Source organism: Streptococcus cristatus, from assembly GCF_008369405.1.
Lineage (GTDB): Bacteria > Bacillota > Bacilli > Lactobacillales > Streptococcaceae > Streptococcus > Streptococcus cristatus_G.
The window spans coordinates 1-57332 of the sequence record NZ_VSJJ01000001.1; the positions used below are offsets into that span (position 1 = coordinate 1).

At 42.6% G+C, this 57332-nt stretch carries 56 protein-coding genes, 1 tRNA gene, 1 other RNA gene and 1 riboswitch; of the genes, 48 read left to right on the forward strand and 10 right to left on the reverse strand.

Going from position 1 to position 57332, the window contains the following annotated elements; translation table 11 throughout:
* Positions 1 to 134: 134 nt before the first annotated feature.
* The 9 genes from FXF62_RS00010 to FXF62_RS00050 all read left to right on the forward strand — a co-directional run bounded on the left by FXF62_RS00010 (position 135) and on the right by FXF62_RS00050 (position 8835).
* Entirely contained in the window at positions 135 to 1394 is a 1260-nt protein-coding gene (locus FXF62_RS00010) for a UDP-N-acetylglucosamine 1-carboxyvinyltransferase (protein WP_149517152.1), read from the forward strand.
* A gap of 33 nt (positions 1395 to 1427) precedes the next feature.
* Positions 1428 to 1979, forward strand: a complete 552-nt coding sequence (locus tag FXF62_RS00015; protein WP_149517153.1) for a GNAT family N-acetyltransferase — start codon at positions 1428 to 1430, stop codon at positions 1977 to 1979.
* Complete coding sequence (gene spxR / locus FXF62_RS00020) at positions 1972 to 3249, forward strand: CBS-HotDog domain-containing transcription factor SpxR (protein WP_149517154.1); 1278 nt, start codon at positions 1972 to 1974, stop codon at positions 3247 to 3249. Before FXF62_RS00015 ends, spxR begins: the two co-directional genes overlap by 8 nt.
* Positions 3250 to 3263: 14 nt before the next feature.
* Positions 3264 to 4121, forward strand: coding sequence for a methionyl aminopeptidase (locus tag FXF62_RS00025; RefSeq protein ID WP_149517155.1), 858 nt, complete (start codon positions 3264 to 3266; stop codon positions 4119 to 4121).
* Between the two features lie 47 nt (positions 4122 to 4168).
* On the forward strand, positions 4169 to 5089 hold the full coding sequence (locus FXF62_RS00030) for a YihY/virulence factor BrkB family protein (protein WP_149517156.1): 921 nt from the start codon (positions 4169 to 4171) through the stop codon (positions 5087 to 5089).
* A gap of 328 nt (positions 5090 to 5417) precedes the next feature.
* Positions 5418 to 6518, forward strand: a complete 1101-nt coding sequence (locus FXF62_RS00035; RefSeq protein ID WP_149517157.1) for a hypothetical protein — start codon at positions 5418 to 5420, stop codon at positions 6516 to 6518.
* Between the two features lie 53 nt (positions 6519 to 6571).
* Positions 6572 to 7480, forward strand: a complete 909-nt coding sequence (locus tag FXF62_RS00040; RefSeq protein WP_149517158.1) for a hypothetical protein — start codon at positions 6572 to 6574, stop codon at positions 7478 to 7480.
* 189 nt (positions 7481 to 7669) lie between these two features.
* The gene (locus tag FXF62_RS00045) at positions 7670 to 8119 is read left to right on the forward strand and encodes a MarR family winged helix-turn-helix transcriptional regulator (RefSeq protein WP_149517159.1); all 450 of its coding nucleotides are present in this window, start codon (positions 7670 to 7672) and stop codon (positions 8117 to 8119) included.
* 8 nt (positions 8120 to 8127) lie between these two features.
* Positions 8128 to 8835 carry a B3/B4 domain-containing protein gene (locus tag FXF62_RS00050; protein WP_149517160.1) on the forward strand — a complete coding sequence of 236 codons (708 nt, stop codon included), beginning with the start codon at positions 8128 to 8130 and terminating at the stop codon, positions 8833 to 8835.
* A gap of 70 nt (positions 8836 to 8905) precedes the next feature.
* Here FXF62_RS00050 and FXF62_RS00055 read toward each other — a convergent pair whose 3' ends face one another.
* A complete protein-coding gene (locus FXF62_RS00055) occupies positions 8906 to 9346 on the reverse strand; it encodes a GtrA family protein (RefSeq protein WP_149517560.1) in 441 nt (146 codons plus the stop codon).
* Positions 9347 to 9374: 28 nt separating this feature from the next.
* Positions 9375 to 9497, forward strand: a riboswitch (PreQ1 riboswitch).
* Here FXF62_RS00055 and FXF62_RS00060 point away from each other — a divergent pair.
* From FXF62_RS00060 to pulA, 4 genes are all read left to right on the forward strand, one after another.
* The gene (locus FXF62_RS00060) at positions 9495 to 10010 is read left to right on the forward strand and encodes a QueT transporter family protein (RefSeq protein ID WP_149517161.1); all 516 of its coding nucleotides are present in this window, start codon (positions 9495 to 9497) and stop codon (positions 10008 to 10010) included. Its footprint overlaps the riboswitch before it by 3 nt.
* Positions 10011 to 10273: 263 nt before the next feature.
* The gene (gene ligA / locus FXF62_RS00070) at positions 10274 to 12232 is read left to right on the forward strand and encodes an NAD-dependent DNA ligase LigA (protein WP_149517162.1); all 1959 of its coding nucleotides are present in this window, start codon (positions 10274 to 10276) and stop codon (positions 12230 to 12232) included.
* Positions 12233 to 12240: 8 nt separating this feature from the next.
* A complete protein-coding gene (locus tag FXF62_RS00075; RefSeq protein ID WP_149517163.1) occupies positions 12241 to 13191 on the forward strand; it encodes a diacylglycerol kinase family lipid kinase in 951 nt (316 codons plus the stop codon).
* A 23-nt stretch (positions 13192 to 13214) separates the two neighbouring features.
* Positions 13215 to 15512: a type I pullulanase gene (pulA, locus tag FXF62_RS00080; RefSeq protein ID WP_149517561.1), complete on the forward strand. Its 2298-nt coding sequence runs from the start codon at positions 13215 to 13217 to the stop codon at positions 15510 to 15512.
* Positions 15513 to 15648: 136 nt separating this feature from the next.
* Here pulA and FXF62_RS00085 read toward each other — a convergent pair whose 3' ends face one another.
* Positions 15649 to 17850, reverse strand: coding sequence for an LTA synthase family protein (locus FXF62_RS00085; protein WP_149517164.1), 2202 nt, complete (start codon positions 17848 to 17850; stop codon positions 15649 to 15651).
* A 361-nt stretch (positions 17851 to 18211) separates the two neighbouring features.
* Here FXF62_RS00085 and FXF62_RS00090 point away from each other — a divergent pair, with 361 nt between their 5' ends.
* The 13 genes from FXF62_RS00090 (at position 18212) to FXF62_RS00150 (ending at position 28506) form a co-directional block, all read left to right on the forward strand.
* Positions 18212 to 19375, forward strand: a complete 1164-nt coding sequence (locus tag FXF62_RS00090) for a class I SAM-dependent rRNA methyltransferase (RefSeq protein WP_149517165.1) — start codon at positions 18212 to 18214, stop codon at positions 19373 to 19375.
* Complete coding sequence (aroD, locus tag FXF62_RS00095; protein WP_149517166.1) at positions 19372 to 20049, forward strand: type I 3-dehydroquinate dehydratase; 678 nt, start codon at positions 19372 to 19374, stop codon at positions 20047 to 20049. Before FXF62_RS00090 ends, aroD begins: the two co-directional genes overlap by 4 nt.
* A complete protein-coding gene (locus FXF62_RS00100; protein WP_149517167.1) occupies positions 20039 to 20893 on the forward strand; it encodes a shikimate dehydrogenase in 855 nt (284 codons plus the stop codon). The genes aroD and FXF62_RS00100 overlap by 11 nt, the downstream gene beginning before the upstream one ends.
* Before the next feature lie 52 nt (positions 20894 to 20945).
* Positions 20946 to 22013: a 3-dehydroquinate synthase gene (gene aroB / locus FXF62_RS00105; RefSeq protein ID WP_149517168.1), complete on the forward strand. Its 1068-nt coding sequence runs from the start codon at positions 20946 to 20948 to the stop codon at positions 22011 to 22013.
* A 90-nt stretch (positions 22014 to 22103) separates the two neighbouring features.
* A complete protein-coding gene (aroC, locus tag FXF62_RS00110) occupies positions 22104 to 23270 on the forward strand; it encodes a chorismate synthase (RefSeq protein ID WP_149517169.1) in 1167 nt (388 codons plus the stop codon).
* A 16-nt stretch (positions 23271 to 23286) separates the two neighbouring features.
* Positions 23287 to 24393, forward strand: coding sequence for a prephenate dehydrogenase (locus tag FXF62_RS00115; RefSeq protein ID WP_149517170.1), 1107 nt, complete (start codon positions 23287 to 23289; stop codon positions 24391 to 24393).
* An 18-nt stretch (positions 24394 to 24411) separates the two neighbouring features.
* Positions 24412 to 24747, forward strand: coding sequence for a YlbF/YmcA family competence regulator (locus FXF62_RS00120; protein ID WP_048765128.1), 336 nt, complete (start codon positions 24412 to 24414; stop codon positions 24745 to 24747).
* A 258-nt stretch (positions 24748 to 25005) separates the two neighbouring features.
* Entirely contained in the window at positions 25006 to 25491 is a 486-nt protein-coding gene (locus tag FXF62_RS00125) for a thioesterase family protein (protein ID WP_149517171.1), read from the forward strand.
* A 108-nt stretch (positions 25492 to 25599) separates the two neighbouring features.
* Positions 25600 to 25948: a transfer-messenger RNA gene (gene ssrA / locus FXF62_RS00130) on the forward strand.
* Between the two features lie 27 nt (positions 25949 to 25975).
* Positions 25976 to 26800 (forward strand): DUF695 domain-containing protein, encoded by an 825-nt coding sequence (locus tag FXF62_RS00135; RefSeq protein WP_149517172.1) that lies wholly within the window; start codon positions 25976 to 25978, stop codon positions 26798 to 26800.
* 38 nt (positions 26801 to 26838) lie between these two features.
* Positions 26839 to 26926 (forward strand) — tRNA-Ser (locus FXF62_RS00140).
* A gap of 511 nt (positions 26927 to 27437) precedes the next feature.
* Positions 27438 to 27818 carry a CidA/LrgA family protein gene (locus FXF62_RS00145; protein WP_149517173.1) on the forward strand — a complete coding sequence of 127 codons (381 nt, stop codon included), beginning with the start codon at positions 27438 to 27440 and terminating at the stop codon, positions 27816 to 27818.
* On the forward strand, positions 27811 to 28506 hold the full coding sequence (locus tag FXF62_RS00150) for an LrgB family protein (protein ID WP_149517174.1): 696 nt from the start codon (positions 27811 to 27813) through the stop codon (positions 28504 to 28506). The genes FXF62_RS00145 and FXF62_RS00150 overlap by 8 nt, the downstream gene beginning before the upstream one ends.
* A 52-nt stretch (positions 28507 to 28558) precedes the next feature.
* Here the strand turns inward: FXF62_RS00150 and FXF62_RS00155 are convergent, their stop codons facing one another.
* Positions 28559 to 29107, reverse strand: coding sequence for an NADPH-dependent FMN reductase (locus tag FXF62_RS00155; RefSeq protein ID WP_149517175.1), 549 nt, complete (start codon positions 29105 to 29107; stop codon positions 28559 to 28561).
* An 88-nt stretch (positions 29108 to 29195) separates the two neighbouring features.
* Positions 29196 to 29642 carry a MarR family winged helix-turn-helix transcriptional regulator gene (locus FXF62_RS00160; protein WP_149517176.1) on the reverse strand — a complete coding sequence of 149 codons (447 nt, stop codon included), beginning with the start codon at positions 29640 to 29642 and terminating at the stop codon, positions 29196 to 29198.
* An 85-nt stretch (positions 29643 to 29727) separates the two neighbouring features.
* On the opposite strand from FXF62_RS00160, the gene FXF62_RS00165 reads away from it, so the two are divergent.
* The 7 genes from FXF62_RS00165 (at position 29728) to FXF62_RS00195 (ending at position 38005) form a co-directional block, all read left to right on the forward strand.
* On the forward strand, positions 29728 to 30216 hold the full coding sequence (locus FXF62_RS00165) for a cell wall elongation regulator TseB-like domain-containing protein (RefSeq protein ID WP_149517177.1): 489 nt from the start codon (positions 29728 to 29730) through the stop codon (positions 30214 to 30216).
* Positions 30213 to 31391, forward strand: a complete 1179-nt coding sequence (locus FXF62_RS00170) for a pyridoxal phosphate-dependent aminotransferase (RefSeq protein WP_149517178.1) — start codon at positions 30213 to 30215, stop codon at positions 31389 to 31391. Before FXF62_RS00165 ends, FXF62_RS00170 begins: the two co-directional genes overlap by 4 nt.
* Before the next feature lie 2 nt (positions 31392 to 31393).
* The gene (locus FXF62_RS00175) at positions 31394 to 31759 is read left to right on the forward strand and encodes a VOC family protein (RefSeq protein WP_149517179.1); all 366 of its coding nucleotides are present in this window, start codon (positions 31394 to 31396) and stop codon (positions 31757 to 31759) included.
* Positions 31760 to 31780: 21 nt separating this feature from the next.
* Positions 31781 to 33127: an asparagine--tRNA ligase gene (gene asnS / locus FXF62_RS00180; RefSeq protein ID WP_149517180.1), complete on the forward strand. Its 1347-nt coding sequence runs from the start codon at positions 31781 to 31783 to the stop codon at positions 33125 to 33127.
* Positions 33128 to 33252: 125 nt separating this feature from the next.
* On the forward strand, positions 33253 to 34440 hold the full coding sequence (locus FXF62_RS00185) for an MFS transporter (RefSeq protein ID WP_149517181.1): 1188 nt from the start codon (positions 33253 to 33255) through the stop codon (positions 34438 to 34440).
* Between the two features lie 96 nt (positions 34441 to 34536).
* Positions 34537 to 36279 carry an ABC transporter ATP-binding protein gene (locus FXF62_RS00190; protein WP_149517182.1) on the forward strand — a complete coding sequence of 581 codons (1743 nt, stop codon included), beginning with the start codon at positions 34537 to 34539 and terminating at the stop codon, positions 36277 to 36279.
* Positions 36269 to 38005 (forward strand): ABC transporter ATP-binding protein, encoded by a 1737-nt coding sequence (locus tag FXF62_RS00195; protein WP_149517183.1) that lies wholly within the window; start codon positions 36269 to 36271, stop codon positions 38003 to 38005. Before FXF62_RS00190 ends, FXF62_RS00195 begins: the two co-directional genes overlap by 11 nt.
* A gap of 75 nt (positions 38006 to 38080) precedes the next feature.
* Here FXF62_RS00195 and FXF62_RS00200 read toward each other — a convergent pair whose 3' ends face one another.
* The 3 genes from FXF62_RS00200 to FXF62_RS00210 form a co-directional block, all read right to left on the reverse strand.
* Positions 38081 to 39607: an ATP-binding cassette domain-containing protein gene (locus FXF62_RS00200; protein WP_149517184.1), complete on the reverse strand. Its 1527-nt coding sequence runs from the start codon at positions 39605 to 39607 to the stop codon at positions 38081 to 38083.
* A 370-nt stretch (positions 39608 to 39977) separates the two neighbouring features.
* Positions 39978 to 40718 (reverse strand): amino acid ABC transporter ATP-binding protein, encoded by a 741-nt coding sequence (locus FXF62_RS00205; protein ID WP_149517185.1) that lies wholly within the window; start codon positions 40716 to 40718, stop codon positions 39978 to 39980.
* Positions 40718 to 42892: an ABC transporter substrate-binding protein/permease gene (locus FXF62_RS00210; RefSeq protein ID WP_149517186.1), complete on the reverse strand. Its 2175-nt coding sequence runs from the start codon at positions 42890 to 42892 to the stop codon at positions 40718 to 40720. The genes FXF62_RS00205 and FXF62_RS00210 overlap by 1 nt, the downstream gene beginning before the upstream one ends.
* A 166-nt stretch (positions 42893 to 43058) precedes the next feature.
* Between FXF62_RS00210 and FXF62_RS00215 the strand changes: the two genes are divergently transcribed.
* From FXF62_RS00215 to FXF62_RS00245, 7 genes are all read left to right on the forward strand, one after another.
* A complete protein-coding gene (locus tag FXF62_RS00215; RefSeq protein WP_149517187.1) occupies positions 43059 to 44006 on the forward strand; it encodes a CPBP family intramembrane glutamic endopeptidase in 948 nt (315 codons plus the stop codon).
* A gap of 161 nt (positions 44007 to 44167) precedes the next feature.
* Positions 44168 to 46156: an excinuclease ABC subunit UvrB gene (gene uvrB, locus FXF62_RS00220; protein ID WP_149517188.1), complete on the forward strand. Its 1989-nt coding sequence runs from the start codon at positions 44168 to 44170 to the stop codon at positions 46154 to 46156.
* A 107-nt stretch (positions 46157 to 46263) separates the two neighbouring features.
* Complete coding sequence (locus FXF62_RS00225; RefSeq protein ID WP_149517189.1) at positions 46264 to 47040, forward strand: hypothetical protein; 777 nt, start codon at positions 46264 to 46266, stop codon at positions 47038 to 47040.
* 31 nt (positions 47041 to 47071) lie between these two features.
* Entirely contained in the window at positions 47072 to 47569 is a 498-nt protein-coding gene (locus FXF62_RS00230; RefSeq protein ID WP_149517190.1) for a GNAT family N-acetyltransferase, read from the forward strand.
* Positions 47570 to 47604: 35 nt separating this feature from the next.
* Positions 47605 to 48150 (forward strand): DUF1697 domain-containing protein, encoded by a 546-nt coding sequence (locus tag FXF62_RS00235; protein ID WP_149517191.1) that lies wholly within the window; start codon positions 47605 to 47607, stop codon positions 48148 to 48150.
* Positions 48143 to 48625, forward strand: a complete 483-nt coding sequence (locus tag FXF62_RS00240) for a hypothetical protein (RefSeq protein WP_187984216.1) — start codon at positions 48143 to 48145, stop codon at positions 48623 to 48625. The genes FXF62_RS00235 and FXF62_RS00240 overlap by 8 nt, the downstream gene beginning before the upstream one ends.
* A 70-nt stretch (positions 48626 to 48695) precedes the next feature.
* Positions 48696 to 49169, forward strand: a complete 474-nt coding sequence (locus FXF62_RS00245; protein ID WP_262881532.1) for a hypothetical protein — start codon at positions 48696 to 48698, stop codon at positions 49167 to 49169.
* A 157-nt stretch (positions 49170 to 49326) separates the two neighbouring features.
* Here FXF62_RS00245 and FXF62_RS00255 read toward each other — a convergent pair whose 3' ends face one another.
* A complete protein-coding gene (locus FXF62_RS00255; protein WP_149517193.1) occupies positions 49327 to 50115 on the reverse strand; it encodes an XRE family transcriptional regulator in 789 nt (262 codons plus the stop codon).
* Positions 50116 to 50205: 90 nt separating this feature from the next.
* Positions 50206 to 51048, reverse strand: coding sequence for a DegV family protein (locus FXF62_RS00260; protein ID WP_149517194.1), 843 nt, complete (start codon positions 51046 to 51048; stop codon positions 50206 to 50208).
* Positions 51049 to 51174: 126 nt separating this feature from the next.
* On the opposite strand from FXF62_RS00260, the gene FXF62_RS00265 reads away from it, so the two are divergent.
* From FXF62_RS00265 to FXF62_RS00280, 4 genes are all read left to right on the forward strand, one after another.
* Positions 51175 to 51747: a TetR/AcrR family transcriptional regulator gene (locus FXF62_RS00265; RefSeq protein WP_149517195.1), complete on the forward strand. Its 573-nt coding sequence runs from the start codon at positions 51175 to 51177 to the stop codon at positions 51745 to 51747.
* Positions 51748 to 51929: 182 nt separating this feature from the next.
* Entirely contained in the window at positions 51930 to 52271 is a 342-nt protein-coding gene (locus FXF62_RS00270) for a LytTR family DNA-binding domain-containing protein (RefSeq protein WP_149517196.1), read from the forward strand.
* A 1-nt stretch (position 52272) separates the two neighbouring features.
* Complete coding sequence (locus FXF62_RS00275; RefSeq protein WP_149517197.1) at positions 52273 to 53004, forward strand: response regulator transcription factor; 732 nt, start codon at positions 52273 to 52275, stop codon at positions 53002 to 53004.
* A 39-nt stretch (positions 53005 to 53043) separates the two neighbouring features.
* Complete coding sequence (locus FXF62_RS00280) at positions 53044 to 54408, forward strand: sensor histidine kinase (protein WP_149517198.1); 1365 nt, start codon at positions 53044 to 53046, stop codon at positions 54406 to 54408.
* Positions 54409 to 54443: 35 nt separating this feature from the next.
* Here the strand turns inward: FXF62_RS00280 and FXF62_RS00285 are convergent, their stop codons facing one another.
* On the reverse strand, positions 54444 to 54599 hold the full coding sequence (locus tag FXF62_RS00285; RefSeq protein ID WP_149517199.1) for a bacteriocin class II family protein: 156 nt from the start codon (positions 54597 to 54599) through the stop codon (positions 54444 to 54446).
* Between the two features lie 312 nt (positions 54600 to 54911).
* Here FXF62_RS00285 and FXF62_RS00290 point away from each other — a divergent pair, with 312 nt between their 5' ends.
* The 4 genes from FXF62_RS00290 to FXF62_RS00305 all read left to right on the forward strand — a co-directional run bounded on the left by FXF62_RS00290 (position 54912) and on the right by FXF62_RS00305 (position 57080).
* A complete protein-coding gene (locus FXF62_RS00290; protein ID WP_149517200.1) occupies positions 54912 to 55886 on the forward strand; it encodes an LPXTG cell wall anchor domain-containing protein in 975 nt (324 codons plus the stop codon).
* A 208-nt stretch (positions 55887 to 56094) separates the two neighbouring features.
* Entirely contained in the window at positions 56095 to 56334 is a 240-nt protein-coding gene (locus FXF62_RS00295; protein ID WP_149517201.1) for a Blp family class II bacteriocin, read from the forward strand.
* 37 nt (positions 56335 to 56371) lie between these two features.
* Positions 56372 to 56767, forward strand: a complete 396-nt coding sequence (locus FXF62_RS00300) for an immunity protein (protein WP_149517202.1) — start codon at positions 56372 to 56374, stop codon at positions 56765 to 56767.
* 79 nt (positions 56768 to 56846) lie between these two features.
* A complete protein-coding gene (locus FXF62_RS00305) occupies positions 56847 to 57080 on the forward strand; it encodes a bacteriocin class II family protein (RefSeq protein WP_149517203.1) in 234 nt (77 codons plus the stop codon).
* Positions 57081 to 57332: the final 252 nt, after the last annotated feature.

A 57332-nucleotide genomic window follows, 5' to 3' on the forward strand; every position in this document is an offset into this window, starting at 1 on the left:
ATAAAGAAAAAGTAGTGAGTACTCTCTCCCGTCGGAGATTTCTTCACTACTAATCTTAGTATGTTTGTCTAGGAAAATGGATAAAACTATGATATAATAAAGAGTAATACCGTGAAAGAGCTAAATTTTAAAACATGAAAAAAATTGTAATTAATGGTGGTCGCCCTTTAAAAGGAGAGGTGACTATTAATGGTGCTAAAAATAGTGTTGTGGCCCTTATCCCAGCTATTATTTTAGCTGATAATGTTGTTACTTTAGATGGTGTGCCGGCGATTTCGGATGTTGATAGCCTTATCGAAATCATGGAAATCATGGGAGCGACTGTCAAGCAGTCTGGCGATTGCTTGGAGGTTGATCCTAGAAACATCAAGAATATGCCGATGCCATCTGGTAAAATCAATAGTTTACGAGCATCTTACTATTTCTATGGAAGTTTGCTAGGGCGTTTTGGAGAAGCGACAGTTGGTCTTCCTGGAGGCTGTGACCTTGGTCCTCGTCCGATTGATCTCCATCTCAAAGCTTTTGAAGCGATGGGAGCTCACATGACCATGGAAGGCAATTACATGAAATTGTCAACAGGTGGTAAATGTTTGGCTGGAGCTAGTATTTACATGGATACCGTTAGTGTCGGTGCTACGATTAATACGATGTTGGCAGCAGTCAAGGCTGAGGGGCGTACGGTGATTGAAAATGCGGCACGTGAGCCAGAAATCATCGATGTAGCTACGCTGCTTAATAATATGGGAGCTCATATTCGTGGGGCTGGGACTGACATCATCACGATTGAAGGTGTAGATAGCCTTCATGGCACGCGTCATCAGGTTATTCCGGATCGGATTGAAGCTGGGACCTATATTTCCTTAGCGGCAGCAATTGGACAAGGTGTCCAGATCAATAATGTCCTTTATGAACATTTGGAAAGTTTCATTGCTAAGCTAGAGGAAATGGGTGTGCGCATGACCATTTCAGAGGATAGCATCTTTGTAGAAGGGCAGAAGGCTTTAAAGGCTATTAACATCAAGACTTCGCCTTATCCTGGTTTTGCCACTGATTTGCAGCAACCGATCACTCCGCTCTTGTTGACCGCTCATGGTCATGGAAAAATCGTTGACACCATCTATGAGAAACGGGTCAATCATGTCGCTGAATTGGCAAAAATGGCTGGTAAAATCTCAACCGCTAGCAATCAAATCGTCTATGAAGGACCAAATCAACTGCAAGGTGCTTCTGTGAAAGCAACGGACCTGCGTGCAGGTGCAGCCTTGGTGATTGCTGGTCTGATGGCTCAAGGCCGAACAGAGATTACCAATATTGAATTTATTTTACGCGGTTATTCCAATATTATTGAAAAATTAAGAAGTCTGGGTGCTGACATCCAGCTCATCGAAGAATAAGCGTTCATCGCTTATTTTTTATAGAGGAAGCATATGAATTTGTGGACACAGTTAGCAACTTTTTCTTTTATTGAAACGGAGCATTCGTTTTTACGGCCGATTCTTTTTGGAGATGCAGAATCCCTTTATAAAATTGCTTCCAATCCGGATAATACCGAGTTTATTTTTCCGACTGAAAGTAGCTTGCAGGAAAGCGAATATGTTATCGCCAATTATTTTATGAAAAATCCTTTGGGAATTTGGGCAATTTGTGATAAGAAAACGAATGAAATGATTGGTTCCATTAAATTTGAGAAAATGGATGAGATAAAAAAAGAAGCGGAGCTAGGATATTTTTTGAGGAAGGACTATTGGGGACAAGGCTTGATGACTGAAGTTGTCCGTGAATTGGTTTTTCTTTCCTTTATAAAATTCGACTTTAAGCGTCTAACAATCATCACGCATGAGGAGAATCTAGCTAGTCAAAAAGTTGCACAGAAAGCTGGTTTTAAGCTCTTCCGTCAGTTTAAGGGGAGCGATCGCTACACGAGAAGGATGCGAGATTATACCGAATATCGCTACGAAAAAGGAGATTTCAATGAGTAAACACCAGGAAATTTTAGCTTATCTTGAAAATCTTCCAATTGGCAAGCGGGTCAGCGTTCGGAGTATTTCAAATTACTTGGGTGTCAGCGACGGAACTGCCTACCGAGCGATCAAGGAAGCTGAAAATAGAGGAATTGTCGAGACCAGACCCAGAAGTGGGACTATCCGAGTCAAGTCGAAAAAAGTTGTTTTAGAGCATCTGACCTACAAGGAAATTGCGGATATTACTGGCTCAGAGGTACTTGCCGGTGAAAAAGGACTAGAAAAAGAATTTAACAAGTTCTCCATCGGAGCGATGACCGAGCAAAATATCCTACGTTACTTAAATGAAGGCGGTCTTCTGATTGTCGGGGATCGGACGCAGATTCAGATTTTGGCTCTTGAAAATGAGAATGCCGTGCTGGTAACGGGAGGTTTTGAAGTCGATCCAGAGGTTTTAAAACTGGCCAATCGTATTGAAATACCCGTCCTAAGAACCAAGCACGATACCTATACCGTGGCGACCATGATTAACCGTGCCCTGTCCAATATCCAGATTAAAACAGATATTTTAACAGTAGAGCAGGTTTATAGGGCTAGTCACGAATATGGTTTCTTGCATGACACAGATACCGTTCGTGACTATCTGGACTTGGTTCGTCGTAACCGCACCAGTCGTTTTCCAGTCATCAATCAACATCAAATGTTGGTTGGTGTCGTGACCATGCGGGATGCGGGAGATAAATCTCCTTTGACCACCTTGGATAAGGTTATGACTCGCAAGATCTTCATGACTGGTCTTTCAGCAAATATTGCCAATATCAGTCAGCGCATGATTGCAGAAGATTTTGAGATGATTCCGGTAGTGCGTGGCAATCAGACTCTCCTTGGAGTGATTACACGTCGGGATATTATGGAAAAAATGAGCCGCTCACAGATTTCCAGTCTACCGACCTTCAGTGAGCAGGTGGGCCAGAAGCTTCATCGCCAAGAGGATATTTTTTCTTTCACTGTCGAGCCTTTCATGCTGGAGCAAAATAGAGTCTTGGCTAATGGCGTCTTGACGGAAATTATCACTCGGATTACGCAGCAGTTGATGACGACGAATAGCCAGAGCTTAATCGTCGATCAGATGATGATGCATTTCTTTCAGGCAGTTCAGATTGATGATGTCCTGCAGATTCGGCCACGTATTATTCATCAAACGCGGCGGACAGCAGTGATTGACTATGATATCTACTTAGATTCGCTCATCGTTGCCAAAGCAACGATTACTGTAAAAATTACTTAGTAAAGAGGTTAATAATGATTACTATAAAATCACAACGTGAAATTGATTTAATGGACAAGAGCGGAGATTTCTTAGCTTCTGTTCATATCGGTCTGAGAGAATTGATCAAGCCAGGTATTGACATGTGGGACATTGAAGAATATGTCCGCAAGCGTTGTAAAGAAGACAATGCTTTGCCTCTTCAGATTGGCGTAGAGGGTAGCGTTATGGATTATCCTTATGCGACTTGTTGTTCTCTTAATAATGAGGTGGCCCATGCCTTTCCTCGCCATCAAAAATTGGTAGAAGGTGATATCATCTGTGTAGACATGGTTGTCGGTTTAGTAGACAAGGCCGAGCTGAATGTCTCTAAGTTGGATTTTGATAATGTTGAGCAGATGAAGCAATACACAGAAAACTTCCGTGGCGGTGTCGCAGATTCTTGCTGGGCTTATGCAGTTGGTCAGATTAGTCCAGAAGCGCAGCAGCTCATGGATGTGACCAAGGAATGTCTCTACCGAGGAATTGCAGCCGCACAAGTTGGCAATCGCATTGGAGACATTGGTGCTGCGATTCAAGAATACGCTGAAAGTCATGGCTACGGAGTGGTGCGTGATTTAGTTGGTCACGGGGTTGGCCCAACCATGCATGAAGAGCCAATGGTACCACATTATGGCCGTGCAGGACGCGGTTTGCGCCTGCGAGAGGGAATGGTTCTGACTGTCGAGCCAATGATCAATACAGGTACATGGGAAATTGACACGGACTTTGAAACAGGTTGGGCGCATAAAACCCTTGATGGCGGTCTTTCTTGCCAATATGAGCACCAATTTGTCATTACCAAAGATGGTCCTGTGATTCTAACCAGCCAGGGAGAAGAAGGGACTTATTAAGCATAGAGGGCTGGGCTTGTCCCAGTCTTTTTGAATAGGAGAGAGATGTGACAGGATTCATCAAGAAGATGAGAGAAAATGAATTTCTCAGAGCTTTTTTCCATTTTTATCAGGCATCGGAGGCAGATATTACCAGTATTGCTGTGGCCTACTATTTTCTGATTTCGATTTTTCCCTTGTTATTGATTGCGGCAAATATTCTGCCCTATTTTCAGATTCGGCCAGATGAGCTTTTAGTTGTGCTGAAAGACTTACTGCCGGAGTCATTGTATCTGACGATTGCCAAGGTTGTCCGAGATGTGCTGACCAAGCCTTCGACAGGTTTGCTGAGTATTTCTATCCTATCTGCCCTTTGGACTTTTTCCCAGAGTATGACTTTTCTGCAAAAGGCTTTTAATAAATGCTATGGTACGAAGCAAGGGCGGGGTCTTATCTGGGAGCGGATCTTTGCTTTTATCATGAGTCTAGGTTTGCAAGTCCTACTAGGCTTGTCGCTCGTTTTGACCCTATTCGGTCGAATGCTGGTTGGGATTCTTTATAATTTCTGGCAGTTTGACCGTGGCCTCTACCAGCAGTTGCTGACCATGACAGAGCCTACGATTTATCTGATGCTCTTTCTTTCGCTGATTCTGCTTTATTTTTCTTTACCCAATGTGAAAATTCCTAAAATCCGCTATGTATTACCGGGTGCGACCTTGGTTCTTGTTATCATTTATAGCCTCATGAACCTTTTTACTGTTTATATTGAAGCTTATCTAGATCGCTTTTTAGATGTGCGTTTTGTCGGCTCAGTGGTGGTTGTGATTATCATGTTTTGGTTTATCCTGATTGCCAAGGTGCTAATCGTCGGTGCTGTCCTCAATGCAAGCATCCAAAGTCGCTTCGTATCCCACTTTGAAAGCCGTAGTGGTGAGCTTATTCTGAGATTTGATGACGAAGGACAAGCAGATAAGGATACAGATGTATAATAGGTGAAAGAGGAGAATTAAAGTATAATTTATACATTTCTATTCTCCATCTGATAATAGCCTAGCCTTTCTATTAGCTGTTTAGGGGGTGTTGCAGAAGACAGATATGAGTTTCAAATTGGAATGACCAGAGGAGTAAGGGGAGCGGAAGACACTCCCCTTTTATGGTATAATGGGACAATGACATTTTTCTTTTGAATCGGTTTGATAATAATTCCAAAACAAATTCAAAAACTTACTAATAGTCTTAATCATGTTAAGGGGAGTAATTCATTAACAGACTTTCAAAAGTATTTCGAACAGAAATATGGTAAATAGGGGGATAGAAATGAAAAAAGTACTAACAATAGTTGGATCTGTCTTGCTGGGTGTTCTGCTTCTATGGGGCTATCATAGTTATCAACAATCAGAGCAGGATAAACAAGAACGGCAAAAATCAGAGCAGGCCAAGCAAGAACGCGAAAAATATGAAAATATGGGTTACTATACAGGAAAATGGGAAATTGATTCTTATGAGTTTTTAGAGGATGGCAGGGGAGTTGCCGTTCATTGGAAGTCGCTGAATCCAGAAGAAGACCGGTTGTTTGCCAAATACAATCCAGAGGTGGCTGAGAATTTTTTAGGCGTTCATGGGGCCTCCAATCAACGCTATATTGTTCGTGATTATTTCCATAATTCTACCTATAGAGGAACACAAAAATTACCTAAAGAGGATCCTGAAGTGTATTATGCCATGTCCATTTACCGAATAGGTGATCGAAAATTGGAAGGGAGTCAGCTCGATATTTATAAACTTGTAGAGGACTATAACCCTGATTATATACCTGAGAAAACTGGTGGTATTATCGAAAAGGATGGGAAAGACTATATTTCCATACAAGTATACAAACGAGGATGGAAACTATCACAGGAAAGTCAATTATGGTTGAATTTAGAAACCAAGCAAATTGATTGGGAAGATGCAAAAAAACAAAAGTATCCTGAAACCCCTTCAGTAGATTTAGGTCCTTTAAAGGACAAAATGGAAGAAATGACAGTAATGTTTGGAACAACTACTGTATTCGATAAGTTTTATCAAAATCAACTTTCTTTTCATCAGGATGTATTGAAGGGAAGTGTTTTGGAGAAAGCTCATCCTAAAGTTTATCAATTATTAAATAAGCAAGATTCACAGTTTTATCTCCTAATTGATTCTAAGATATATAACCATGAGGTTTATGGAGATGTTCCACAGTTTCTCGATTTGTATCAGCTTTTTGTCCCAGCCGATACGAATCTTTACGAAGGGCTGACGATTCCAGCCGAACTCAGTAAGGATGGTCAAGAACATTCAGTCAATACCAAAGAAGAATTTGACTTGTATTACGATATTGCCAAAGACCGCGAGCTGAACAAACAACGTCGAATATTGGTTGAAAAAGGAGAATAAGAGGACGATTCGCTCTATTTATTCAAACTTAAATAAAGGAGGATTTTTACCAAATGAAATACCTAAAGACTCTCAGCTTCCGAACTAAGGTGTTTGTGGGATTGCTTCTAGTTTCTTTGGTGGGCTATGGTGTGTATTCCTATACCTGGCCCATATATGTCCAATGGCAGAAAGACCATGAGGTATTGGTAGTTAAAACAGAGGTGGAGCGTATCGAAACCTTTGGTTCCCAGAACCGTTATGTTTATTATAAAACAAGAGACTCAGTGACTCCAGATGTTTTATCTAACCATTATGTCATGAAGACTGCCAAACTTGTTGGTAGAGAAAGTAATCAACCAGTCGAGTTATCATTCGATGTGTATGATCTCAATCATTTAGAGAATCCACCAAAGACGATTGATGTAGTCAAACTGGTTCAAAGCTATGATGAAAGTTATAAGTTAGACTTTCAGGCAAGAAGAGGCTATACTGATGGGGGAAAGGATTATATCGTTCTTTCTTTAGTGAATAAGGAGAATAAGGAAGGTAAGAAGGAGGTTGCTTTGGATGTAGATTCCGAACAGATAGTGCCAGCTCTATCTACAGATAAAGCAGAATCAAAACGAACCCCTTTTTCGTTCGATTATACCAATCTAGATAAGATAGCTACTGAATACGGCTTCATACCCACTTACCATTTAGCCTACAGTAATGATTCAAAAGTGAGAGAAGACACTAATATAAACTTTATTAGGGATTATCCTGAATATTATAAGGGCATGGAGGGAGCCGCTAATATAGTAGTTAGAAAAGGAGCCTATTATGATCCAGAAGCTATTTTCCAAGATATGCGCCATTGGTTTGCGCCGGTCGGTCAGGATAAGCTAGATGTTGTTGGGATAGATCCCAAAACAAAGGAAGAGACTCCGCTCAACAGTTACCAAGAGTATCAGGAATGGTATGAGAAACACATAAAATAGATTTGGAAGGAATCCACTAGGGTTTAGAGACTGTCAAAAGTTATTTCTGATTTTTTCAATGGTGGTCTGATTGTCTATGTAATAAAATAGTAAGCAAATATTCAACAACTCTTCAAATCTATTTTTGAAGAGTTGTTTTTATTGTATTTGCAATAAAATTCTGTTATACTATCTTCAGAAGGAGGAGATATGTCAATTTTACGTGAGATTGGAATCATTGCTCGGGCTTTGGATTCCATCGCTAATATTGAGTTTCGTGACATAGATTTGGCGCGGGGGCAGTATCTCTATCTGGTGCGGATTGCGGAGAATCCTGGGATTATTCAGGAGGAGCTGTCTGATTTGCTCAAGGTAGATCGCTCGACGGTGGCTCGATCGGTCAAGAAGCTAGAAAGTAAAGGTTTACTGGAACATCGGCCAGCTGCCAATAACCGCAAGAACAAGGAATGGTTCGTCACTGAGAAGGGGGCAACACTCTATCCTTTTATCCTAGCGGAAAACGAATATTCGGAGCAGGTTTCGTTGGAAAGTTTTTCAGAAACTGAGCGGAAAGAGTTAGAGAAGTTACTGGTTCGCGTCCGAGAGAATATTACCAAGGACTGGGAGCTGGTCAAAAAAGGCCAGAAAAGAAATTATTGAGGTAGAACATGAAAATTACAGTTGAAAATGAATTTTGGGCTTTGTTTCCAGAAGCTCAGATTAGTGTTTTAGTGGTCAAGGGACTGGATAATAGTGTGGATGAAAGCAAGGATCCTTATTTCAAATCCCTGCTGGACAAGGGCGCAAAGCGAGCTGCAGACTTTATTCCAGATGAGAATTTCACTCGGAATGAGGTAATTCAGGAGTGGCGGCAGGCTTTCAGCCAATTCAAGACCAAAAAAGGAGCGCGATCCTCTATCGAAGCCCTACTCAAGCGGGTCAGTCAGGGGCGGGAATTCAACCCAATCAATCCTTTAGTCGATATTTATAATAGTGTTTCCCTCTCTTATGCTGTTCCTTGTGGCGGTGAGGATTTGGACAAGATTGTCGGCGGTCTTTATCTAGGAAAAGCCAAGGGGGGCGAAGCATTTTTCCCACTGGGAGCTGAGGCTGATGCACCAGCTTTACCGGAGGAAATCATCTACTATGATGAAGAGGGAGCGGTCTGCCGTTGTCTTAACTGGCGAGAAGCACAACGAACCATGCTGACAGAAGGGACCAAGGACGCCATCTTGGTTATCGAGGCCATCAATGGAGAGCAGGCGGCGCGTGCTCAAGCAGCTATGACAGAACTTCAGACTCTGATTGAGGACCATTTTGGGGTTAAGGGTGATATTACCCACCTGACAGCTGAAAATCCCAGCTTGGAGGTCTAAAAATAAAAATATCTGGATCAGAAATATCTGGTCCAGATGTTTTTGTTTGGGGAAATAGGTTGTTCTATTCTTATTTTGCCTTGTTTTTAAAGACAAAAATCTTGCTGAAGACATAGTTGAGAATGATAATTAGCACTTGAGCAATCAAAGTTTCAATGGTGTTGACCATCTTAATATCGTTGTGGACGAATTGCCCGATAATCTGCGGGAAGCTAGTGACAAAGATAAAGGTTAGCAGTAAATTTAAGGCCATAGTAGCCAGGCGGGCTGTGAAAAATTTGACCAGTCGTACTGGCCAGCCCTGTCTCTTTTGCTTGAAAACGATGGTATCGTTGGTCACAAAGGCAAAGAGAATTCCCAGAATATCACCAATTATCGTAGCCAGTAGTTCGTTTTCCGTTAATTCATAGCAGAGCATTCGACTGACGACGGATACGACAGTTGTGGCCACACCAAAGAAGAGGTAGGATAGGACTTCATTGTCAAAGAATTTTTTAATCAAAGTTTTCATAAGCATAGTCTATCACATTTCTAGGATTTATGCTATACTAGTGAGGTTGTCGATTTGAAGGAGATAACTTTTCCGTCTGAGGCAACCCTTGGCGCTTAACTTCTTTCGCCAAGCATATTACACGCGCTCATGCGCTAAAGGAGAAAACATGAAACAAGAAAACTTATCAGTTCGTGATTTGACACACATTGCCATCGTTGCTGCTATTTATGTAGCCCTTACGATTACACCCCCTTTAAATGCTATAAGCTATGGTGCTTACCAGTTCAGAATTTCTGAAATGATGAACTTTATGGCCTTTTACAATCGTAAATACATTCTGGGAGTGACTATTGGCTGTATGATTGCCAATCTCTATAGCTTTGGAATCATTGATGTCTTTGTCGGTGGTTGGTCAACTCTAGTCTTCCTATCATTAGGTGTCTACCTTTTCAGTCGCTATAAGGATCAATACCTGATTAAAGATTTGCTTCGCTTGGATCATTTCTATTTTTCCATTTTCTTCTCTATTTCGATGGTGACCATCGCTGCAGAGTTACACCTCTTGCAAGGTCTGCCATTCTTCCTGACTTGGTTTACAACAGCCATTGGAGAATTTGCTTCCTTGATAGTTGGAGCTATGATTATTAACCTTATTGCTAGACAACTTGATTTGACAAGATAAAATAGACAGAGAGGCTGGGACAAAAGTCCTAGCCTCTCAATTATCTTTGGATTGTCGGGCAAGACGCAGTGGTTGAGTGGGCTCTACTACGCTGATTTCATCAGCTTTTACAGCCCTACTCAACTGTGCGGAGGTGGGACGACGAAATCGAATTCTAACGAATTACCGATTTCTGTCCCACTCTCTTTTCTCTCCTTTTGTTTTTTAGGAATAATTGGAAACAAATAGAGGAAGATTTTGTGTATTTGTGATAAAATAGAAGTATGAAAGAAAGAATGTCAGAATTAGTCAAATTGCTTAATCGATACGCCCATGAATACTATACGGCAGACAGGCCAAGTGTATCGGACAGCGAGTATGATAGACTCTATCGCGAGTTAGTGGAGTTAGAAGAAAATTACCCAACTGATATCCTGCCTGATAGCCCGACCCATCGGGTGGGTGGGAAGATTTTAGAAGGATTTGAAAAATATCCACACCAGTATCCTCTCTTTAGTTTGCAGGATGCTTTTTCACGTGAAGAGTTAATGGCTTTTGACCAGCGAATCCGCAAGGAATTTCCTCAGGTTTCCTATATTTGCGAACTCAAGATTGACGGGCTCTCTATTTCCCTGACCTATGAAAAGGGAATCTTGGTGGCAGGAGCGACTCGGGGGGATGGCTCTATCGGTGAAAATATCACGGAAAACCTCAAGCGAGTCAAGGATATTCCGCTGACCTTGAAAGAGCCGTTGGACATTACCGTTCGCGGAGAGTGCTACATGCCCAAGGCTTCTTTTGATGCGGTCAATCAGTTGCGGCAGGAGAATGGTGAACCTGAATTTGCCAATCCTCGAAATGCGGCAGCAGGAACCTTGCGGCAGTTGGACACAGCAGTTGTGGCCAAGCGCAATCTAGCAACCTTCCTCTATCAAGAAGCCAGTCCGACTCAGGCTGGCAGCCAGGAAGCAGTTTTGAACAAGCTAGCGGCTTTGGGATTCTCAGTCAATCCGATTCATTTTCTAGCGGATTCGGTTGATGGCGTTTGGGAATTTATCGAAAAGATCGCTCAGGAGCGGGATAGTCTGCCTTATGAGATCGACGGTATCGTTATCAAGGTCAATGATTTGGAGGTGCAAGAGGAGCTTGGCTTTACTGTCAAGGCACCCAAGTGGGCCATTGCTTATAAGTTTCCAGCTGAGGAAAAGGAAGCCCAGCTTCTGTCTGTTGACTGGACAGTTGGTCGGACGGGAGTTGTGACTCCAACGGCGAACTTGACGCCGGTTCAGCTGGCGGGGACGACTGTTAGCCGAGCAACCTTGCACAATGTGGATTATATTGCGGAGAAGGATATTCGTCAGAAAGACACAGTTATCGTCTATAAGGCGGGAGATATTATTCCTGCTGTCTTGCGCGTGGTAGAATCCAAGCGGGTCTCAGAAGAGGCTTTGGAAATACCAAGTCACTGTCCGAGCTGTGAGAGCGAGCTGGTGCATTTCGAGGACGAAGTGGCTCTGCGCTGCATCAACCCGCTTTGTCCAGCTCAGATCAAGGAAGGATTGATCCACTTTGCCAGCCGAGATGCCATGAATATTACTGGCCTTGGTCCAGCAGTGGTCGAAAAGGTCTTTGATAAGGACTTGGTCAAGGATGTGGCTGGAATTTACCGACTTTCTGTAGAAGATTTGCTGACCCTGGATGGCTTTAAGGAAAAATCAGCGAATAAATTGTATACTGCCATTCAAGCTTCCAAGGAAAACTCAGCAGAGAAATTGCTCTTTGGTTTGGGAATCCGTCACGTGGGAAGCAAGGCTAGTCGGATTTTGATGGAGAAATTCCACGATATGATCAAGCTGTCTCAGGCCAGTCAAGAGGAAATTTCTTCTATTGACAGCTTGGGTGCGGTTATCGCGCAGAGTCTGCATTCTTACTTTGAGCAGGAAGGCAGTCAGCTTCTCTTGCGGGAATTGCAAGAAGCTGGCGTCAACCTAGACTATCTAGGGGAGAAAGTGGCAGCTGATGCCGCTCTCGCTGGCAAAACAGTCGTATTGACCGGAAAATTACAAAAATTAACACGGAATCAAGCTAAAGAAAAATTGCTGAGCTTGGGTGCAAATGTCGCTGGAAGTGTGTCTAAAAAGACAGATTTGGTGGTAGCAGGTAGCGATGCAGGCAGCAAATTGACCAAAGCCCAAGAACTTGGAATCGAGATTCGGGACGAGGACTGGCTAGATAGCTTGTGAGGCTGAGTATGGAAAATAAGATAAAAAAAGCAAGATTGATTTATAACCCAACTTCTGGGCAGGAAATTATCAAAAGAAATATTGCCGAAGTTTTGGATGTTTTGGAAGATGTTGGCTATGAAACCAGTGCCTACCAGACGACTCCAGAGCCTTTCTCTGCTCGGCGAGAAGCTGAAAGGGCAGCCAAGGCTGGTTTTGATTTGGTCATAGCAGCTGGTGGAGATGGTACGATCAATGAAGTAGTGAATGGGGTTGCGGGTCTGGATGTGCGCCCCAAGCTGGCTTTTATCCCAACTGGTACGACCAATGATTATGCGCGTGCCTTGAAAATTCCGATGGGAGATCCGGTAGCTGCAGCTCGTATTATTGAGAAAAATCAGACGATTCAGATGGATATTGGTCGGGCTTATGGTAGCAAATACTTTATCAACATTGCGGCGGCGGGCACGCTGACAGAGCTGACTTACAGTGTCCCTAGTGAAGTCAAGACCCGTCTAGGCTATCTTGCTTATGTAGCCGAAGGAGCCAAAATGCTACCGCGCTCTAAATCCCGTAAGGTACGGATTGAGCATGACCATGGCGTTTTTGAAGGCAAGGTTTCGCTTGTCTTTGTGGCCTTGACCAATTCTATCGGAGGCTTTGAAAAACTAGCGCCAGATACCAAACTGGATGATGGAAATTTCACCTTGATTCTTGTAAAAACGGCTAAGTTGTTTGATATGCTTAGTCTCATCATACAGGCGATTAATGGTGGCCAACATGTGACAGATACCAATGTTGAATATCTGAAAACCAGCCAATTGAAGCTAGAAGTCCTAGATAAAAAAGCACCCTTTATGTTGAATCTGGATGGTGAGTACGGAGGAGATACACCAGTAGAATTGGAAGTTTTGCACAATCATCTGGAGTTTTTTGCCAATATAGATGAAATTGATGAGAGTGCTCTTTCCATAGAATAATTAGAATGAAGAGATAAATGAAAATATTAGACTATAAGGTCATTGTCCATTACCACAATCCTAAGGGAGATTACTTTTCTTATGATTTGTGGCAGTGGCGGACAAATCAGTGGGGAAAAGAAGCTTCTTTTTCCAAACTTGATTATTTTGGTATTCAGGGGGAACTGTCTTTTGAAAGTTGGGAGCCTCTCAGTCAGGCTCATGTGATTGTCAAGCGTTCAGACTGGTCCAGCCAATCTTGCGATTATCACATTGATTTATTGCCAGTTCATTTGCCGACAGAGGTTTGGTTGATTGAAGGAGATCACCAAGTCTACTATTCCTTGCAAGCGGCGACGACGAGCCACCAATATTCGCGGCGACGTCCTCATAATTTCGATGTGGCTATGCGCTCAGATTATTTTGACGAATGCTGGGGCTACCAAGGTTGGCTTGGGCATCGTCTGCAGGGGCAGGTAAATGAGTTTAAAGTTTGGGCTCCGACAGCCAAAAAAGTTGAATTGCTAGTCTATGAAACTTCCGATAATCAAGCAGCTGTTTATAAAGAATTCCCTATGGAAAAGGGGGAGATTTACTCGCACGATCATGCTAAAAATACAATCGGAGTTTGGTCGGTGGAAGTGCCAGAAGATTTGGCTGGCATGGCCTACCAATATCATGTTCACTTTGAAAACCAGCATTTTTTGACGCGCGATCCTTATACAATCGCCACCAGTCCAGATGGCAAGCGCTCAGCTATTGTTGCCGAACAGGACAAGACTGTTGCTGGTTTTAAGGTATGTCAAGGCAAGGAGGCAACTTGGCGTTTAGATAATCCAAATCAGGCGGTCATCTATGAGATGCATATCCGCGATATTAGCAAATCGCCTAGTTCTGGTGTTGCAGAACATTTGCGAGGGACTTTTTTGGGGGCATGTCAAAGCGGCACTAGAAATAGCCAGGGAGACCAGACCACTTTTGATTACATTCGCAACCTAGGTATCAATGTCGTGCAGCTCCAGCCGGTTTCTGACCGACATAAGGACTATGATGAAAATGGCCAAGTTACTTATAACTGGGGCTATGATCCGCAGAATTACAATGCACCAGAAACCAGTTTTTCCTCCAATCCAGATGATCCGGGTCAGGCTATCCGAGATTTGAAAACCATGATTCAGGCTTACCACGATGCAGGGATTTCTGTGACCTTGGATGTGGTTTACAATCATATTTATTCCACCTTTGACTCCGCCTTTCAGTCAACGGTTCCCGATTATTACTATCGGATGAATCCCAACGGTTCTTTCCAGAATGGTACAGGTGTCGGTAGCGAGACGGCCAGTGAGCATGAAATGTTCCGCAAATTCATGATTGATTCACTTCGTTACTGGGTAGAAGAATTTAATGTGGATGGCTTCCGTTTTGATTTGATGGGAATCCATGATGTCACCACCATGAATATCATCCGAGAAGAAATGGACGAAATTGATCCACGGATTTTGCTTTATGGTGAAGGTTGGGATATGGGAACAGGCCTGATGCCAGAGTACAAGGCTAAGAAAGACAATGCTTATCAACTGCCGCGAATTGGTTTCTTCAATGATACCCAGCGTGATGCAGTGAAAGGTGCTGAAGTCTACGGTGGTCTGAAAGCTGGTTATGTGAGCGGACAAGCGACTGAGGATATCATAGCCAAAGCCATTCTGGGCAGCAGTGAGTTAGGTTCCTATTTGACACCAACTCAGGTTCTTAATTATGTGGAGGCGCATGATAATTTCAACCTGCATGACTTGCTGGTTGACTTGCACCCAGATGATGATGAGGTCATTCGGACGAAAAGAATTGAGCTGGCAACAGCTATGAACTTGCTCATGCAGGGAATGGCATTTATGGAATTGGGACAAGAATTTTCCCGCACGAAACTAGTAGGAACAGGCGAAGAGGGCCAAGTCCTGCCAAGCGACCGTGACAGAGCCATGAATAGCTACAATGCTCCCGATGCAGTTAACCAAGTGAATTGGGAATTGATTAGCCAACATCAGGAGAGTATTGATTATATTAAGCAAATCATTCACCTAAAGACAAGTCAGAAGGAATTTTCTTATCAAACCTATGAAGAGATTTACAAACATGTCTTTGTAAGAGAAGCCTTTGCTGGCAGTGGTATCGTCATTTTTGAGATTAAAGATGAAAAACATTATGAAATTATTTTTAATGCAAGTGGTCTACCATATTACCTTGAAAATGCGGATCGCCTGCGCTTGGTGGTCGGCAATAGTCGTCATAAGAGGCCCTTCTATGTTGAAAATATGACCGCTTCCGTTTTTGAAGTGATTAAATAAGATTGAATAAAAATCAGAAAAGATTGAAGACAGGTTTTGTAGCTCAAGTTTTCAATCTTTTTTTGTGCTTCAAAAATAAAAACTCTCCCCAAAACATTTTCAATGCTTTAGGAAGAGTTGAGTAGTCTCATAGATATTAGGGACTAGCACTCGAACTGGAGGAGCTAGAAGAGCTGGAGGACTCTCCGCTAGTTCCCTCTTCGCTGCTAGTGCTAGAGTGAAATTGTTCTGGGTGAAGTGCTCGATAACTTGGTGAATTAAAGAGATCCACAGAAGACACACTGCCACGTTTTGAATAAAGGCTAGTCGATTGGTCACCTTTTTCTTTCTCAATGGCCTTGAGGGCTTTCAAAGAGTTGATGTAGTTGTAATCATCAGGGTTGACTTTTCCTAGGTTATTGCCTGTGTAAAAGCGGAATAGATCCCCCGTCTGAATAGCATCGCTCATCTTCAGCTGTGTATTTGCGGCTGTTCGGATAGCTTCTAGTTCAGCTGTTGTTGACTCGTCTGGCAGAGTGATCTCCTCACCAGTTTGTGTGTTGTAAATGCGGCCGCTATAACTTGTATATTTTGGTGTTACAAAGTTATTGGTTGATCGGAAGGCTACGATTTGCTGGTGCTGAGGTGTGAGGAGGTCTTGCCCAACTTGGAGGTAATTTTTGGAGTCAATTCCCAATAAATGCTCCAAAGTTGGCAGCATATCGATTTGTCCACCAAAGGTATCGATAATTTTTCCCTTTTCCATTCCAGGTATCACGACCATGTATGGCACTCTCTGTAACATAGCATTGTCATAGCTAGACCATGTCTCAGAATTTTTATTGATCAAAGGTGCCAGAGCTGGATTACGAGAATTAGAAATTCCATAGTGGTCGCCGTAGAGGACGATAATTGAATTTTCATACAGACCAGCTTCTTTCAGGTAGTCAAAGAAGGCTTTGACAGCTGAGTCGAGGTAATTTGCAGTCGCAAAGTAGCCATTAATGGTTTCGTCTTTGGTATCTGCCAGTGGGAAACCAATCTCATCGCCAATCAAGCTGGTCGTATAAGGATAGTGATTAGAGACGGTGATGTATTTGGCATAGAAAGGCTGCTGCAAATGTTCCAGATACTTGATGGAATCTTTGAACATAATCTTATCGTTCAAGCCATACTGGAAGGAGTTGGTCTCGTCTTGCTTGGTAAAGTAAGACGCATCGAAGAAATAATTATAACCCCATTGCTTGTAGGCAGTGTTGCGGTTCCAGAAACTACCCGTATTTCCATGGAAAACAGCAGATGTATAATCTCCGTTTTTTGATAGAATAAAAGGTGCTGCTTGCTGGGTATTGGTACCGCCGTAGTTGACCATGAAGGAGCCTTGATTGAGACCGAAGAGACCAGTTTCAATCATGGTTTCAGCATCAGAAGTCTTACCAGCCTTGACCTGGTTGAAGACATTAGAGAAAGCCAGAGTTGAGTTGGAGTGGTAAAGGGAGTTGAGGAAAGGTGTAACTTCATATTCCTTTCCCTCCATCTGTAGTTTATAATCAATCAGAAACTGCTGGAAGCTCTCTAGATGGACATAGATAACATTGCGGCCTTTGGCAATGCCGTAGTATTCAGAGTTTGGCTCAGCATAGTGGGATTGGATATATTGTTCAACGGGTTCTAGATCCTTGGCAGAGGCTTTGGAACGCTCTTTATTAGCAGCATAAGTTTGATTGGCGCTGTAGCCGAGAAAGGCAGGAAGACCAAGAGCGCGAACGACATAGTAATTTGAAAATCCGCGTGTCAGGAGCTCTGGACGATCAATTTCTGCTAGGAAAAGATTGGCTGAAAAGAGCATAGCTGACAGGGATGTCACGGCAAAGCTGGCACGAATATTAAAAGTACGATGATCCAAGCGAATATACTTTTTATAAAAAAGCCAGCCTAGAATTGGGAAATCAATGATATAGATGGCATCCCAAGGGCGGAAGAGCTCCATGGCTGCTGCTCCGAGACCTGCAGACACCTTGCTGGAGGCCAACATAGTATTGACTGTGACAAAGTCGGTAAACTCACGATAGTAGATGGAGTTTGAGACCAACCAGACAAAAAGCAAGATGTAGATAGCCGTGCTGACACAATAAAAAAGCTTGGTCGGTTTGATATAAAGAGCGAGTCCAATCAGCAAAAGGCCGATGGGGAAAGGGTTAATCAGAGCCAGAAAAATCTGATAGGCTCCTTGAATATCTAAATTAAAATCAACAGTATAAGCCCACATGGTTTTTAACCAGTAAATCGTGAGCAAGCTCAAGACGAAACCGAGCCTTGTACTCATAAAATTGAGTAAATTCTTGGTTGTTTTTTTCACAGAAAGGTACTTCCTTGTCTTATTTCCTAAAAATTCTCTTCTTCTAAGTATATCACAATTTTTCAAGTTGAGGAAAAATTGGGGTGATTTAGTGCTTAGTTTATTTTATTTGTAAAGTAATTTAATAAGGGCAATTATTTCCTAGCTTCAAGGTTGTTAGTAAACATACCTAAGGTTAAACAGGCTTTGCATCATGATAGATAGTGGGAAGTAGGAGTAAGGAAGCTTGCTTGAAAGTTCGCCTGATAAAATAAATATTTAATATATAAAATGTTGAAAATTTCTTCTACTAAAACAAGTATTATTTGAAAATAATAAATATGCTTTGAGAATTTTCACAATATTTGGTATAATAATGCTTATGAAGAAACTTACTGTTAATAAACAGACAGAGGAAAAGTTGAGAAAAGGAATTTTAGTTCTAGATAAGAATGATTTTCCAACTCTTTCGCTCACTGATCAATGTGTGGAATTGCATAGTCAGCAGGGGAAGTTCTTGGGAACAGCTTATCTCTCCTTACAAAATAAGGGACTTGGCTGGCTGATTTCCCATTCCAAGGTAGAGCTGAACTCAGCCTTCTTTCAACACTTGTTTGAAAAAGCTAAAGACAAGCGTTTCTATTACCGTCATGCGGAGGATACGACAGCCTATCGCCTGTTTAACCAAGAAGGTGACGGTTTTGGCGGTTTTACGGTTGATACCTATGAGAAATATGCCGTTTTCTCTTGGTACAATTCCTTTGTTTTTTCAATCAAGGATCAGATAGTTGCTGCTTTCCAGCAGGTCTTTCCTGAGGTTGCTGGAGCTTACGAGAAGATTCGCTTCAAGGGCTTGGGCTATGAGTCTGCCCATCTCTACGGAGCAGAAGCGCCAGCCTATTTTACGGTTTTGGAGAATGGCTTGCGCTATCAAGTCTTCATGAATGATGGCCTGATGACTGGGATTTTTCTGGATCAGCACGAGGTGCGGGGGAGCCTGGTTGATGGCTTAGCTAGCGGAAAAAGCCTGCTCAACATGTTTTCTTATACAGCGGCTTTCTCGGTGGCAGCTGCCATGGGCGGTGCCAGTCAAACAACTTCGGTGGATTTGGCCAAGCGTAGTCGCGAGCTTTCCCAGGCGCATTTTGAAGCCAATGGTTTAGATTTAGAGCCCCATCGTTTCGTGGTCATGGATGTCTTTGATTATTTCAAATACGCCAAGCGTCACGAGTTGAAGTATGATGTGATTGTCCTAGATCCGCCGAGCTTTGCTCGAAATAAAAAGCAGACCTTCTCTGTTGCGAAAGATTACCATCGTTTGGTAGCTCAGGCCTTGGAAATTTTGAGTTCAAAAGGAACATTGATTCTTTCGACCAACGCAGCTAATGTTTCTAAAAGTAAGTTTAAAAAAGAAATTGAAAAAGGATTTGCAGGAGTCCCTCACCGCTATCTAGCGGAATATGGTCTACCAGCAGACTTTGTATACAATAAGAAAGATGAGAATAGTAACTACCTCAAGGTATTTACAATTAAGGTGGACAAATGAAATTAGTCGTTTCAATCATGCCCAGAAGTTTAGAAGAGGCTAAAGCAATTGATGTGAGTCGTTATGATGATGCTGATATTATCGAATGGCGCGCGGACTTTTTGCCTAAAGAGAGCATTCTGAACGTTGCTCCTGCTATTTTCGAGAAATTTGCTGGACGTGAATTGCTCTTCACGCTGCGAAGTCGCGGAGAAGGTGGCGAAATTGATCTGTCAGATGATGAATATGTTGCTCTTATCAAAGAAGTAGCAAATTTTTATTCGCCAGACTATGTTGATTTTGAATACTATTCGCATAAAGATAAATTTGAAGAAATGCTCGAGTTTCCAAATTTAGTTCTCAGTTATCATAATTTCGAGGAAACGCCTGAAAATATGATGGAAATTTTGTCTGAGTTGACTTCTTTGAATCCTAAGGTGGTCAAGGTTTCTGTCATGGCTCACAATGAGCAGGACGTCTTGGATCTGATGAACTATACTCGCGGATTTAAGATTTTGAATCCTGAACAAGAGTATGTGACCATTTCTATGGGGAAAGTCGGAAAGATTTCTCGCTTAGCTGCAGATTTGACAGGTTCGAGCTGGTCTTTTGCCAGTGTTGAGCAGCCGAGTGCACCAGGTCAGGTTTCCCTCGCAAACATGAAGATTGTGCGGGAGATTTTAAATGAAAATTAATGGCCATACTCGTCTAGCAGCAGTGGTTGCTAAGCCGATTAAGCATAGCATTTCACCATTTATTCATAATACTGCCTTTGAGAAGACTGCTGTCAATGGTGTCTACCTTGCTTTGGAAATTGAAGCAGAGGATTTAGAAGCGACCGTTGCTAATATCCGAAGGTATGATATGTTTGGGATAAATTTGTCAATGCCCTACAAGCAGGAGGTCATCCAGTATCTTGATGAATTGGCTCCCAGCGCCCGTCTTATCGGAGCTGTGAATACCGTGGTGAATGAAAATGGTACATTGATAGGATACAATACAGATGGCAAGGGCTTTTTTAAGAGCTTGCCTTCTTTTGCTATTCAGGGCAAAAAAATGACCATTTTAGGTGCTGGCGGAGCGGCGACAGCTATTATCGCTCAAGCTGCTTTGGATCAGGCAGAGGAAATCTTTGTCTTTACTCGGCAGACTTCCTATGCTAATACTGTCAGCAAGATGGTAGCTATCAGTCGCCAGACTAAGAGCAAGATTCAGGTGTTGAACTTAGAAGACTCGGCTACCTTGCAGGAGAAAATTAACCAATCAGACCTTCTGGTCAATGGAACAAGTGTGGGTATGGATGGCAAGACTTTGCCATTAGCTGAAAGTATTCAACTGCTGAGCCAGATTTTAGTTGCGGATGTGATTTATAAACCTTTTGAAACACCTTTTTTAAAGTGGGCTCGAAGTCAGAAGGTAGAGGCAGTGAATGGCCTGGGTATGTTGCTTTATCAGGCCGCAGAAGCTTTTGAACTTTGGACAGGACAACCCATGCCTTGTCAGGAAATTTGGCAGCAGCTAGAAAAGCTGTATAAATAGTCACTCGTACTCAGCTCCTCTATGGTGGAGCAGGAAAAACAAGGAGGCGCTTATGAAATTGAATGTAAATCTCCCTCATCATCCCTATGATATTACCATCGAAAAAGGAGCCTTATCTCAGGCTGGAAGCTGGCTGAGTCAGCTTTGGCAGCCTCAAAAGGTAGTGATCATTACGGACAATCGAGTGGCTCGACTCTATGCGGAAAAGGTCAAGCTGAATGTGGAAGCGGCTGGGTTTGAGGCCTTTGTCTTTGATTTTTTAGAAGGCGAAGCTAGCAAGAACTTAAAAACGGTCAATAAAGTCTATGAGTTTTTGGTCAAGGTTGGTCTGACCCGCAGTGACGGTATCGTGGCTTTGGGAGGTGGCGTTGTCGGTGATTTGGCAGGTTTTGCTGCTTCGACCTACATGCGGGGCATTCATTTCGTGCAGATTCCGACCAGTCTGACAGCCCAAGTGGACTCCTCGATCGGCGGTAAGACAGGTATCAATACACCTTGGGCCAAGAATATGGTCGGCACTTTTACCCAGCCTGACGGAGTTCTGATTGACCCAGAAGTCTTGCAGACCTTAGGGCAACGTGAATTGATTGAAGGTATGGGCGAGGTGATCAAGTACGGCTTGATTGAGGATAAGGAACTCTGGGCTGAGCTGTCAGAAATGGATGGCAGTCTAGAGTCTATTTTGGAGCATGCAGAGAGCATCATCTACCATTCCTGTGATGTCAAGCGTAAGATTGTGGTCGAAGACGAGCTGGATAATGGTGTCCGCCTCTATCTGAATTTCGGTCATACCATTGGGCACGCTATTGAAGCGACAGCAGGCTACGGAAAAGTCATGCACGGTGAAGCTGTGGCGATTGGCATGGTACAGGTTTCCCGCGTCGCTGAGAAGAAAGGACTTATGCCAGTCGGAATCACAGAAAACATTATCCATATGTGTCAGAAATTTGGCTTGCCGGTGGATTACCAGCCTTGGGATGAAAATGCTCTCTATCAGGCCTTGACCCATGATAAGAAGGCTCGAGGCAATTCTATCAAACTAGTACTGGTGCCCGAGCTAGGGTCGGCTAGTATTCACCAGATTCCGCTGGAAGAGATGAAAGAATTTCTGAAGAAATAAGTGCCAGATGGAGTTTAAGACGATTGGACATTTTAGATGAAAAATAGACAGAATGTCCATCTCTTTCTATCCCAGAATAGGAGAAAATGTATGAGATACTTAACAGCAGGAGAATCCCACGGACCACGTCTGACAGCTATTATTGAGGGAGTGCCAGCTGGTCTTCCTTTGACCGCTGACTATATCAATGCTGAGCTCAAGCGCCGTCAGGGCGGTTACGGTCGCGGTGCCCGCATGAAGATTGAAAGTGACCAAGTCGAGATTACGTCTGGGGTTCGGCATGGCTTGACCATGGGCGGCCCGATTACCCTCAATGTTATAAATCTGGATCATCAGAAATGGCTGGAGATTATGAGCGCAGCGGATGTGGATGAAAAGAAAAAAGGGCTGCGCAAGATTACCAAGCCACGTCCTGGCCATGCGGACTTGGTCGGAGGTATGAAATACCGCTTTGACGATTTGCGAAATTCCCTTGAGCGCTCTTCTGCACGGGAAACGGCTATGCGTGTAGCAGTCGGAGCAGTCGCAAAGCGCTTGCTAGAAGAAATCGGTGTAGAGGTGGCCAGTCATATCGTAACCTTCGGGGGCATTGATATTGGTGTACCGGACGACATGACTGTAGCAGAAATCAAGGAAAGAGCTGCTCAGTCAGAGGTTTCCATTGTCAATCCTGAGCGCGAAGAAGAAATCAAGGCCTACATTGATCAAATTAAGAAAGACGGTGATACCATCGGTGGTGTCGTTGAGACCATCGTTGGGGGAGTGCCGGTCGGTCTGGGCTCCTATGTCCAATGGGACAAGAAGCTGGATGCCAAGATTGCTCAGGGAGTCGTGTCCATCAATGCTTTCAAGGGAGTTGAGTTTGGTGTGGGCTTTGAAGCCGGTCGTCTCAAGGGCAGTCAAGTCATGGATGAAATCCTCTGGTCTGAGGAAGATGGCTTCACTCGCAGGACCAATAATCTAGGCGGCTTTGAGGGCGGTATGACCAATGGTCAGCCAATCGTGGTGCGAGGTGTTATGAAGCCCATTCCAACCCTTTACAAGCCACTGATGAGCGTGGATATTGAGACCCACGAGCCTTATAAGGCGACAGTGGAACGGAGCGATCCTACGGCTCTGCCTGCAGCGGGTGTTGTCATGGAAGGCGTGGTGGCAACAGTTTTAGCCACCGAAGTCCTAGAGAAGTTCTCTTCGGACAATCTGGAAGAATTAAAGGATGCGGTAGTCCGCCATCGGGAATTTGTCAAGAACTTTTAGAAGTAAGGAGAAGGGCATGGAGAGAAAAACAGTCTATATCGCAGGTCTGGGACTGATTGGAGCTTCCTTGGCTCTGGGCATCAGGCAAGCTCATCCTGAAATAGAGATTCTTGGCTACAATCGCAGTGAAGAATCGCGCAGAGTTGCATTAGAGCGGGGAATGGTAGATCGGGTAACGGATGATTTTGCGGTCTTTGCTCCATTGGCTGATGTGATTATTCTGGCTGTGCCCATCAAGCAGACCATAGCATTTATCAAAGATCTAGCGGAGCTGAACCTGAAGGAAAATGTTATCATCTCAGATGCTGGATCGACCAAGGAAGAGATTGTGGCAGCAGCAGAAAAGTATCTGCAGAATAAGCCCGTCCGCTTTGTCGGTGCTCATCCTATGGCCGGAAGTCACAAGACCGGAGCCAAGGCTGCCCATGTCACTCTCTTTGAAAATGCCTATTATATCTTTACGCCCTCTAGCCTGACCAAGCCAGGTACTCTTGAGGAAATGAAAGACTTGCTGAGCGGTCTTCATGCTCGTTTTATCCAAGTGGATGCAGCCGAGCACGATCGCGTGACCAGTCAAATCAGTCATTTTCCGCATATCCTAGCTTCCAGCCTGATGGAGCAAGCGGCAGCTTATAGCCAAGAGCATGAGCTGACCCAGTCTTTTGCAGCCGGTGGTTTTCGAGATATGACACGGATTGCGGAGAGTGAGCCTGGTATGTGGACCTCTATCCTCCTGTCAAATCCCGAAGCCATTTTGGAGCGGCTGGAAGATTTTAAAGACCAGTTAGACAAGGTAGCTGCGGCGATTGAGGCTAAGGATGAGACAGCTATCTGGGATTTTTTCGACCGAGGACGGCAAAGCCGCAAACAGATGGAAATTCATAAGCGAGCCGGTGTGGACAGTTTTTATGACCTCTTTATTGAGGTGCCTGACGAAGAAGATGCGATTTTGGGTATTCTGGAGCTCTTGCGCGGAATTTCAGTCGTCAATATTCGTATTAACGAGGAAAACCGTGAAGATATCAATGGTATTCTGCAAATCACCTTTAAAAATCGCCAAGATTTGGAAAAATCTGCTACAATAGTAAGAGAAAATACGGATTACTTAGTGTCCGTAGACTAATATAGATTGGAGAACTCTATGTCAAATATTTATGATTTAGCCAATGAACTCAGTCGTGGACTTCGCGAAATGCCAGAATACAAAGCTGTAGTAGAAAGCAAGCAGGCTATCAATGCGGATAGTGAAGCCAAAGCTATTTTTGATGACTACCTAGCTTTCCAGAAAGAGCTACAGCAACTGGCTCAAACAGGTCAAATGCCGACTCCAGACATTCAGGAAAAAATGCAGAGTTTTGGAGATAAAATCCAAGGAAATGATCTATTATCAGCCTTCTTTAACAAGCAGCAACAACTCTCTATCTACTTGTCTGATATTGAACGGATTATTTTTGAACCGATTCAGGAATTGTTCTAATAGAGAAATTTATAAGATTTTATGAAACCAAGAAGCCAGATTAGGCTTTCTTGGTTTTTCTATGCTTTAGAAAGGCTACTAAGACTGAAAATGAGTATTTTTAATGCAAGAAAGAGGTAGAAAACTAAGCTGTTCTCTATAAAATTAGATTATAGCAACAATTAAAATATATTGGCTTCGCTTTCTATTTACTATTGCCCCAAAGGCTGATATAATAATCAAAAAAGCGCTTACAAATTATTTTTGAAAGGAACTGGTATGACTTTAGAAACAAGGACGATTGCTATTCAAGATACATATGGCGACCGATTTCAACATTGCTGGGGCTGTGGCCCTAAGAATGAGCTAGGCCTACATTTAAAGACTTATCCTAGCTTAGATGGGAAGGAATGTATTACTAGAATACGACCAGAATCTCACTACACTGGTGGTGTGCCGGCCAATCTTTTTGGTGGCATGATTGCCATGATTTTTGATTGCCATGGAACGGCTTCAGCGGCTTGGTTTGCCCATCAAGAGAAAGGATTGGACTTGACCCAAGATACAGTCATTGGACGCTTTATCACAGCCCGCTTAGAAGTTGATTACCAGAGTCCGACGCCTATTGATCAGGAAATCATCGTCACTTCGCAGCTTGAGGAGTTGGGAGCAAGGAAAGCTATTATCGTGATGGAGATGTCAGTAGCAGGACAGCCAAGAGCCAAGGCTAAAATGGTGGCAGTTGCAGTGAAAGATCATATGTAGTTAAACTCCCTTGGTGCCTTATATCAAGGGAATTTCAGCATCTTTGGAGTAATTTTATCTTGATTTTTGCAATTAGGACATTATTTTGGTATAATAGTTACTTGTCTTGGGGTCGTTACGGATTCGACAGGCATTATGCGGCACATTTTGCGACTCATCTAGCGGATGTAAAACGCCAGTTAAATATAACTGCAAAAAATAACAATTCTTACGCTTTAGCTGCCTAAAAAACAGCCAGCGTGACCTGATTCGGATTGCTTGTGTCTGATGACCGGTCTTATTATGAGCAAGCTACGGTAAAGTCAAGTCTAGGGATTTTACAAGAGATTGATAGACTCGCTTAGTTTTGGCTTGAGCCATGTGTCAAAGTTGAGTTAAATGAAGACATGGCCTATGGTCGTAGACAAATGTGTTGGCAGATGTTTGGACGTGGGTTCGACTCCCACCGGCTCCATAGGGATATGTAAATGAGGTTTTTGATGATATGAGTTTTTTTGGAAAAATCTTAGGGAAGAGTCAAGATAGTCATCTACCCATTGAGGAAGTTTCTGTTGATTTAGAAAATCTTCCGAATGAATGGGGCTCTTTTTCGACCCTTATTGATGACCGAATGGCTAGTATCCGTCTAAATTTAGCGTTGAATTCTATCGCTCCCTATCCATCCTATACTTATGCACTACGGTTGAGAATTGCCATTTTGAATGTTGATCCAGAAACAGGGTTTCCAGATTATGACGAATTTTCTAATTTGAACCTCATCGAAGATCGTCTTTCAGAAGCGATGAAGCGCATTGCGGCTATCTATGTCGGAGTAGTCATCACAGATGGTCATATAGAGTTTTATTACTATTTGAAAGATAGAGAGCGGCACATGCCGATTATTGCTCAAGTAATGGAGCAATTTTCGAAATATCAATATAGTTCAGCTACTCTGGTGGATCCTGAATGGAAACAATACTTTGACTTCTTGTATCCAAATGAATATGAGTATCAATCTATTTTAAACCAGCGTATCTGGTATCGCTTAGAAAAAGACGGGGATGACCACAGTCAACTAAGGGAAATCACTCATAAGTTTAGTTTTGAGACTTATGATGATCGTGTTTCCTTTATGGGGGATGCCTCTGCTCTTGATTATGATATTTCTTCTAGGAAAAAAGAAGAAGGCGATCCCCAACCTTACAAACTAGAAATATCCCGATTTGATACCACAGAGCTCCCTAGCATCAACCAACATGTTTGGGAATTAATAGAAATTTCGAAAAAATATAACGGAAAGTATAGCGGCTGGAGCTGCAATGTGGTATAATGGATAAAGTTTTGAGAAAGCAGGTCTTTCTCTTTTATGGAAGATTACTCAAGAGGCTTAAGAGGCTGTGTTGGAAACGCAGTAGGCGTGTAAAAGCGTGCGTGGGTTCGAATCCCATGTCTTCCGTTGTATTTCAAGAAGCGCCTAAAGGCGTTTTTTTGATAGAAGGGCAACGGAAGATTGTCCATTTGAGGATTTGAGTCAAAGATTTACAGGCCAGTAAAATGTTTTGCTAGTAGAGATTGGCTCCTTTAGCTGATGAGTTTGAATTTAATATGTCTCAAACTGTTCCTTTTGCAGAGCTAAGAACAGCGTTCGCAGGGACTTTTAGATCAGTCAGGGGACAAGTCTGAAGCCAAACATCTTGCTTTAATGCGGAAAACAGAGCGCAAGTGGATGCTTTTGCAGGCTGGACTGTCAGCAGGTACATAAGACAAGGGGGGGGGCAGGCATTCCTGAGCACTAGCATCAGCCATATTACGCAGCCTTTATCCTAGATCCGAATGGAAATGATGTAGAGGTAAGTTTGTCACGCTAAAGAGTGGATGGATTCGTTTCCATCTTTTTTATTTAGGAAAAACCTTGAAATTTTTCTGAAAAGGAGTAAACTGTACATAGAAAGTTTCGGAGGTTCTGCATGAAGTTATATGTCCAGTTGATGATTATTTTCTCGATTTCCATCATCGGAGAGGGGATATCAAGTATTTTCAATCTTCCTGTTCCAGGTAGTATTATCGGCTTGATCTTGCTGTTTCTTGCTTTGCAGTTTAAGTTATTGAGGCTACGCCACGTCAGTATGGTCGGCAACTTCCTGTTAGCCAATATGACCATTCTTTTTCTGCCGCCGGCGGTCGGTATTATGGATAAATTTCATGTGATTGCTCCATATCTGTTGCCGATTGTCTTGATTATTCTTGGTGCCATTGTTTTAAATGTGATCGTCATTGCCCTTGTCGTACAGTTCATCAAGCAGCATTTTGAAGGCGATTATGAGGAAGGGGGGGTAGATCATGTCTAATCTATGGAGTAACCCGCTATTTGGCCTCGCCTTGTCCATTTTTGCCTACCTCATCGGGATGCTGATTTTCCGTAGATTTCCTCATCCTTTGACAACGCCTCTCCTTTTAGCAGCGATTTTGGTCATTGCTTTCTTGAAACTAACAGGTATTTCTTATAAGGACTACTATGTCGGTGGGGCTTATTTGAATAATTTAATCGTTCCGTCAACGGTTGCTTTGGGAATTCCGCTTTATAAGACCTTCCACTTGATGAAGCACCACGCTCGCAGTATTCTCCTAGGAACCTTTGTGGCTGTGGTAGTCAATACGACTTTCACGGCTCTGCTTGCGAAATTCTTTGGGATGGACTTCTTTTTAGCGATTTCCCTATTTCCAAAGTCTGTCACGACAGCGATGGCAGTGGGTATTACTGATAAAATGCAGGGCTTGACAACCGTCACTCTGGTTGTTGTTGTGGCGACAGGTATTTTGACAAGTGTCATGGGACCAACTATTCTTAAACTTCTAAAAATTAAGGATCCAGTAGCGGTTGGTCTGGCTTTAGGAGGGACTGGCCACGCGGTTGGTACGGGAACAGCCTTTAAATATGGACAGGTTGCAGGAGCTATGGCCGGCCTTGCAATCGGCGTAACAGGAATCATGTATGTGATTGTCAGTCCAATCGTCGCAGCTATTATCTTAAAATAAAAAAACATGAAGCAGTATTTCTGGGAAATCTTGCTTCATGTTTTATTTTATCTTAGTTGATAGCTGCTAGGAGGGCATCTGCTTGGGCAGATAGCTCAGCAAGCTTGTCTTCTGAAAGGACTAATTGGCCAGTTCCCCAAGCTTCTGGATTGATACCGACACCAGTAAATTGATCAACCACATCCATACGAATGAATGGAAGGAGGCTACGGTAGTGCTTGAAGACCTCGTCAGGTGAAGTGCCGTTAGCAACAGATGAGACAGTCACCACTTTGGCATTGAGGGCAGAAGGACCGCTTGGATCTGACAAATCAAGCGCGCGTGAAGTCCAGTCGAGCAAGTTTTTCACAACGCCTGGGATAGACCAGTTGTAGACAGGAGAGAAGATCCAGATAGCATCAGCTGCAAGGATTTCTTCACGAACCTTAGCAACAGCAGCTGGAGCTGGACTTTCGAGGTCTTGGTTAAAGAATGGTACATCCTTGTAATCAAGATAAGACACTTCAGCTTTGCCAGCCAGAGCCTTTTCTGCTTGAGCTGCCAACTGATGATTGAATGAACCTTGACGAAGTGAGCCAACAATAAATAGTACTTTAGACATAAATGTGTCCTCCATTTTATCCTTATTTTAAGAGGTCTCCCTCTTGTTACTATCTATGTTACAACAATTGTCACTAATTAGCAATAATTTAGCTCAGCTTTTTGAAAGTTTTTAAAATCCGCACTAAATCTTCTTTGTCGTTTTTTGAAAGAATGGCAGTCATGTGGCGGATATTTTCAATATGCTCTGGTAGGACGATCTCGATTTTTTTCTGACCTTGCTCGGTGAGTTCGATGAGAAAGGAACGGCGGTCATTGGGATCGCAGCTGCGACTAATCCAACCATCTCTTTCCATGTTTTTGATGACGACCGTCATATTGCCCGAAGTAGCCAGCATGCTGTCAATCAAATCTTGAATCCGCAATTTTCCTTTGCTATATAAGGTTTCCAAAACGGAAAATTGGGTTGGCGTCAAATTGTGCTTTTTAAAAATTTGAGCTTCGATATTACGGATGGTTCGCTCAGCCTTATGGAGCACAATGATCGTTTTAAGGTCAAACAGGGTTTCTTGATCTAGGTTTTCAGTTATTCTCATAGGCTCATTTTATCAATAAGGAGTAATAAATGCAAATGTGATAAAAGTCCTAGAAAAATCAGGCTATTTGTAGTATAATGATTCAGTGAAACATAAAATTAAAGAAAAGGCTGAATTTCCTATTCGGCAGTATGCTATCGGGCTTTTCCTCGTCCTCACGGCGCTTGTTTTTTCATTTTTTACAGTTTTGCATCTTGCTATGGAACCGCGGCGGTCAGCGATGGAGGGATCTATAAAAGTCGCTAAGGAATATGCAGACTTGGAAACGCTAGCTAGTTTTTCTATTTACAATGGCAAAGAGTCCTACTATAGCTTGATTGGAAAAAATAGAAAAAAAGTGGAAGAAGCCATTCTGATTTCCCAAGATTCTAACAAAATTTATGTGTATCAATTGCAAGATGGGATTAGTCAGGCGGAGGCGGAGCAGCTGGCCAAGGATAATGGAGCGACCTCTATTGATAAGACCACTTTTGGTTATTTAGACGGACAGCCTGTTTGGGAAATTAAGTCTGGAAGCACTTATTATAATATCGGATTTGAAAGCAAGACATTGCTCAGCAAGGAGGGGCTATGAAATTATCCAATCGTGTTTTAAATATGGAAGAAAGTGTGACCTTGGCGGCGGCAGCCAGAGCGAAAGCTTTAAAGGCTGAAGGCAGAGATATCCTTTCTTTGACCTTGGGAGAACCAGATTTTCCGACCCCTAAGAATATCCAGCAAGCGGCGATTGCAGCGATTGAAGATGGCAGAGCTAGTTTTTATACGGTAACAAGTGGCCTACCTGAGCTGAAAGCAGCGGTTGTAGACTATTTTGCCAAGTATTATGGCTATGAGATTCAGGCAAATCAAGTAACAGTAGCAACGGGTGCTAAGTTCACTCTATACACCTTCTTTATGAGCGTGATTGATCCAGAGGATGAAGTCATCATTCCGACGCCTTATTGGGTCAGCTATGCCGATCAGATCTTGATGGCTGAAGGAAAGCCTGTTTTTGCTCAAGCGACAGAGGAAAACAACTTTAAGGTGACAGTTGCCCAGCTGGAAGCCGTCCGCACTGAGAAGACCAAGGTCTTGGTTCTGAACTCGCCGTCTAATCCGACTGGTATGATTTATACAGCAGAAGAGCTGCTAGCTATCGGAAACTGGGCTGTTGAGCATGATATCCTAATCTTAGCTGACGATATTTATGGTCGTTTAGTCTATAATGGTAATAAATTTACGCCGATTTCCAGTCTGTCAGAGGAAATTCGCAAGCAAACGGTTGTCATTAATGGGGTTTCTAAGAGCTACTCTATGACGGGTTGGCGGATTGGCTATGCAGTAGGTGAGCCTGAGATTATCTCAGCCATGAGCAAGGTTGCAGGGCAAACGACTTCTAATCCAACAGCGGTGGCGCAATATGCAGCCATTGAGGCCTTGACGGGCAGTCAGGATACGGTCGAAAATATGAGATTGGCCTTTGAAGAACGCCTGAATACTATTTATCCTTTGCTGGCTCAAGTGCCTGGTTTTGAAGTCGTCAAACCTCAGGGAGCCTTCTATCTCTTCCCGAATGTTAAAAAAGCGATGGAAATGAAAGGCTATACCGATGTTACAGCCTTTACCACAGCAATTTTAGAAGAAGTAGGTGTGGCTCTAGTGACAGGAGACGGGTTTGGTGCGCCAGAAAATGTCCGCCTCAGCTATGCGACTGACATGGATACCTTGAAAGAAGCGGTTCAACGTCTCAAGGATTTCATGGAGAAGTAAGGATGATTGATCATTTTGAGATTAAAGTAAGGAATCTGCAAGTTTCAAAAGATTTCTATACAAGCTTTCTTGCTCCACTTGGTTACAAATTAGCTTATAGAAGTCCTTCGCTACTTAGTTTTGTTGCAGCCAACAGTCCTCATCCTGGTGGAGATTTTTGGTTAGGGAAGGGGGAGCAGTCTCCAGTCCACTTTGCTTTTTTGGCAGAAGACCATGAGCAAGTTCAGGATTGCTATGAAGCCGGTTTAAAGGCAGGAGGAAAAAACAATGGCGCCCCTGATTATAGGAGTGACCATCTTCCTTATTATGCAGCTTTTATTCTAGATCCAGATGGAAATAATGTCGAAGTAGTTTGTCACAAAAAATAAAAATAGAAAAGAGAAAAAAACGTGTCGAAGAAAAATGTAACAATTATTGATGTAAAAAATCATGTTGGTGAAGAAGTGACCATCGGTGCTTGGGTAGCCAACAAGTCAGGAAAAGGGAAAATTGCTTTTTTGCAGTTGCGCGATGGCTCAGCCTTTTTCCAAGGTGTAGCCTTTAAACCTAACTTTATTGAGAAATTTGGCGAAGAAGTAGGACTTGAAAAGTTTGATACTATCAAACGCTTGAGCCAAGAAACGTCTGTTTATGTGACAGGGATTGTCAAGGAAGACGAGCGCTCAAAATTTGGCTACGAGCTGGACATTACAGATATCGAAATCATCGGTGAGTCAAATGACTATCCAATCACGCCGAAAGAACACGGAACTGACTTCCTCATGGACAACCGTCACTTGTGGCTGCGTTCTCGCAAGCAAGTGGCTATGATGCAAATCCGTAATGCTATTATCTATGCGACTTATGAGTTTTTTGATAGAAATGGCTTTATCAAGTTTGACAGTCCAATCTTGTCAGGAAATGCAGCGGAGGATTCAACTGAGCTCTTTGAAACAGACTACTTTGGAACTCCAGCTTACTTGAGCCAATCTGGTCAGCTTTATCTGGAAGCAGGTGCTATGGCTCTTGGTCGTGTCTTTGACTTTGGTCCTGTATTCCGTGCTGAAAAATCAAAAACCCGTCGTCACTTGACAGAGTTCTGGATGATGGATGCGGAGTATAATTTTGTTACTCACGATGAGTCACTCGACTTGCAGGAAGCTTATGTCAAAGCCTTGATTCAAGGTGTATTGGACCGTGCTCCTCAAGCTTTGGAAACATTGGAACGTGATGTAGAACTCTTGAAACGCTATGTTGCTGAGCCGTTCAAGCGTGTTACCTATGATGAAGCGATTGACCTCTTGCAAGCGCATGAAAATGATGAAGACGCAGATTACGAACATCTTGAGCATGGCGATGACTTTGGTTCACCGCATGAAACATGGATTTCAAACCACTTTGGTGTACCAACATTTGTTGTGAACTACCCAGCAGCTATCAAGGCTTTCTATATGAAACCAGTTCCTGGAAATCCAGATCGCGTCCTTTGTGCGGACCTACTGGCACCAGAAGGCTATGGCGAAATCATCGGTGGCTCTATGCGTGAGGAAGACTACGATGCCCTCGTTGCTAAGATGAATGAGCTTGGTATGGACACAACAGAATATGAATTCTACTTGGATCTTCGTAAGTATGGATCTGTTCCACACGGTGGATTTGGTATCGGTATCGAGCGTATGGTAACCTTTGTAGCAGGTACCAAGCATATCCGTGAAGCCATTCCATTCCCTCGTATGCTGCACCGTATTAAACCTTAAAACGAATCAAACGCCCATGTGGCGTTTTTTCAAAGCACTAGAAAGATGAGGTGGAGGTCATGTAAACAGCGGATTAACAAGTGACAAAGGATAGAAATTAGAAAACACTTGTTAAAGGAGAAAATATGTTTAAAAGAAGTTATCGGAAAAATATCGGTCTTATGGCCGGAGTAGAATTCTTTGCCTTTCTAGGCATTACTAGTTTTTGGATTTTGTTTCTAAGTCAAAACGGCATGTCCCTTTGGCAGATTGGGCTTTTAGAAAGTATTTTTCATGCGACTAGCCTTATTTGTGAAATTCCTTCCGGGATGTTGGCGGATCGCTTTTCCTACAAGACCAATCTTTATCTGAGCCGGATAGCTGGGATTGTGTCTTCTGTTCTCATGTTGGCGGGGCAGGGGAACTTTTGGGTTTATGCACTAGCTATGGTGATTAGTGCTTGGTCCTATAATTTTGATTCGGGGACAAGTGCGGCCATGGTTTATGATTCTTCTGTAGAGGCTGGACTCAAGGAACGTTACTTATCCATCTCCAGTTTTATGTCTGGAGTGGCTGAAGCGACCCGGTCTTTGGGAACGGTCTGGGCTGGATTTTTTGTCCATGGACAATTGCATCTGACCTACTATATCATGATTGGCACCTCTATCATCGTTCTTTTCTTGACTTGGATGTTGAAGGAGCCAAGTGTCAAAGCAGAGAAAGCAGAACGTCTGACCATGAAAAAGATTATCTGGGCTGTCAAAGAGGAATTGCAAAGAAATCCTAGTCTTTTTATCTGGATGATTCTTTCCCAAATCATCGGAACACTGATGTGCATGTTTTATTTTTATTATCAAAATCAATTGCCTGACTTAAAAGATTGGCAGATTTCGGCAGTTATGCTGCTTGGCAGTGCTTTGAATATCTTGGCGGTCTATCTAGCAAGCAGGATTGGAAAGAAGTGGCCAGCATTAAAAATTTTTCCACTGGTAGTTCTTCTAACAGGAGTGACCTACCTGCTGTCCTATTTTGGAACGCCAATCATCTATATCTTGGTTTATCTAATCAGCAACGCCTTGTATGCTCTTTTCCAGCCGATTTTTGACAATGATTTGCAAAAGCAGCTGCCAAGTGAAGTGCGGGCGACCATGCTCAGTGTCTACTCTATGATGTTCAGCCTGAGTATGGTTATCATTTTCCCTCTGACAGGCTGGTTGATTGATTACTTTGGCTTTGACTGGACTTTTATAGTTTTAGGCGGCTTCTTATTAGCAACGACACCATTTTTGCATATGGGTCTAAAGAAAATAAGCCAGAACTTACAAGAAGTCTAAGATTAATGTTCTCTTTCTGCTGGTCAGAAGGAGAATATTTTTTACCCTTTGAAAATTATGGTAAAATAAATACAGTTTAACGGAGAAGTAAGCAGTATGAAAGATTTATTGAAATATTTCAAGGGCTATATCAGGGAGTCTTTGCTGGGGCCCTTGTTCAAGCTTTTGGAAGCCTGTTTTGAACTCTTGGTTCCGCTTTTGATTGCGGGGATTGTGGATGAGACCATTCCTAGACACGACAGCTCGCATCTCTACTGGATGGTTTTTCTTTTGATGGGCTTGGCTGCGCTGGGTGTGGTGGTAGCAGTGGTGGCTCAGTATTATTCGTCAAAGGCGGCAGTGGGCTTTACCCGCCAGATGACAGGTGATCTCTACCAGAAGATTCTGCGCTTGCCCAAAGCCAGTCGGGATGAGCTGACGACTTCTAGCTTAGTGACTCGGCTGACGAGCGACACCTATCAGATCCAGACGGGAATCAATCAATTTCTTCGTCTCTTTCTGCGGGCGCCCATCATTGTTTTTGGCTCCATCATCATTGCCTTTACTATCAGTCCGGTCATTACCTTGTGGTTCTTACTCATGGTGGCAATTTTAACGGCTATTATCGTCCTCATGTCTCGTCTGATGAATCCTCTCTATGCCAAAATTCGCCAGCTGACAGACCAACTGGTCAATCTGACGCGTGAGCAACTGCAGGGCATGAGGGTTATACGAGCTTTCGGTCAGACCCAGCGCGAGGTTCAGACCTTTCGCAATCGCAACGAGCTCTATAAAACTTGGCAAATCAGGACTGGAGCTCTGGCTAGTCTGATTAGTCCACTGACCTTTCTCACGGTCAATGCTACTCTGATTGCTGTGATTTGGCAGGGGAATTCTTTTATTGGCAAGGGCTTGCTGACCCAGGGGATGCTAGTGGCCTTGGTCAATTATTTATTGCAAATTTTAGTGGAATTGCTCAAGTTGGCTATGCTAGTCAACTCACTCAATCAAAGCTATATCAGTGCAGGCCGCATTAGTCAGGTCTTCGAGCAAGCAGAAGAAGATGTCCTGCAGGAATTAGTGCAGGAAACAGCTTTGCCGAATCAAGCCATTAAAGTCCAGCAGGTCAGCTTTTCCTATCCAAATGCAGCTAGTCCAGCTTTGACTGGTCTGACTTTTGATTTGAAAAGAGGTCAGACTTTAGGTGTTATTGGCGGAACAGGATCAGGGAAGTCTACTCTGGTTCAGCTGCTGGCTCATCTCTATCCAGTTGCTGCTGGTCAGTTGACCATCTTTTCCCAAGGACGCAGCCCTAAAAATTTGAGCGAATGGCGGTCTTGGATTAGTCTGGTGCCTCAGAAGGCGGAGCTTTTTCAAGGAACTGTTCGCTCCAATCTGACTTTAGGACTGTCAACCAAGCCAACAGACGCAGACTTGTGGCAGGCTTTAGAGATTGCTCAAGCGGCGGACTTTGTATCTCAGAAGGAAGGTGGCTTGGATGCGACTGTAGAGGCCTTTGGCCGGAATTTTTCTGGCGGTCAGCGTCAGCGTTTAACCATTGCCAGAGCTGTCTTGCGGAGGACACCTTTCTTGGTTTTAGATGATGCGACCTCAGCTCTGGACTATCTGACAGAGGCAAGACTCTTGCAGGCTATTAAGAATGAATTGACAGAGACTAGTCTAGTCTTGATCTCTCAGCGGACCAATAGCTTGCGCTCAGCGGATCAAATCTTAGTGCTGGATAAGGGAGAACAAGTGCCTCTTGGTCGCCATGAGGAACTCTTAGTCAGCTCTGCCATTTACCGAGAAATCCATCACTCACAGCATAGTCAAGGAGAGGAGGACAAGCATGAAGCATAAGACATCATCTAGCAGCTTGAGGCGCTTGACTCGAGATTTGCTGCAGGCGCGCTGGCTCTTTCTCCTAGCTAGTCTGGGAACGGTTGCTCAAGTAGCTCTGACTGTTCTTCTACCAGTTTTAATCGGGAATGCGGTTGATAGTGTTCTTCTTCCTCAAGCGGAGCAACATTTGATGCCGATTTTGGGCCAGATGTTGTTGGTCATCTTAGCCAATACGCTGATTCAGTGGCTCAATCCCTTGCTCTATAATCAGCTGGTCTATCGCTACAGCCAGCAGCTCCGACAGGGTGTTATCAAGAAAGTTCACTATCTGCCTTTGGCTTACCTGGACCGGCAGGGAACTGGCGACTTGGTTAGTCGGGTGACGACAGATTTGGAGCAGCTCAGCAATGGCCTACTTATGGTTTTTAATCAATTTTTTGTGGGTTTGCTGACAATTTTAGTGACCATTATTAGCATGGCCAGATTGGACTTTTTCCTCCTGTTTTTGGTCTTGCTTTTGACGCCCCTTTCTCTCTTCTTGGCTCGCTTTATTGCTAGAAAGAGTTTTAGCTTTTTCCAAAGACAGACGGAAGCGAGAGGGGCACAGACCCAGCTGATTGAGGAAAGTCTGACCCAGGAAAGTCTGATACAGGCTTTTAATGCTCAAGAGCAGTTTGATACAGCTTTTACTCGCAGCAATCAAACCTATGCGGACTATTCTCAGGCGGCTATTTTCTATTCTTCGACGGTCAATCCTTCGACTCGTTTTATCAATGCCCTGATCTATGCTTTGATTGTAGGCTTTGGGGCTGTCCGAATCATTCAGGGAACAGGCTTTACGGTTGGGCAGCTAGTGACTTTCCTCAACTATGTCAACCAGTACACCAAGCCTTTCAATGATATATCGTCAGTCATGTCGGAATTGCAGAGCGCTTTAGCTTGTGCAGAGCGGATTTACAGCGTTTTGGACCAAGAAGAAATAGCAGAGCCCGGCCAGGAAATTCTTCAGTCTGAAGATGTAAAAGGACAGATTAGTTTTGAGCATGTGGCTTTTGGCTATGAGCCTGGCAAAGAGCTGATTCAGGATTTGAATATAAGGATTCCAGCAGCTAGCAAGGTCGCCATTGTCGGGCCGACTGGTGCTGGCAAGTCAACCCTGATTAATCTCCTCATGCGCTTTTACAATGTTGATAGTGGTCTTATTTCGCTAGACGGTACTCCCATAACGCATTACACTAGAGCCTCTTATCGTCAGCAGTTTGGCATGGTACTGCAAGAGACTTGGCTCAAGACGGCGACTATTCACGACAACATAGCTTTTGGCCGGCCAGACGCCAGCCGAGAAGAGGTCATTGCAGCTGCAAAGGCGGCCAACGCTCATTTCTTTATCCAGCAGCTGCCTCAGGGGTACGACACCTATCTAGCGGATGCTGGGGACTCCCTGTCTCAAGGTCAGCGGCAGCTCTTGACCATTGCGCGGGTCTTCCTGGCTGTTCCGAAAATCCTAATCTTGGATGAGGCGACTTCCTCAATCGATACCCGGACAGAAGTCTTGATTCAGGAGGCTTTCAGCAAGCTCATGGTGGGACGGACTAGCTTTATCATCGCCCATCGCCTGTCCACAATTCAAAATGCTGACATCATCCTCGTTATGGTAGATGGTAATATCGTCGAACATGGGAATCATCAGGAGCTCATGGCAGCCAGAGGTATTTATTACCAAATGCAGACGGCGCAGGAGTAGAAGGTGAGCTTTATTAAAGCTCACAGATTGAAACTAAACAAAACGAAAAGAGTTGGAATTTCCAACTCTTTTTGCTTATAGCTCAACTTCCTCCAACCCTGTTTCTGTCAGTTTATAAATCTTCTGGCAGACTTCTTTGAGAAAGATACGGTCATGGGAGACAGAGATAATGGCGCCGGGATAGGTGGCTAAGAGTTGACGAACCTGAGGCTGAGAGATGGGAGAAAAGTTGCGGGTTGGCTCATCTAGAAGGAGGACATTGGGGCGGTCTAGGACAATTTTGAGCAGGAGGAGCTTGGCTTTTTGACCGCCAGAAAGCTGTCCAATCGGGTGACGTGCCTCGTCGCGCGTGAACTGGAGACTGGCTAGATGCGTCAGGATTTTCTCTTCCTGAGCCTTGTCGCCAGAGGGGGCCAGAAAGTCCAAAGGAGAGCTTTCGTCATCCAACAAGTCGCCATAGTGCTGGGGCATATAGCCTACTCGCAGATCTGTCCGCTCACGCAGAATCTTCCATAGTTCCTTAAGTAGAGTGGATTTGCCTGCACCATTGGCGCCAATCAGTCCGATTTTCTCCTGACCGCAGACTTCCAGAGTCAGGTTCTCCGCCAGTTGTCGTTCGTCTGCTTCCAGTTTCATTCCTTCTAATTTGAGGATTCTTTTGGTCAATGGCAGAGCTTCTATGTTTGAGAAGTGAAGGCTGATGGCATCTTCCTGTGTCGGGATTTCGGTCATTTCAGCACCTGCCTTTTCAAATCGTTTGCCCTGCGAGAGAACATTTTTCATCTTCTTGGCCACCAATCGACCTGCAGTAGCGTCATGGGTGTTTCGCAAAGTATGTTCCACACTCTGCTTAACCCGTTGGTGTTTTTCCATGGTCTTAGCGTGTTCTTCCCGTTCTTTCCGTGCCAGTTGACCTTGTTTTTCAAAGGCCTCCTGACGCTGATGTCGGTAATTTTCATAGTCCAGACTCTTGACGCTGGTTCTAGCCTCCTGCTTCTTTTTGATTCGTTCCAGATGAACAATCTTGGTCGCAGCTTGAGCAAGAAAGTGCTCGTCGTGAGAGACGAAAAGGACCGTTCTCTGGCTGTGGCTGATAAAGTTTTCCAGCCAAGTCAGAGTTTCGAGATCGAGGTCATTAGAGGGCTCGTCAAGAAAGAGAATGTCCCAATCACTGGCTAGTTTCTTGATGAGCTGAACCTTAAGCTTTTCTCCTCCAGATAGACTAGATAGCTGCTGTTGACTGGCAAAACGCTGGCTGTCAAAGTTGAGCTCTCCAGCATAGCGGTAGAGCTTAGCATAGTCCAGCTCGGTCTCAAAATCAGCAAAGAAATAGTCATTTAGCGTCAGTTGGGCATCCTCTGAAGGCAGCTGCTGGGGCAGGTAGACAGCAGCAGTATAGGACTTGCCAATCTGTCCGCTGTAGCTGGCATAGGAGCTGACAAGTCGCTCGTCTAGCAGGAGCTTGAGCAGGGTGGACTTGCCATTGCCCTCCTCACCGATAATAGCGACCTTGTCTCCTTGATTGATGGTCAGTGTCAGATCTTTGACCAGCTCCTTCAGGTCTTTTAAGTGGGTGATGGTTAGATTTCTTATTTGCAGCATAGATATCTCCTTTATTTTTTAAAACAAAATACAGCCCTGCTTTATTTAGCAGAGCTGTTGAGATTGCACAAAGAAGACACAGGAGTGTCCAAATAGGGGCATTCGTTTTTAGAGTTCTAGCTTGCACCGTCATAGGAGTGACAGGATTGATCTAAAGATAAGCCATAGGAGCTTGAAAGCACAAAAAAACGAAAGTCCCGCGGATATGCAGAAACATGACAAAATCTACTAAATAAAGTTTCCTTTAAAAAATAGACTTAATTTTTCATGTCTCCGTGTACCTCCGAAATCATTCTATCTTTAGTCTAGCAAAAAGGGCAATATAAGTCAACAAAAAATCCTGAAAGATTACTTTCAGGATTCGTCACATTTATACATTGAGCACCTTGTCCAAGAAATCCTTGAGACGTGGATGCTGAGGGTTATCGAAGATTTGATCTGGTTTGCCGTCTTCTAGGAATTCACCGTCAGCGGTAAAGATGACGCGATTAGCGACCTGACGGGCAAAGCCCATCTCATGGGTCACAATCAGCATGGTCATACCCTGCTGAGCCAGATCCTTCATAACGTTGAGAACGTCACCAACCATTTCAGGGTCAAGGGCAGAAGTCGGCTCGTCAAAGAGCATAATGTCCGGGTTCATAGCCAATCCTCGAGCGATGGCCACCCGCTGCTTTTGTCCCCCTGACAAGCTGTCTGGTTTGGCATCGGCCTTGTCCGCCAAGCCTACCTTTTCCAAGAGCTCCATACCAAGCTTATCTGCTTCAGCTTGGCTCATTCGCTTATGCTCAACTGGTGCAAAGGTGATATTTTGCAGGACAGTCATGTGTGGGAAGAGGTTGAAATGCTGGAAGACCATTCCGATATCTTCACGGACATGGTCTACATTTGTAGCCTTGTCTGTCAAATCATAACCGTTGACAGTAATGGTTCCGCTGGTTACTTCTTCGAGCAGGTTCAGGCTGCGTAGGAAAGTTGACTTACCTGATCCAGAAGGACCGATGATACAGACAACATCTCCCTCGTAAAACTTAGCACTAATCCCTTTCAGGACTTCATTTTCTCCATAGTATTTATGTAAATCATTGACATCAATTTTTAATTTTGCCATTACTTAATCCTCTTTTCTAAGCGTTTTGCCAAGCGAGTCAAGAGTGTGATGATGACCAAGTAGAGTACTGCTAGGATGGCATACATCTTGAAGCTCTGATAGTTACGAGCAATGATGATTTTACCTGTTTGGAAGAGCTCAACAAGTCCGATAGCTGATACGATTGTTGTATCTTTGAGGGCGATAACAAACTGGTTGACAAAGTTTGGTAGCATAATCTTGGTTGCTTGAGGCAGGATAATCTTGCGCATGGTCTTTCCATACGAAATCCCTAGACTGCGGCTAGCTTCCATCTGTCCGGCTGGAACAGCTTGGATCCCTCCGCGAACAATCTCGGCGATATAAGCACCAGCATTGAGGGACAGGGCAATGGTCCCTGCGACAAAGTCGTTAATCGGACTCTGTTGACCAGTCATAGATTCAAGGAAGTTTGGAATGCCCCAGAAGATGAAGGCTGCCAGAATCATAAGTGGAATACCACGGATAACATCGACAAAAATTTCTGAAATAATGCGAAGCGCTTTGATTGGGCTGACGCTAAACATCCCAAAGATAATCCCGATGACCATGGCAATCGCAAAGGAAATAAGTGCCAATGAGATAGTGATTCCAAGACCGCTCAAAAGTTGTTTGTAGTTGTTTTGGAGAAGTCCCCAGATAGTTGTTTCGTCAACAGTTGTAGAATCATCTTGATTTGCTGAGAGATATTTATCAAGGATTTCCTGATATTTACCATTCGCTTTCAGATTAGCCAGACCGTTATTGAACATCTCGATGAGCTCAGGGTTGGTGCCTGTTTTTACTGCAAAAGCAAGATCACCACTAGGGGTTCCCTCGATTGGCGTTTTCATTTTCTTGCCTTGGTTGATAGCATATTTGACAACGGGCTCATCATCCATAATAGCAGCGACAGAGCCAGAATTCAGACTATCATACATCGAAGAACCGTCTGAAAATGTTTTGATTTTGTAGCCGTATTTGCTTTGATTTTCGACGAGGAAGGTTTGAGAGGAGGTACCATTTTTGACTCCGACGGTCTTTCCTTTCAAGTCGTCATAAGAGCTAATAGTGCTTGATTCTGTCACCGCAAGGATAGAGTTAGCAGTGTAGTATGGTTCAGAGAAATCAAAGGTTTCTTTGCGGGCCTCTGTCACAGACATCCCAGCAATCATCCCGTCGGCTTGACCAGATTGTACAGCATTGATGGCAGCGTCAAAGCCAGGGTTAGAAATTTCAAGTGTAAAACCTTGGTCTTCGGCAATGGCTTTGATCAAGTCCATGTCAATACCAGTGTATTGGTTGCTATCATTTTGGAAAACGAAAGGAGCAAAGGATGAGTCACTGGAAATTGTATATTTGGCTTTGACTGGAGTGGCTTTTTGACCAGACTTGGTTGTGGTCTCTGGTACTGCTGAATTTGTTGAAGTTTTGGAAGCAGCAGTCCACTTGTTGATGATGTCCTTCAAGGTGCCATCTTTTTTCATCTGAGCTAAGGCTTCGTTAAACTCAGTGACTAGGTATTCGTATTTGCTGCCTTTTTTGACACCAAATGCGAAGCTACCAACAGCCTCACCCTTCATTGAGATTTTCAAATCTTGCCCTTGGTTGATTGCATATTCGATAACGGGTTGGTCATCCATAGCTGCGTCAACTGCTCCGGCTGCTAGGCTGTTATACATGAGGTCGCCTGTATCAAATGTTTTGATAGTAAAACCATACTTGTCCTTGATTTTTTCAAGGAAACGTTGCGCGGCAGTACCGTTTTTGACACCGACTGTTTTTTCTTTAAGTTGATCGTAGGACTTTATTGTATTAGCCTTGGTCGTTGCAATGACAACTTTTGTGTCATAATATGTGTCAGACATGGTAAAGACTTTTTCACGTTCAGCAGTCTTAGTCATACCTGCCATAATGGCGTCGGCCTGTCCTGCTTGAACCGCATTAACAGCCGCATCAAAGCCAGGGAAGGACATTTCATATTCCCAGCCTTTGATGTCAGCTACTTTATTGATAATATCAACATCAATTCCTTTATAGGTTTGATCGGAATCTTTAAATTCAAATGGGGCATAAGCCGTGTCAGATACGATTTTGATGGTATCTGCGTGAGTGGTTGTCCCTAGTGCAAGGATAGGGAATAACGCTAGCAGAAAAGCTATGATTTTTTTCTTCATACTTTCTCTCCTTTGTTAGAATATTGTCTGATTATATCAGAAAAATTTGGAAAAGGCAAATATTTTCTATTTCGATGTTATATCTTCTGACATAATAACAAATATTGGCTCTTATACTATTATGATAAAATATGTTATAATAGATAAATCAAGAAAGGAGATTTCTATGTTTAAATCACGCATGTTAGATAATGTGAAGCTGTCGCGCTACATTCCGCCGATTTGGTTGGCAGTTTTGATTTCTATTGGCTTTATCCAGGTAGGAGAAATCCTTGCATTCATTGGAATGATTCCGATTGGGATCATCATTGGAACTGTGCTTGCCATGGTAAATCCGACAGCTGACCGAGCAACGGTTATGGAAGTGTTCGGGCATTATAATATCTTTTTTCAGCTAGGTAGTTTTTTCTTTATGGCTTTACTTGTTTTTCTGTGGGTCAAGTTTCGAGAAAAGAGACCCTTCTCCAGTCTGGGCTTCTTTAAGGAAGGGTGGCTGAAAGAACTGGGTAAAGGATTTCTGATTGGTTCGATACAGTTTTCGCTTATCGTTGCCCTGCTCTTGCTGACAGGATCTGGGAGACTAGAATTGGCAGAGCTGAGTTTAGAGCCAGTTCTCTTTATTCTTGCCCTGATACCTTTTTGGATTCTGCAAGGTGGCACGGAGGAGTTGGTGACGCGTGGCTGGCTTTTTCCAGCGGTTAGTGCCAAATCAAATATCCTTGTCGGTGTCTTGGTTTCCAGCACTCTATTTGGGGCGATGCACCTCCTCAATGCTGGTGTGACTGTCCTTTCCATTGTTACTATTATTTTGGATGGGATTTTTGCCTGCCTACTCATGATCAAGTATGATAATATGTGGGTCTTGGCTGGTATGCATGGTGCTTGGAATTTCGTCCAAGGAAATGTCTATGGCATCCAGGTCAGCGGGCAAGGAGCTACTGCCTCTGTCTTTAATTACACTTCTCAGACTTCTATTGATTGGCTTTCAGGAGGAGCTTTCGGTGCTGAAGGATCTATTTTTGCCAGTATCGTTCTGATTGGCTGCATTGCCTATCTTTACTGGTCACTCAAGAAAGAAAATCGCCTGCCTCAGGCATTGATGTTTAAGAAATAAAGAGATCGCTCAGCTCAGCTGGGCCTTTTTTATGTCTTTTAACGAGAAGTGTGACAAGAGACAGACGATGGTAGCAGCGTGGCCATTCTACCTACACCAAAATCCAGAGAAAATAGGGCAAATATGGTAAAATGATAGAAGCACAAGTTGAGGAATAAAAGATGATTAACAGAATAACAGATAATAAATTTGAATTGGTGTCTAAGTACGAGCCTTCAGGCGACCAGCCCCAGGCTATTGAGCAGCTGGTGGACAATATCGAGGGAGGCGAGAAAGCCCAGATTCTCATGGGAGCGACGGGTACTGGTAAGACCTATACCATGAGTCAGGTTATCGCTCGAGTCAATAAGCCGACTCTGGTTATTGCCCATAATAAAACGCTGGCCGGCCAGCTCTATGGTGAGTTCAAGGAATTCTTCCCCAATAACGCGGTGGAATACTTCGTTTCCTACTATGATTACTACCAGCCTGAGGCCTATGTGCCTTCCAGTGATACTTATATCGAAAAGGATAGCTCGGTCAATGACGAAATTGATAAGCTCCGTCACTCGGCGACTTCTGCTCTCTTGGAGCGAAACGACGTGATTGTCGTGGCTTCGGTCTCGTGTATCTACGGTCTGGGTTCGCCTAAGGAATACTCCGATAGCGTGGTAAGCCTACGTCCTGGACTAGAGATTTCCCGCGATAAGCTGCTCAATGATTTGGTAGATATCCAGTTTGAGCGCAATGATATTGACTTTCAGCGGGGAAAATTCCGGGTTCGTGGTGATGTAGTGGAGATTTTCCCAGCTTCTCGTGATGAGCATGCCTTTCGGGTAGAGTTTTTCGGAGATGAGATTGACCGGATCCGTGAGGTTGAAGCCTTGACTGGTCGAGTCTTGGGTGAGGTGGACCATTTGGCCATCTTCCCAGCCACTCACTTCGTGACCAATGAAGACCACATGGAAGTGGCGATTGCTAAGATTCAGGAGGAGCTGGAGGAGCAGCTTGCTATCTTTGAGAAGGAAGGCAAGCTGCTGGAAGCCCAGCGCTTGAAACAGCGTACGGAGTACGATATCGAAATGCTACGTGAAATGGGCTATACGAATGGCGTTGAGAACTATTCTCGCCACATGGATGGTCGAAGCGAAGGAGAGCCTCCTTATACCCTTCTGGACTTTTTCCCTGATGATTTCTTGATTATGATTGACGAGAGTCACATGACCATGGGACAGATTCGGGGCATGTACAATGGCGACCGCTCTCGCAAGGAGATGCTGGTTAATTATGGTTTCCGCTTGCCGTCTGCCTTGGACAACCGTCCGCTGCGCCGAGAAGAATTTGAAAGCCATGTTCACCAGATTGTCTATGTATCGGCTACGCCGGGTGACTATGAAAATGAACAGACGGATACTGTTATTGAGCAGATTATCCGGCCGACGGGGCTTCTGGATCCAGAAGTGGAAGTCCGTCCAACTATGGGGCAGATTGATGACCTTTTGGGTGAAATAAATGCCCGTGTTGAAAAGAATGAACGGACCTTTATCACAACCCTGACCAAGAAGATGGCGGAAGATTTGACCGACTACTTCAAGGAAATGGGTGTCAAGGTCAAGTACATGCACTCGGATATCAAGACCTTGGAGCGGACCGAGATTATCCGAGATCTGCGCTTGGGCGTCTTTGACGTTTTGGTCGGGATTAATCTATTACGCGAGGGAATTGACGTTCCTGAGGTTAGTCTGGTAGCAATTCTCGATGCAGACAAGGAAGGCTTCCTCCGCAACGAACGTGGCCTGATCCAGACCATCGGACGAGCAGCCCGCAACAGCGAGGGGCATGTTATCATGTATGCGGACACTGTGACCCAGTCCATGCAGCGTGCTATCGATGAAACTGCTCGCCGTCGGGCAATCCAGATGGCCTATAATGAAAAACACGGCATTGTACCGCAGACCATCAAGAAAGAAATCCGTGACCTAATCAGTGTGACCAAGGCTGCCCTGCCAGACAAGGAAGAAACTGTCGAAATCGAAAGCCTTAATAAGCAGGAACGCAAGGACATGGTTAAGAAACTGGAAGGTCAAATGCAAGAAGCTGCCGGACTTCTGGACTTCGAGCTGGCCGCACAGATTCGCGATATGATTCTGGAAATAAAGGCGATGGATTAAAAAATATGGTTAGTACCAAAGTTGCAAACTAAGCTCTTAATTACATCTCTAGTCAATGAGTCACTATGTGAAAAATAAGTTAGAGAAGTTTAAGTGGAGGAATTGAAGTGAAAAAGGATCTAATTAAACTAATACTTATTTTCTTTATTTCAATTTTTGTCATAGGCATGATACCGATAGTTCAATTGCTTTGGGCATTTTTGCCGACAAAACTTGTTACGAAAGAGGAAAAGCAGCATATTGAATATGTTGTGAACGCAGCTTTTGAAGATAATTTAGGATTGAAGGTTAAGAAAATAGAGATTCCAACGTGGGTCAGTCATTTTTCTTATCAATATGATGTAAAAGTTCAATTAACTGAAGAGGTGGACAAAATTTTAACAAAAAAGTTAGAAGAAAGAACTTATTCCTATTATGCTAATAGCGATGATGAACCATCTTCGATACTAACAAATCTTATCTTTTCTTATGTCTTAGATACAAATTACCATCCTATGTTGAATACCTTATATTTTGACAAAGAGTCTGTTCTAAAGCCAGTGAAATTTAAGGAGCTGAGAACAGATTTAGATTACGATGTAACTGACAACCAAAAAGGGTTTTATCGTGATTTGGTTCAAATTAAAAAGGAACTAAAGTATAATCCCAAGACAGAGAAGTATGAAGCGTCAGCAGAGGACATAAAGAAATTGAGAAAGGATATGATCCGATTATCAGAAAAGTATGGAGCTCAATTGAATCTGTATCTCTTTCTGGAAGGAGATGTTCCTGAAGGTGCGAGTTTAAGTGACTATATTGATTTTACTAGCTTACCCAAAAATGTTTATGTAGTTGTTCGGGGAGAAAATGGAAAATTAGATAGCAATGGTTTTCAGGCGAAATAATTGAGATAGATTTATTCAAGGAGAAAAACAAATGGCCATCACAATCAAATCAATGGAGACTCCTGAGGAGATAGAAGGGAAATCTAGAGTTCATTGGCAGGCATGGAGTGAAGCTTATGATGAGATTTTGCCTGCGGAATTTCAAGAGCAGATGACTTTGGATAAGTGCCGGTTTTATAGTCAAAAGTATCCTGCAAATACCTTGATCGCTTTGGATGATGCTAAAGTGGTTGGCTTTGTTAGCTACGGTGATTTTCGAGATTCAGCTACGATAGCGGGTGAAATTATTGCCCTGTATATCTTAAAAGATTATTATGGCAAGGGTGTAGGACAGCAGTTGATGCAGGCTGCTTTTGCTGCCTTGAATGGTTATCAAGAGATTATATTATGGGTTTTAGAAGATAACAAACGTGCTATCGCCTTTTATGAAAAAATGGGTTTTGTTTTTGACGGCGAGGAAAAGGTCATTGACCTAGGAAAAGCTGTCAAAGAAAAACGGATGATCTACTCGAAAAACTCGAACAGCTAGTTTGGAAATAATAGATATATTTGTAAGGAGCACGCATGCGTTATGCACTTTTACTCCGCGGAATCAATGTTGGCGGGAAAAACAAGGTCGTTATGGCTGATTTGAAGAAGGATTTGGCTGGGTTGGGTTTTGGAAATCCAGTTTCCTACATCAATAGTGGCAATCTTTTCTTTGATAGCGAGGAGCAGGAGGAGAGGATTCGGGAGATTTTGACGGCTTATTTCAGTCGGTCTTATGATTTTCCTCTGCCTTTTGTCCTTGTCAGCTCTGCCATGCTTCAAAAGGAAATATCCAATCTGCCTGCTTGGTGGCAGGATGAAACAGCTTTTCGGCGAGATGTTCTTTTTTATCTGCCGGAGACAGATAGGGAGAGTGTTCAAGAGCTGGCGGGCAGTTGGGCAAATGACAAGGAGCAGCTGCATTTTGGGCAGACGGCTTTCTTTTATAGCAATGCTGACCAAGCGGACTATCTCAAGTCTAACTACCATAAAAAACTGCTCAAATCTAGTTTTTACAAGCAACTGACCATTCGAAACGGCAAGACTTTCCAGAAGATTGTGGAGTTGATTGGAAATGAATGAGTTAAATTTGGAAGATACAAGGGAAGAAAAAGTGAAGCGCTGGAAGTTTTCTAAAGTTATTTGGCTAGTGCTCTATCTCTTGTTATTTATCTTTGTCTTGCTGCATTTTAGCTTGAGTTCGTTTGGCTTGGACTTTACTCCGCTCCTGTGGAATACATGGCTGTTTCTTCTGTCCGTGGTCGTATTTTGTCACTTATGGTTTCGCTTTTTGAAAAAACGGAAATTTCGCTGGTTTCATCTCATCTGGGGAATTCTGAGTGTACCTCTTGCACTTTTTATATGGTTCTCAATTTTCTTTCATTTCTCTATAGTCCAATCAGAAAATTCTGTCCCGATTAATATGGATTACGGGATAGATGGGAGTGAAGTTATTTTACGAAAGGGCCTTTTTTTTGGAGAATATGATGAATACCATGATTTAGTCAATCCCTATATCATGAAAACCAAGGTCAATCGTGTTCGCTATATTGATTGATGCAAGTCTTGCCAATGGAATCTAGCTCCAAAGCTCGTTCAAACAGGCTAGTAGAGGGAGGTGTGTGAATGTGAATAGAAATAGGAATGAGTGGACTTGGCTAGATAAAGTGAATACATGGCTCAAGAGCCATGGTTTTCTAGCTTGGTTATTGGATTTCTCCGTCCTTATGCTTTTCACAATGATTACGGGCACCCTAGTTTTTCAAATCCCCTTCCTCCCTTCATATTTAAAGGGTAATTATGTTTTTCCTTTGTTTATAAATATTCTTGTTTTACTGTACTATGCCTATGGTTCTATTCTCCGTGAAAATAGTGCAAAGAGGGTGACTTCTTTGAGAGACTTAGTCAATCCCCTTCTTTATATAAACCCTATGGCTCTTTTGTTTCATTACTTTGGAGTGAGGAGCCGCCGTCATAGACCTTTGCTACCATTGCCTACTTTGGATCATCGCTATGTCTGGTTCCCAATTGTCACTTATATTATTTTCTTTCTGATAGCAGCAGTCATTACGATTGCAAGCAAAGGGAGTAAGAAAAAATAGAAAAGAAAGTGGGACAGCAATCGCTAATTCGTTAGAATTCGATTTCGTCGTCCCACCTCCGCACAGTTGAGTAGGGCTGTAAGAGCTGATGAAATCAGCCTAGTAGGACCCACTCAACCACTGCGTCTTGCTCGACAATCCAAATACAATTGAGAGGCTAGGAGTTTTGTCCCAGCCTCTTTTGTGCTTGTTCTGATAAATCTAAAGGCATGAAGGCGGCCATGACACGGCCGATAACCTTGGGTTCTTCTTGATGCGGGATAAATTTATCGCTGTATTTTTTATTGAGAGAGATGAGGCGGATGCCAGTTGGGTCATTGAAAACTCTTTTCAAAATGGTTTGCCCGTCGTAATCAATGGCATAGATAGCGCCTGCAAATTCAAAATGTGTATTCTTGACAAGTGCTACAGATCCCTGTGGATACTTGGGTTCCAGCGAATCTGTCCGAATCCAGAGGGCAATATCATAGTCAAGCTCTTTGTCTAACCAGACGATGTCAGCTTGTTCAGGCTTGTTCAAGAAAGTCTGGAAGCTTTCATAGACCTTGTAAGGAAAATAATCATCTTTTAATCTTTCCTCGGTTGTTTGATTTTCCAACTCTTTTTTAGCAAAGTCTGTTACAGCTTGTCTGTGGGTCTGGTCTAGGGCTTGGAAAACATCTGCGAACTCTAGCGAAAATGACGTAGGGCTATGAACTGATAAATAGCGAGGATCCAGCTCTTGAACATCCATATCAAAGAAGTCTGCAATTTTTTGCATATTTTCTAGGACAGGCAGGGAATTTCCTTTGATATAGCCAGTAAGAGTGCTGGCTGGGATTCCTGTTCCTCGGGAAAGTTCAATTTGTTTGATTTGCTTTTGCTTCAATAAAGTTTTGATTTTTTTAGAAATGAGCCGCATTGCCTCCTTATCCTGGGGGCTAGCGACACCGCGTCCTCTGGCCATGATATTCACTCCTTTTCTTTCTTCTATTTTAACGAATTAAATCGAAAAAGTAAAGAGCTGAATAGAGATATTCAGCTCAAAAGGAGAGGATTAAATTTCGTAGCCCATCAAGAGGCCGCCTTCTTCTGCGTAAAAGCTGCAAAGTCCAGAAGTTGGTAGGAAAGAAATGTCGGCTGCTGGGAATTTTTCCTTGATAACTTCCGCAAATTGCTGGCAAAATTTCTCGTTATTGCGATGAGCAATGATAATGCGGCCGCCCTTATATCCAGCTTTCAGAACTTCATCGACAGCAGCAACCAGAGCCTTTTTAGCCCCTCTAGCTTTTTGAAGAAGCTCCAGAGTACCAGTATCACTGGCTTCGCCGACCATGCGAATATTGAGGAGGCCGACAACTGCACCAATCAGCTTGCTGAGGCGCCCATTTTTGACCAGATTGTCTACCTTAGCCAGTACAAAGAGAAGCTTTGTGTTTTTTTGGTAGTGGGTGATGGCTTCCACGACTTGCTCAAAAGAAAGCCCTTCTTTGATGAGGTCGTTCAATTTTTTGACAATCAGATCGACCTCGCCACCAGCCGAAAGGCTATCAATGACATGGATATTTGCTGTTGGATGTTCTTCTAAGAATAGCTTTTTGGCTAGCTGGGCGCTATTGTGACTACCAGAAAGGGAGCCTGTAATTGTCACGACAAAGATATTTTCAGCTCCTTCAAAGCTTCTGAGGTAGTCATCAGGGCTTGGACAGGCTGATTTTGAAGCACTTGAAGTAGCGTACATTTTTTCCATCATGTCATCAATATCGAGATGAGCGTTATCCACAAAAATCTCATTATCAATCTGAATGGTCAGTGGCACACTCTCAAAAGTTGTCTGGTTGGCCAGATCTGCAATCTCACGGTAGTCACAGCCAGAATCGGCAACAATTTTCCAAGTCATTTGGGTTCTCCTGGTCTATCAGTTCTATACATTGACAAAAAACATGTCTTTTCTTACAATTATAACATGAAGATGCTTTGATATAAAGCCTTAATTCTCAGCTGATACAGGAAGAAAGAAATTGTTATGGCGGAAAAGAAAATATCAGAAAAATCCCTTGCAAATTTAAAAACTTATAACCAAGAATCTAATCGAATTACAAAGGAATCCTTGGAAATTTCTCTGATGCAACTGCTAGAGAAGAAAGATTTGAAAAAGATTACCATCTCTGAGTTAGTCGAGCGGGCTGGAGTTTCGCGCGCAGCCTTTTATCGGAACTATAGCTCTAAAGAAGAAATTCTAGAGGGGATTTTCCAAAATACGGTTCAGGGAATTGTCGATAAACTGGAGCAGTTTAATTTCAAGACAGAAATGTACCAGATTTGGCTTTTTCTTTTTAAGGAAGCCAAGAAGGAAGCGCGTGTCATTAGTCTGGCCATTGACTATAATTTTGAAAAGTTGCTGACGCAGGCGGTCTTTGATTTCCTCGAAAAGCGCAGCAAAGGTGGAAAAAAGACAGCTAATTCCTATATGAATTCATTCTGGAGTTCTGCTGTTGTTTCGGTGCTTTCCAAATGGATCAAAGAAGGCATGAAGGTTCCGGCTGAAAAGATTGCTGCTTTGGGCATGCCCCTTTTCCCACAGAAAAAGAAAACGTAAGAGTTCGTACAAATATTTGGCACCAATATATCGGACTGAAATAATAGATCATAAAAACTTACCTAACAAGTAAGTTTTTACTTAGTACTTCTTGGACCATTTAAGACTTCTCAGCTACCATTTAGGATTTGGGAGTCATTTGCGATGCTACCTGTGCTATGCTAGAGCAAAGGAGGTAGACAATGGCTACTATCGTAATCAAAGACGGCAACACTCTTAGAAAGCTGGATCTTTCGACAATTTACTATATCCAGTCCCATCCTCAAAAGCCGCACGTCGTTCTCATCGTGACTGGACAAGGCAACTACAGCCTTAGGGCTTCTCTGACTGAGCTGGCCAAGCTCTATCCTGATGTGCTGGTTCACTGTAATCGTCAAACACTGGTCAATTTAGCCAAGGTCCAAGGGTTTGACAGGGAGCGTAAAAGCTTGTTTTTTGAGCAGTCTGACTTAGGAGATATTGTCTGCTCAAGGCGTCATTTATCCAGTCTCATCAAGCGCTGGTCTCAGGAAGGAAGAAAATAAGATGAAAATTTTTGTATTAGAAGACGACCTTAAGCAACAAGCCTATATGGAGTCAACCATTCAGGGAATTTTGGAAAAGAACGGCTGGGAATGCCAGTTTTTAGAAATCTACGGCAAGCCGGACATGCTGATTGATGCAGTAAGGGAACGGGGGAGCCATCAGATTTTCTTTTTGGATATTGAGATTAAGCAAGAGACGCAGAAGGGGCTAGAGGTAGCAGGAAAGATTCGCAAGTTGGACCCCTATGCTCTGATTGTATTTGTGACGACTCACTCAGAATTTATGCCCTTGACTTTTCGTTATCAGGTATCAGCTTTTGACTTTATTGACAAAGGTTTGTCTGAGGAGGATTTTATCAAGCAGATTGAGCAGGACCTGGCCTATCTTTACGAGAGAAAGGACAGTTTTCAAGCTGAGGAAACTTTTCTCTTTGAAAATTCCAAATCAGATTTTCAGGTGCCTTTTAATGAAATCTATTATTTTGAGACATCAGAAGTGCCTCATAGACTAGTTCTCTATACTAAGAAAGAGCGGATCGAATTTTACGGACAGCTTTCTGAGATTACAAAGCAGGACAAGCGTCTCTATCGGTGCCATCGCTCTTATGTGGTCAATCCAGCGAACATCTCTCAGCTGGATAAGATAGAAAACATAGCCTATTTTCCTAATGGCGCTAGTTGCTATGTATCACGCCTCAAGATGAAAGGATTACGGGCAGCTTTAAAGCAGTAGGGAAGTAAGAAGTAATATGATAGAAGTAGGATAGAAATTATGCCAAGAATAATACAAATTGTTTTACTTGTTTTCGAAATGATAGCTCTGTCTTTCTTATTTTCACGTATCAGTGGAATTAAGTTGACATGGATTAAGTACGTCTTAATACCTTTTATTTATATATTTTTTAATATTCTGCTTTTTGTCTTATTTAGTGAAACTTTTTTAACTTACTTAGATCTTCCAGTTTATTTTTTAATTTTTTCTTTATTATTAACTAGACAGAGTTTTATTCCTATAAAGTTATCTATCTTTTATGGTCTTTTCCCAGTTGTTCTTTGGAATCTTCTATATCGTATATTAACTTTTTTTGTTATTCCTATTTTCGGTTTGGAATATAACCAACTAATAAATGAAGAACAGCTTATTTTAAATATTACGGCTTTTGTAGCTAGTTTACTATCGTTATGGATCCCAAGTTTACTACATTATAAATTTAAGCGGTTAAGAGAATTTAGATTAAATGAGGCTGATAAACACCTAGTCATTTTCCTTGATATATCCATGATTTTTTATATTGTATTTGTACAATTTTTCTCTTATTTAGAAATAACTCATAATGTGGTTAATTTGCCACATAGAAAATTAATTGTGATAATTTATATTATTCTCTTTCTCAGTTCGGTAAATATCCTAGACCGTAATTTGCGGGAGCGAATTCAACAGCAGTTAAGTGAACAAAGAGAGTTACAATTGAGAAATATGTCCGATTACAGTCAGCATATTGAAGAACTTTATAATGAGTTGCGAAGTTTCCGGCATGATTACATCAATATTTTAAGGAGTCTGAAGTTGGGAATTGATACGCACGATTTACCAGCCATCGAGCAGATTTATAACCAAGTCCTTAAAGACTCAGGTCAAGCGCTCAACCAATCTAAATATGATTTGGGTCGTCTGTCCAATATCCACAATGATGCTCTCAAGAGCGTCTTGTCAGCAAAATTTCTAGAAGCTCAGAGCAAGGGAATAGAAATTGGCTTGGAAGTTCCTCAAGAAATCAAACTTCAAGGAATGGAGTTGCTTGATTTTATCACGATTGTTTCCATATTGGCTGATAATGCTATGGAAGCAGCAGTGGAGACTAGTCATCCAGTAGTTTCTTTTGCTTTTTTGGATCAGGAAAATAGACAGATTTTTATTGTTGAGAATACAATAAAAGAGTTTTCTATCCATTCCGATAATATTTTTAAAAAGGGCTTTAGCACTAAAGGAGAAAATAGAGGGCTTGGTCTCTCCAATGTTCAAAATATTATCAGCCACTATCCCAATGTTTCTCTGAGGACAGTCAGTCAAAATTATTTTTTTCGTCAGGAGATTGAAATATCCCTTAAAGACATAAAAGACAATGAATGGAAATAGTATTCATTGTCTCTTATGATTTTTTACTATGGAAGTTAACTCCATTGAGAAGTACTTGATTCAGTGAGTCTCCTAAGATTTAAAAAATTGTTCCAAAAAGCATTAAGCCAATTGTTACCTCCTCCTGAAATTTTTTCTAATTCCTCAGTTGATAATACATTGAATTGTTTGATTGATTCTTTTTTGTTCATAATATGCCCCCTTGTTTTAATGATATTAGTATAACAAAAATAATACTGTTTTAGTGGGTTAAATCTTAATCAGTCTTTATTCACTCCTGAATGGTAAGTTTCTATTCTATCATTTATTTTCCTAATGTGAGGAATTAGACAGTTTAAAAGATATGAAAAGGTAAATATATTCACCAACGTTTGTTTTAGAATTATTTTATGGATGCGATTGGAATGACTGTTTAAGAGTAAATAAGAACCATTTAGGATTTTCTTGTTTTTCTGCTCTAAAAATAAGTTAAACTAGACCTATAAAAATAGAAGGAGTTTATTATGAAAAACAAATGGTTTATTTCGATATTGCTTTGCCCGCTTTTTCTTGGTCTAGGTGCTCTGCCGGTGGCAGCTGATGCAGATAGCATAGTAGTACAAGATGGTCAAGAAAGAGTAGAGGTCAGTAGAAGCACTGATAAAACATTACCGACTGAATCAGATACTAAGTCTGAATCCAGTAGTGAAGCAGAGTCAAGCCAAATTACAAAAACTCAGACTGCAGAGCAGAATTCTAATCCACCAGTTCACACTGAGACTGCTAAAGCTGAAGTAACTATGGAAAGCTATCTAGAAAATGTAGCTGATTTTCAAAAAGTTTCGATTAATCAAGTATATCAAGCTTTTACTGAAGATGGTCAGGATCATACAATCTATGTTGGTCGTCCGACCTGTTATTATTGTCGAGAGTTTTCTTCCGTTCTGAAAGAGTTTAATCAATTAATTGATAATCATCTTGAATATTATAATAGTGATGGGAAAGATTTCGATGATCAGGCAAAGAAATTTTTATTTGAAACAGTTGGAATACCCGGAACTCCGACTATTCTTTATCTAAAAAATGGAAAACTTGTGTCTGGTTGGGCTGGAGGAGGAGTTACAGCTCAACAATTGTATGACCATTTGTATGCTAGTTCAGCAATTAAACAAGATGAGAAAGCGGAACAGTCAAATACAACTGAAAATGGACGTGGTTCTGTAGTTGCTCATTCGATAACTATCCCAACCGCAAAGGATAGCGACAGAGACCTTTCTAAGCCAGTTTTGCAGGAAAGTGCGGATGCTAAGACTAGTCAAACTCTCACTTTAATGGATAGTAATTCAAATAATCAAAAGAGTAAAGAGGCGTTAGTTCATCCGGCTTCAAGAATATTGCCACAGACAGGGGAGCAGAAGAGTGCATACTTCAAATTGCTAGGCATTATTTCATTAGGAGCAATGTTTGCTACTCTCTGTCCAAAGCGTCAGAAGGATTAAATTTCCTTACTAGTCACTTTAAAAGTTAGAAAAGATGCAAAGATAAAACATAAAAATACATTCTCTATTTTGGAGAATGTATTTTTAAAATGACTATTCAGGAGTAAATATCTACTATTCATGATTTTTGTGACCAAAGATTAGAAGAAAGTGTTATACTTTAGGTGTGATCGCGATACACGAGAAAAAACAACAGGAGGTATCTATTATGGATACAAAAGTAATGTCACAGTTTGAAGTGATGGATGAAGATATGTTAACTGCTATTGAAGGCGGTGGAATTGATTGGGGCAAAACAGCTTCATGTGCTGGCAGTATTGCTATGGGAGCAATGGAAGGATATGGTATGGCTGCAGGCTCAACAATATTTCTAGGTCCCTTTGCAATTGGAACTGGGGCAGTTGGAGCGGTTATAGGTGGGATTGGCGGAGCGTTTTACTGCGGTTAATTATTAAATGGGTAGCATAAAAGGAGGTGTGTAAAATATGAGTAAATTATTCAAAAGCCAGTTATTAATGAGAGTTTTAACTGCCCAGCTTCCAGGAATAGCCCTATTTCTGGTAATACTTAATGGCGAATTTTTAAAAATGTCAATTCTTTTCCAAGTCTGTTTCGCAGTCATCCTAGTGGGAAATTTGATTTTAAATCTTTACTTTGTAGATATGGCAAATAAAAGATACAAAACACCGATATTATCTGGACAAATATTTTTTACTACTTTAACTTTTTTCATGCTTCTTTTTAGTACTTACCGGACAGTGGTAGTTAGTAATGACTTTCAAAAATTTATTGCACTGATATGTACAATTATATTGCTTATTTTATTTTCCCTACTAGTTTGGGGAATCAAATATAGTAAATCACACGATAGGAATAAATAATTTTGTACCGATTTATTCGCTTTGATGTATTCTAGGGTTTTGAGCAAAACAAAATGACAATAACAAGGAGGTATCTATTATGGATACAAAAGTAATGTCACAATTTGAAGTGATGGATGAAAACATGTTGGCTACTGTTGAAGGTGGTGGAGGACACTATAATCCTAGCGCACAAGATATTTTTAAAGCAGCAGCTTCTGGTGCAGTTCAGGTTGGAATGACTTGTTTGCCTGCTGGCCCATGGGCTGTTGCTGGTTGTGCATTAGTAGGTGGACTTTGGGGCGGTTATCTTCAATATGAGTTGAGGCACTAAGATTAACTCTTGTTGAAAAACAGAAATAGTAGCGGAGGTGTATGATGCGAAAAAAGAAATATTTGATTATTTACTTTTTAGTAGTTATCCTAGGTTCTATATTTGGCGGTTGGAAGTACGTCGAGCCTCCCATGCTAAATATTGATCATTTGAAAGAAGACTGAATATCTTTCAAATCGCATCTTTAATTTCTATCCGTTTCCGTTAAGAAAGATTATAGGCGTTTGGCTTCTTAGTTGTGAAATAGTTAAA

What these genes read in the sequence shown, in the direction of transcription:
- uvrB (WP_149517188.1), top strand. Translation starts at nt 44,168, where the DNA reads ATGATTAACAGAATAACAGATAATAAATTTGAATTGGTGTCTAAGTAC.
- FXF62_RS00060 (WP_149517161.1), top strand. Translation starts at nt 9,495, where the DNA reads ATGAAACAAGAAAACTTATCAGTTCGTGATTTGACACACATTGCCATC.
- ligA (WP_149517162.1), top strand. Translation starts at nt 10,274, where the DNA reads ATGAAAGAAAGAATGTCAGAATTAGTCAAATTGCTTAATCGATACGCC.
- FXF62_RS00010 (WP_149517152.1), top strand. Translation starts at nt 135, where the DNA reads ATGAAAAAAATTGTAATTAATGGTGGTCGCCCTTTAAAAGGAGAGGTG.
- FXF62_RS00075 (WP_149517163.1), top strand. Translation starts at nt 12,241, where the DNA reads ATGGAAAATAAGATAAAAAAAGCAAGATTGATTTATAACCCAACTTCT.
- FXF62_RS00040 (WP_149517158.1), top strand. Translation starts at nt 6,572, where the DNA reads ATGAAATACCTAAAGACTCTCAGCTTCCGAACTAAGGTGTTTGTGGGA.
- FXF62_RS00290 (WP_149517200.1), top strand. Translation starts at nt 54,912, where the DNA reads ATGAAAAACAAATGGTTTATTTCGATATTGCTTTGCCCGCTTTTTCTT.
- spxR (WP_149517154.1), top strand. Translation starts at nt 1,972, where the DNA reads ATGAGTAAACACCAGGAAATTTTAGCTTATCTTGAAAATCTTCCAATT.
- FXF62_RS00050 (WP_149517160.1), top strand. Translation starts at nt 8,128, where the DNA reads ATGAAAATTACAGTTGAAAATGAATTTTGGGCTTTGTTTCCAGAAGCT.
- FXF62_RS00025 (WP_149517155.1), top strand. Translation starts at nt 3,264, where the DNA reads ATGATTACTATAAAATCACAACGTGAAATTGATTTAATGGACAAGAGC.
- aroC (WP_149517169.1), top strand. Translation starts at nt 22,104, where the DNA reads ATGAGATACTTAACAGCAGGAGAATCCCACGGACCACGTCTGACAGCT.
- FXF62_RS00265 (WP_149517195.1), top strand. Translation starts at nt 51,175, where the DNA reads ATGGCGGAAAAGAAAATATCAGAAAAATCCCTTGCAAATTTAAAAACT.
- FXF62_RS00280 (WP_149517198.1), top strand. Translation starts at nt 53,044, where the DNA reads ATGCCAAGAATAATACAAATTGTTTTACTTGTTTTCGAAATGATAGCT.
- FXF62_RS00260 (WP_149517194.1), bottom strand. Translation starts at nt 51,048, where the DNA reads ATGACTTGGAAAATTGTTGCCGATTCTGGCTGTGACTACCGTGAGATT.
- FXF62_RS00125 (WP_149517171.1), top strand. Translation starts at nt 25,006, where the DNA reads ATGACTTTAGAAACAAGGACGATTGCTATTCAAGATACATATGGCGAC.
- FXF62_RS00100 (WP_149517167.1), top strand. Translation starts at nt 20,039, where the DNA reads ATGAAAATTAATGGCCATACTCGTCTAGCAGCAGTGGTTGCTAAGCCG.
- FXF62_RS00270 (WP_149517196.1), top strand. Translation starts at nt 51,930, where the DNA reads ATGGCTACTATCGTAATCAAAGACGGCAACACTCTTAGAAAGCTGGAT.
- FXF62_RS00055 (WP_149517560.1), bottom strand. Translation starts at nt 9,346, where the DNA reads ATGAAAACTTTGATTAAAAAATTCTTTGACAATGAAGTCCTATCCTAC.
- FXF62_RS00230 (WP_149517190.1), top strand. Translation starts at nt 47,072, where the DNA reads ATGGCCATCACAATCAAATCAATGGAGACTCCTGAGGAGATAGAAGGG.
- FXF62_RS00255 (WP_149517193.1), bottom strand. Translation starts at nt 50,115, where the DNA reads ATGGCCAGAGGACGCGGTGTCGCTAGCCCCCAGGATAAGGAGGCAATG.
- aroB (WP_149517168.1), top strand. Translation starts at nt 20,946, where the DNA reads ATGAAATTGAATGTAAATCTCCCTCATCATCCCTATGATATTACCATC.
- FXF62_RS00135 (WP_149517172.1), top strand. Translation starts at nt 25,976, where the DNA reads ATGAGTTTTTTTGGAAAAATCTTAGGGAAGAGTCAAGATAGTCATCTA.
- FXF62_RS00120 (WP_048765128.1), top strand. Translation starts at nt 24,412, where the DNA reads ATGTCAAATATTTATGATTTAGCCAATGAACTCAGTCGTGGACTTCGC.
- FXF62_RS00200 (WP_149517184.1), bottom strand. Translation starts at nt 39,607, where the DNA reads ATGCTGCAAATAAGAAATCTAACCATCACCCACTTAAAAGACCTGAAG.
- FXF62_RS00215 (WP_149517187.1), top strand. Translation starts at nt 43,059, where the DNA reads ATGTTTAAATCACGCATGTTAGATAATGTGAAGCTGTCGCGCTACATT.
- aroD (WP_149517166.1), top strand. Translation starts at nt 19,372, where the DNA reads ATGAAATTAGTCGTTTCAATCATGCCCAGAAGTTTAGAAGAGGCTAAA.
- FXF62_RS00275 (WP_149517197.1), top strand. Translation starts at nt 52,273, where the DNA reads ATGAAAATTTTTGTATTAGAAGACGACCTTAAGCAACAAGCCTATATG.
- FXF62_RS00305 (WP_149517203.1), top strand. Translation starts at nt 56,847, where the DNA reads ATGGATACAAAAGTAATGTCACAATTTGAAGTGATGGATGAAAACATG.
- FXF62_RS00285 (WP_149517199.1), bottom strand. Translation starts at nt 54,599, where the DNA reads ATGAACAAAAAAGAATCAATCAAACAATTCAATGTATTATCAACTGAG.
- FXF62_RS00115 (WP_149517170.1), top strand. Translation starts at nt 23,287, where the DNA reads ATGGAGAGAAAAACAGTCTATATCGCAGGTCTGGGACTGATTGGAGCT.
- FXF62_RS00195 (WP_149517183.1), top strand. Translation starts at nt 36,269, where the DNA reads ATGAAGCATAAGACATCATCTAGCAGCTTGAGGCGCTTGACTCGAGAT.
- FXF62_RS00160 (WP_149517176.1), bottom strand. Translation starts at nt 29,642, where the DNA reads ATGAGAATAACTGAAAACCTAGATCAAGAAACCCTGTTTGACCTTAAA.
- FXF62_RS00155 (WP_149517175.1), bottom strand. Translation starts at nt 29,107, where the DNA reads ATGTCTAAAGTACTATTTATTGTTGGCTCACTTCGTCAAGGTTCATTC.
- FXF62_RS00175 (WP_149517179.1), top strand. Translation starts at nt 31,394, where the DNA reads ATGATTGATCATTTTGAGATTAAAGTAAGGAATCTGCAAGTTTCAAAA.
- FXF62_RS00170 (WP_149517178.1), top strand. Translation starts at nt 30,213, where the DNA reads ATGAAATTATCCAATCGTGTTTTAAATATGGAAGAAAGTGTGACCTTG.
- FXF62_RS00295 (WP_149517201.1), top strand. Translation starts at nt 56,095, where the DNA reads ATGGATACAAAAGTAATGTCACAGTTTGAAGTGATGGATGAAGATATG.
- FXF62_RS00015 (WP_149517153.1), top strand. Translation starts at nt 1,428, where the DNA reads ATGAATTTGTGGACACAGTTAGCAACTTTTTCTTTTATTGAAACGGAG.
- FXF62_RS00045 (WP_149517159.1), top strand. Translation starts at nt 7,670, where the DNA reads ATGTCAATTTTACGTGAGATTGGAATCATTGCTCGGGCTTTGGATTCC.
- FXF62_RS00300 (WP_149517202.1), top strand. Translation starts at nt 56,372, where the DNA reads ATGAGTAAATTATTCAAAAGCCAGTTATTAATGAGAGTTTTAACTGCC.
- FXF62_RS00145 (WP_149517173.1), top strand. Translation starts at nt 27,438, where the DNA reads ATGAAGTTATATGTCCAGTTGATGATTATTTTCTCGATTTCCATCATC.
- FXF62_RS00090 (WP_149517165.1), top strand. Translation starts at nt 18,212, where the DNA reads ATGAAGAAACTTACTGTTAATAAACAGACAGAGGAAAAGTTGAGAAAA.
- FXF62_RS00190 (WP_149517182.1), top strand. Translation starts at nt 34,537, where the DNA reads ATGAAAGATTTATTGAAATATTTCAAGGGCTATATCAGGGAGTCTTTG.
- FXF62_RS00210 (WP_149517186.1), bottom strand. Translation starts at nt 42,892, where the DNA reads ATGAAGAAAAAAATCATAGCTTTTCTGCTAGCGTTATTCCCTATCCTT.
- FXF62_RS00205 (WP_149517185.1), bottom strand. Translation starts at nt 40,718, where the DNA reads ATGGCAAAATTAAAAATTGATGTCAATGATTTACATAAATACTATGGA.
- FXF62_RS00235 (WP_149517191.1), top strand. Translation starts at nt 47,605, where the DNA reads ATGCGTTATGCACTTTTACTCCGCGGAATCAATGTTGGCGGGAAAAAC.
- FXF62_RS00035 (WP_149517157.1), top strand. Translation starts at nt 5,418, where the DNA reads ATGAAAAAAGTACTAACAATAGTTGGATCTGTCTTGCTGGGTGTTCTG.
- FXF62_RS00150 (WP_149517174.1), top strand. Translation starts at nt 27,811, where the DNA reads ATGTCTAATCTATGGAGTAACCCGCTATTTGGCCTCGCCTTGTCCATT.
- FXF62_RS00185 (WP_149517181.1), top strand. Translation starts at nt 33,253, where the DNA reads ATGTTTAAAAGAAGTTATCGGAAAAATATCGGTCTTATGGCCGGAGTA.
- FXF62_RS00240 (WP_187984216.1), top strand. Translation starts at nt 48,143, where the DNA reads ATGAATGAGTTAAATTTGGAAGATACAAGGGAAGAAAAAGTGAAGCGC.